The organism is Acidobacteriota bacterium (genome assembly GCA_012729555.1).
GTDB lineage: Bacteria > Acidobacteriota > UBA6911 > UBA6911 > UBA6911 > UBA6911.
In genome coordinates this window covers 1-44,507 of sequence record JAAYCX010000080.1, presented here as the reverse complement: position 1 = coordinate 44,507, position 44,507 = coordinate 1, and the positions used below count along the sequence as shown (strand labels likewise).

Below are 44,507 nucleotides of genomic sequence, written 5' to 3'. Positions count from 1 at the left end.
CGCGAATATCAGAGTGATCAACCGTCGCAAAAGCAGTCTCGACTGCCGCCTGCTCTGCTTCACCGGAAAGGCAAAAGCTCTATAGGGTTTAATGCCCATTACTTGACAGGTCGTTCCATATCAGGAGGGGGCGTGAAGGGAGCCCGCCGCGCAGATTTCGCTTTATTCCGATCGATTGTGCAGTAAAATCCCCCTTCCGCCGGCTTTGGAAATATCAGGCGCGCGGGATCCATCGAAAGGGAGGAGAGGAACATCCATGGCGCTGATCATTGCAATTGCCTATTTCCTGCTGCTGAGCGTCGGCACCAGCCTCTGGCTCAGGAGCAGGGTGAAATCGGGGAGCGACTTCGTCACCGGCGGGGGGACCCTCCCCTGGCCCCTGGTCACCGCGGGCTTCGTACTGGCCCCCCTCGGGAGCGGCCACACCCTTTCGCTGTGGGAATCGTCGGCCGACATCGGCGCCTCCGTCCTCTGGTGGGCCATCATGTCCGGCGGCATCTTCGTGCCCCTCTTCCTGCTCTGGTTCGGTCCCTGGTTCCGCCGTCTCCAGGTGCAGACCTTCCCGGAGGGGATGGGCAGGATCTTCGGGGAGAAGATCGGCTGGATGATCTCGGCCGTGTTCCCCGCCCAGCTGATGGGCATCTGCATCGCGGAGGTGTCGGCCACGGCCGCGGCGCTCTACGCCCTGGGCGGGGGCGCGCTCCCGCTCGCTCCCCACTGCATCCTGATCGCCGTCGTCCTGACCATCATCTACATCATCGCCGCCGGCCTGATGCAGGTGGCGTGGATGAACCTGTTCAACGCCACCATGCTGATCGCGGGCTCCTTCATGGCCGTCTTCTGGACCGGCTCCTGGCTCGCGGGGCGCGGCGGGTGGGAGAGGATCGCCGGTTTCTACGCCTCCGAGGGCGCCTCCTGGAAGACCAGCGTCTTCAATTTCTCGCCCGAGGTCATCTTCACCCTCATCTTCCCCTGCCTGATCCTGACCGTGTTCATGCAGAGCGCGTCCCAGGTGCAGAACCAGCCGATGCTGATGGCGCGTTCGGAATCGGACATCCGCCGGGGGGTGTTCTGGGCCGCCCTTGTCAACAGCTTCGCCGCCTACCCCTGGGTCATCCTGGCCCTGGTCGGCATGGCGATCCCGACCGTCGCCGCCACCGGGGCCAAGCTCTCCGTGCCCGCGCTCGCGCTCGAGGCCTTCCCCCCCTGGATGGTGGGGATCCTGATGATCGCCCTGCTGGCCGCCACCCTGTCCACCACGGCGGGGCTGATCCTGGCGTCCTCGCACATCATCGTGCACGACATCTTCAAGCGGGCGTGCAACCCGCGGATGAGCGACCGCACTTTCCTCACCCTCACCCGCACGATGATAGGCGTCTGCGCCGTACTGGTCATCATCCCCGCCCTCAAGCTGGGGAGCCCCGTTTTTTCGATCTTCATGTGGACCTTCTCCTTCGCGATCCCGGTCTTCGGCGTCTACCTGATCGGGATGCTCTGGAAGGTGAACAAGTACGCGGCCTGGATCACCATTTCGGCCGGGTACCTGGCGAATTTCTACTGGACATTCGCGTCCCCGACCTGGCTCCCCTCCTACCTGAGCCTCAACCTGTATCCCACGACCTTCGCCACGCTCCTGTTCGGCATCGGGCTCAACCTCATCCTCCCCGGGGAGCCGGGATACCTGCGGCAGCTCAAGGCGAGGGAAGCGGCTTCCGGGAGGCGGGCGGCGGAAGCGTAAGTGTCCGTTATCGCGTTATCGAAGGGGGAATGAACGATGGCATGGCCGTGGAAAATTCTGTTGTTTCAGTTTTGCGTGACCCTGGGGATGGCCGTGATCTTCTATATCCTCTGGCGGCTGGCCCATCGCGGAAGATCGTGGTAGCCGCTCGCCAAAAGTAAAGGACGTGCACCGATGCAGGCATTGGATTCTGTCGTCGCCTATTATTTATGCGCTATCATGCTGGTCCTGGGCCTCATCACCGCCGTGGGCGCCGCGCGCCAGCACGCCGCGAATAAACGGAAATAGGCCTCGGGCCCCCTGCCCGTCACGGGCAGGGGGCCCTCCCTCTTCCCGGCCGGCCGAAAGCGCTACAGGAGGGAGTCCTCCCCCGTCTCCCCGGTGCGGATCCGCACCGCGTCCTCGAGGGCGTAGACGAAGACCTTCCCGTCCCCGATCTCTCCCGTCCGGGCCGCCGCGCAGATCGCCTTGAGCGCCTCCGCGCACTGTTCGTCGGGGACCGCCGCCTCCACCTTCACCTTGGGGATCAGATCGAAGCTGTATTCCGATCCCCGGTAGCGCTCGACCTGCCCCTTCTGCCGGCCCGCCCCGCGCACCTCGCTGACGGTGAGGCCGACAACCCCGACGTCGGAAAGCGCATGCTTCACCTGCTCGAGCCGATGCGGCCGGACAATCGCGCAAATCATCTTCATGTCGATTCCTCCCTTTCTGCTTTCGGGGAAAGGACCCCGCTCCCTAGCCGATGGCGTCACTCCCCCGTTCCCCGGTCCGGATGCGGATGCAGTCGGGCAGGTCCAGGATGAAGATCTTCCCGTCCCCGATCTGCCCCGACTTGGCGCCTTCGACGATGGCCCCGACCGTCTTCTCCGTGAAATCGTCGTTCACCGCGATCTCCAGCCGCACCTTCTTCAGGAGGTTCACCTCCACGTCCACCCCGCGGTACGATTCGTGGTACCCCTTCTGCTGCCCGCACCCGAGCGAGTTCGTCACCGACATCTTGAACACTTCCGCCTTGTACAGCGACTTCTTCACGTCGCTGAGCTTGTGCGGCTGTATGTACGCTACGATCAGTTTCATGATTCCCTCTCCTTGATTTCCCTTCGATTCACCCGGCGCCCCGGCGGACCCCGCCTACTCCGTCATGAACACCTGGAACCCCGCATACGCCTCGTTGCCGTGCTCCTCGATATCCAGGCCCTTGATCTCCTCCTCGGCGCTCACCCGCAGCCCGACCGTCTTCTTGAGCGCGAGGAACAGGACCAGCCCCAGCCCGAACGCCCACACGAACGCCGTGCCCGCGCCCAGCAGCTGGACCCCCAGCTGTTTGAAGCCGTGCCCGTAGAACAGCCCGCTCGTCGTCGAAAAGAGCCCGAAGGAGAGCGTGCCCCACAGCCCGTTCACCGCGTGCACGCTCACCGCGCCCACCGGGTCGTCCACCTTCAGCACGTAATCGAGCAGCATCACGCTCAACACCACCAGGACCCCCGCCATCGCCCCGATCGCGATCGCCCCCATCGGAGACACGCCGTCGCACGGTGCCGTGATCGCCACCAGCCCCGCCAGCGCCCCGTTGAGCGTCATCGAGATGTCGGGCTTCCGGAGCACCGTCCACGACGTGATCAGGGCCATGACCGTCCCCGCCGCCGCCGCCAGGTTGGTCGTCACCGCGATGTACCCGATCGACCCGTTCCCCGCCGTCGTGCTCCCGGGGTTGAACCCGAACCACCCGAACCAGAGGATGAAGACTCCCAGGGTGGCCAGCGGCATGCTGTGCCCCAAAATCGCGTTCGGCTTCCCTTCCTTCGTATACTTTCCCAGCCTCGGGCCCAGCACGATCGCGCCGGCCAGCGCCAGCCACCCCCCGACCGAGTGCACCACCGTCGATCCCGCGAAATCGTGGAACCCCCTCGCCGCCAGCCAGCTGTCATTGTCCGTCAGCAGCAGGTTCCCCCACGCCCACGAGCCGAACACCGGGTAGATCACCAGCGTGATCACGGCGCTGTAGACCAGGTAGGACCCGAACTTCGTCCGCTCGGCCATAGCCCCCGACACGATCGTGGCCGCGGTGGCCGCGAACACCGTCTGGAAGATCAGAAACGTCCATTCCCACGGCGTCCCCATCTCCACGCCCTTGAGGCCGAACAGCGTCGTCCCGAACAGACCGTTGGTCGCCCCGAACATCAGGCCGAACCCCACCAGGAAGAACGCCAGGCTTCCCACCGAGAAATCCATCAGGTTCTTCATCAGGATGTTCACCGCGTTTTTGGCCCGCGTGAACCCCGTCTCCACCAGCGCGAAACCTGCCTGCATGAAAAACACCAGGAACGCCGCCAGGCACGTCCACACGATATTCAGGTTCGTCTGGAGTTCCTCCTTCACCGCCGCCGCTTCCGTCCCCGCGTCCGCGGCCGCGGCCGCGGCCGCAAACACCGTCACCCATCCGGCCACCCTCAGGCAGCCCCGCACCTTCCCTGCCGTCTCCATGGTCTTCACCACCCCGTTTCCTTTCCCGGTTTCAACCTAAAAACTCTTCGAGATACCGATGCCGAACCACGCATTGCTCCGGTCCGTCATCCCGTCCCCGATCCCGTCGTCGATCATCGTCGAGAAGTTGAAGCTCGGCGTCAGCGTCACGTGTTTCAGATCCAGCGGCACGCCTACCTTCATCGTGAAATCGTTCATCCGCGTCTCCTCGACCCCGAAGTATCCCGCGTTGTACCCCGCTCCCCCGATCCCGACGCTCGCGCCGAGGCTCACACCCATCGAGCATCCGTTCGCCCACTCGGCCACTCCCTCAAAGCTGTGCCCGGCGCCGATCTGGATATAGCTGCCGTCCACCTCGTTCACATCGCGGTACCACTTGATCGACGGCGCGAGCGGTACGTCGAAACTCAACCCGCCGTATATCTCCGTCGTCGGGGAGAAACCGGTGTTCGGGAAGAGGTAATGGATCACCCCCGCCGAAAACCCCACCTTCTCGCCGAGGCTCCGGGAATAATCGAGGGCATAGTCCACTTCGCTGAACTCCCCGCGCCGGTCGTCGGTCAGGTCGTTGTTCGACCAGATCGACCCCGTGAACCCGTAGGCGCTCCCCGACACGTTCGTCTGCATCACGCTCTCGGGATTGACCGGCTGCCCCCGCCACACGTACTTGCCCGCGTAGTCCACCGACACCGCCGCGCTCAGCACCTTCCCCCCGTCCTCGGCGGCCGCCGCCGCCACGCCGACCGCCATCACCAGCACCGCCGCCTTCACCCTCCAGCCCCATATTCCCCGCTCTCTCATCCTCGAATCTCCCTTTCGGTCTCAGGTTTCCTTGGCGCCTCCCCGGAGACCTCGTTCCGGGGTTTCGCGATACGAACTCCTCCTTTGCAAGACCCATGCCAACGGCGCGCCCGGGCGGTTTTAACGACGCATCTCGCGTTTTATGAGCAGTTTGCCAGCGATACGCCCCCGCGGCCCCGAAAAGCTTCATTCATACAGTTTTGTATCTTCTGATGCTTTTTAATTCATTATCGTATCTCCCGCGGCCTTCCGACCTCCCCCGGGGGCGGACGATCCCGGGCCGCGGACCGGGAGGCTCCGGGTTCAAACTACATTTATGTATCGGAGCGCAATAATTTCACAGTTTGGTAATCCCCGGATCCGCACCCGAAGGATGGGGGCAAAGTAGAAGTTTGGACATTCGTTTGGCACCGGGTTATGATAGGCTCGATTTTTTCACAGAGGTGAACCATGAATCGGAAGAGAATGGTGTTTTGCCTGGTAGGATTGTGCCTGGTTTGCTGTCTGGCCTTCGGCGTGTTCGCTGCCGACGGTGTGGGAGACTTTTCGGGGACATGGATCCTGGACGGCAAGAAGAGCGATCCCGCCCCCAAGTTCATCGCCAACCTGGGAGCCCCGGGCAGCGCGGACCGGGGGGGCGGCGGCTTCGGCGGCGGGATGGGCGGGATGGGCGGCGGCATGGGGGGCATGGGCGGCGGCATGGGCGGCATGGGCGGCGGATTCCCGGGAGGGTTCCCCGGGCCCAAGAGCAAGGCGCCCGAGGCCCCGGCCGAGCCACCCCCCCTGGTCATCGAACAGACCGCGGGCTCGATCAGGGTCACCAATACCGTGAACGGGAGGCCCATCATCGAAAATTTCCCGCTCGACGGCGAGGAAAAGGTGGAAATGGTGCCGGTGCCCAATTCCGAGCAGCAGGGGAAGAAAAAAACGAAGGTGTCCCTGAAGAAAAACAAGCTCAAGATCCAGGAAGTCACGGAGACCGCCGCGACGCGGAACGAGATCAAGAAGGAATTCGAGCTCTCCGACGGGGGAAAGACCCTGACCCTGAAGATCAAGACGACGAATCAGATGGGGATGATGGTCAACCAGACGGAACAAAAGCTGGTTTACCACAAGCCGTAGCCGGGTCCGGAAGGGTCAGGGCCGCTCCCCCGGGGATGGTTCCGGCCGGTCCGGGGGAGCGCCGCTGCGGCGATATCTCTCAAGGGCCGCCTTCAACCGGTCGAGTTGCGCCTCCAGCCCCGCAAGGGCCGCGGCCAGTGCACCGGTCCGCTCCCCCCTGGCCGCCTCCTCCACCGCCGTGATCGCGGCGGTCGCCGGGTGGGCGCCCAGGTAGATGATCGTGTTTTTCAGCCTGTGGGCGTCGTCGCGCACCCGATCGGTCTTCCCCGCCGAGAGCGCCTCCCGCATCGACCCGACCATCCGATCAGCCTCTTCGAAGAAGCCGTCCACCATATCCAGGAAGAAATCGAATTTTCCGAAACAGCGGCCGACCGCCTCCTCGAGATCGAACGCGGCACGCGGGAGGGAGCCGCCGGCCGATCCGGAGGGCGCGATCTCCTCCTCCGTCGGCCGGGAGTGCCCCCCGCCGGAATCCCCGGGTTCCCCCAGGAATTCGACCAGGTCGATGAGGGACTCCGCCTGGATCGGCTTTCCGATATAGGCGTCCATGCCCGCCGCCAGGCAGCGCTCCGTATCCCCCTTGAGCGTGTGCGCCGTGATCGCGATGATGGGCAGGCAGGCCTTACCCGGATCGGGCAGCGCCCGGATCTCGGCCGTCGCCTGGAAGCCGTCCATCACCGGCATCTGAACGTCCATCAGCACCACGTCGTAGGCGTTGCGGCGGACCATCTCCACCGCCCTCCGGCCGTCCGGGGCGAGGTCGACGACGTGCCCCCGTTTCTCGAGCACGTAGGCCGCCAGCTTCTGGTTGGTCGGGGTATCCTCGGCCAGCAGCACGCGCAGGATGCGGCCGGGCGCCGGTGTAAGGATGGGTCGCGGCGCCGGGGGAGCATCGGCCGCAGCGCCGGCGGGGGCCTGGAGGCGCACGGTGAAATGAAACGTGCTCCCCTCCCCCGCCGTACTCTCCACCCACAGCCGCCCGCCCATCAACTCCACCAGCCTCCGGGAAATGGTCAGGCCCAGCCCGGAACCGCCGTAATCCCGGGTGGTGGAGGCGTCGGCCTGGGTGAAGGCCGAAAAGATGCGCTCCCGGTCCTCTTCCGGGATCCCGATCCCCGTATCCGACACCGAAAACTCCAGCACCAGGGCCTCCGGGGTGCGCTCCGTGATTCCGGCCTCGATGACGATCCTCCCCCGGCGGGTGAACTTGACGGCGTTGTCGACCAGGTTGATCAGGACCTGGCGGAGGCGCAGGGGGTCCCCGACCAGGCGTCCGGGCACCGCCGGCGACAGGTGGTACACGAGCGCGAGCCCCTTCTCCCGGGCCTGGACCCGCATCGTTTTGACCACCTGCTCCACCGTCGCGTCGAGGTTGAACGGGGTGGACTCCAGCTCGAAGCGCCCCGCCTCGACGCGCGAAAGGTCGAGGATTTCGTTCAGCAGGTCGAGCAGGGAGAGCGCGGACTCCCTGGCCGTCTCGAGGCAGTCCCGCACCATCGGGTCCAGCGGCTCGGCCAGGGCCAGATCGGTCATGCCGAGGACGGCATTCATGGGGGTCCGGAGTTCGTGGCTCATGTTGGCCAAAAACCGGCTCTTGGCGACGCTGGCGGACTCCGCCGCCCTGCGCGATTCGATGTGCTGCAGGGCCAGGGAGGTGATCGCCGCCAGCTGGCGGATGCGGTACTCGTCCTCCGGGGTGAAATCCCCGGCGCTCTCGCAGTCGCCGACGATGATGGAGCCCGTCATGCGCCCCCGGGAATCGATGAGGGGAACGCCGATATACTGGCTTTCGCGCCCGCGGACCGGGTCCACGTTCCGCCAGGTCGTCCGCCCGCGCAACACGCTGCACGACGCCGGCGTCCCTTCCGCCTGTGCCAGCAGTTTCAGGCAGACGCCGCAATTGAGGCACTCGCGTCTCGCTCCCCCCCCGGGGTGCGATCCCTCGTGTGCGATCGCGTTGACGCGGAACTGGCCGTCGACACGCCCCGCGCCCGAACAGCATATGCGCGCGGAAGAGAGCCGGCGTCCCGCTTCCGCGACGGTTTTCAGCAGATCCTCGACTTCGGTCTGCGCCACCACCCCCGCCATGACCTCCGCCAGCAGGAGGTTCTTCTGGGCGGAACGGGCGAGCGCCGTTTCATACCGCTTGCGCTCGACGGCGTGGTAAAGCGTCTGCACCAGCTGACGCGCGGCGGCCTGTCCCTTGGGCACGTAGTCCTGGGCCCCCCGGCGTACCGCCTCCAGGCCGAAGGCCTCGTCCTCCCGGCCGGTCAGGACGACGATGGGCACGTGCCCCGCCGCGGCGCACACCTGATCGAGGGTTCCGAGCCCCTCGCTGTCGGGGAGTTCCAGGTCGAGCAGGACCGCATCGACCGCCGTGCTCCCGAGAATATCCAGCGCCCTGTCGAGGCGTTCCACGTGAAGGACTTCCGGAGCGTTCGGGACCCCGGCTATCGACTCCCGGAGCAGAAGGGCCTCCGCCGCGTTGTCCTCCACGAGCAGGACGCGAAGCGGGTCCTGGAGTCTTTGGTCATTGCTCATCCCGAGGCCTTCGGCAGCCGGGCGACGCCCAGCCAGAATTCCCCGATCGTGGACATGATGCGCAGGAACTGTCCGAAGTCGACCGGCTTGGGAATGTAACAGTTGGCATGCAGCCGGTAAGCCTGGAGGATATCCCCCTCGTCCTGCGACGTGGTGAGCACCACGACCGGTATTTCGGCCAGCGCCGCGTCCCCCTTGATCTCGCCGAGGAGCCGGCGGCCGTCCTTTCCCGGGAGGTTGAGGTCCAGGAAGATGATGTCGGGACGCGGGGCATCGGCATGCGGCCCCTTCTTATGGAGGAACTCCAGGGCGTCCGCCCCGTCCGATACCACGTGCAACCGGTTGGGGACGCGGGTCTGTTCCAGCGCCTCTTCCGTCAGCGCCACGTCCGCGGGATTGTCCTCTACGAGCAGAATCTCCACCGGAGGCCACGATCGCGCCTGAGCATACATACCCCTTGCCGCCCCCTGAAGCACTGTGATGAGTGTTCGGAATATCTTCCCCCCCGACCGGGGCCCCGATCAATGCGTACTTCTGCCCAACCGCCCGTACGTAGAATTACCCACCACGAATCGGGCAGGGAGTCTAATCGTTGACGGTTTTCAGGTAGACGTTGCGTGCCATGATCCCGAGCATGACGGGCCAGAAGAGAACGATCAGCAGCCCCAGCCCGAGGCGCACCGCGAACCGGCCGCCGATGGGAAAAGCCGCCAGCGTGAAGAGAAATCCGATAATCCAGAGACTCAGGAAAAATTGCATGCCGCCTCCCTCAACGGTCACCCCGTTCCTGCCGGCGCTTCCGCTTCCTGCGCTGAAGCGGGCGCCCGACGCCGGCCATTATCCCCGGGCTGTCGACGGCTTGTCCAGTTCCGAGCGCACCGCCAGCCGGATCTGTTCGTACAGGTAGGGCTTCGGCAGACACCCTCCGGCTCCCAGGTTGCGCGCCGCGCCGATCCGGGCGGCGTCCGCATACCCCGTGGCGATGAGCGCTTTCTGCCGGGGGTGGATCCGGAGGACCCGTCGCAGCGTCTCCACCCCGTCGATCCCCGGCTCCATGTGCATGTCGAGAACCAGCAGGTCGGCCGAAGCGCGGCTGAGGTACCGCAGGGCCTCCTCGCCGCTGCCGACCGCGCATACCGAGTAGCCCAGTCTGCCCAGGATCCTGGACGCGATCTGCCTCTGCTCCTCGACGTCGTCCACGACCAGGATCCGCTCCCCCTTCCCCCCCCCGGCTCCGGCGACGGCGGGGGTTTCCTCCCGAGGCGCTTCCTCCGAGAGGGGGAGGCGCACGGTGAACACCGTCCCCTTCCCCTCGACGCTGTCGACCTCGATGGTGCCGCCGTGGTCCTGCACCGATCCCCACACCACCGACATTCCCAGGCCGGTGCCGCTTCGTCCCATGGTCTTCTTGGTATAGAAGGGCTCATAGATGCGGTCCAGGTCCTCCTCGGCGATGCCGATCCCCGTGTCGGCCACCCGGAGCAGCGCATATTCCCGCGCCCCGGGACCGCCGTCCGCCGCCGGCGCTTCGGGAACGCGGCGCTTTTCGGTGAGAATGCCGAGGCGCCCGCCGTCGGGCATCGCCTCCGCGGCGTTCGACGCCAGGTTCATGATCACCTTGGACAGGTGAAAGAAGGATCCCCGGACATACAGGGGGTCTTCGGCCAGGCACAGGTCGACCTCCACTCCGGGGTGGTAGGCCCGCAGCTGCCGGAATTCCGGGCCGGCGCAATAGTCGCCGACGACGGCAGTGAGGCTGACGATGTCGGTGGCGACGACCCCGTTCCGGGAAAGGGTCACCATGTCATTGACGATCGCCGCGGCCTTGATCCCCGATTTCCGGATGTTTTCGAGGATGTCCCGCATCGGGCTGTCCGCGGGGAGGTCCTCGAGGAGAAGGTCCGGGTACCCGACGATGCTTCCGAGGGTGTTGTTCAGGTCGTGCGCGACCCCGCCCGCGAGCTTCCCGATCGATTCCATCCTGCGCGCCGTCTGCAGGCTGCGCTCCAGCCGGCCGCGCTCTTCCTCGGCCCTCCGGCGCTCCTCCATCTCCTGTTCGAGACGCCGGTTATTCTCCGCCAGCGTCCCGTTCTGCCGCTCCAGGGAGCGCACGAGATCTTCCATCTGGTGGCTGACCGCACCGAGCGCACCGATCACGATGCCGCCCGCCAGGGCCAGGGCCATCATCCCGTTGATCCAGTCGGCGGTCGAACGGGGGAAGGCCCCGGGGTCATGATCGAAGACCAGCCCCCCCGCCATCACGCCCACGGCGACGGCCGCGAGGACCACGAGGCAGAGGAAGGCGGTGGCGGTCCCGGTCCGCCGGCCGAAGAAGAGGGTGGCCAGGATACAGGCGCATAGGAGGGCGACCGGCCCGAAGGCGAGGAAGCCCCAGGAGAGCAGCGCCGCGAGCCCCAGCAGGAAACAGCTCAGGACGACCACCGCGGCCCTGAAGTCGAACCGGAGCCGCCGGCGGAAACCCAGGGTGACCAGCAGGAGGAGGTAAAGGGCGACATGCAGCGCCATCACCGGGTGCCACCCCGTGGCGAGGGACCGGGCGAGCGAACTGAGAAGCGCGAAGATTCCGATGACGGCGATGGCGCGGATGCTGCGATCGAGCTGCTGATCGCGCATCCGTTCTACACGGGCGGACGTTTCGTTCATGGGAAGATGCGCGCCTCTCCACGGGGCTCATGCCCTCCCGGACCGACCGGAAGGGCACCGGCCGCCTCTCTTATCGGTCGGCCGGCCGGGGGATCTGTAGGGGATTCAGTCCATTCCCGAATTTTTGGCGGCGTCGGACGGGGGGGTCGCCCCGTGGTCACGATTCTCCCTTGAGGCGGGTGATTTCGCGCTGGATCTCTTCCCACATGTGGCCGTGCAGGTGGATCCTCACCCGGCAGAAGGGGCATTCGAGCAGGGCCCCCCGGATCAGGGATTCCAGCCGGTATTCCTGCTTCCGTCCGCAGAGGGGGCAGGTGATGGGCAACAGTTCCGTGTGCATCCGGGCCTCCCGTTCTCCAGGCCCCATTATACGCCCGTCGACCGGAAACCCTTACTGCGGATCGATAAGATCCCCGGGATTTCTCACGAAAAAGGAGATACGGCCGTTGGAATGGCGCACATCGACCGCCTTTCGCCGCCGCAGTTCGCTCACCTCCCTGCTGAGGGTCTCCCGGGCGCACCCCACCATGCGCGCCATCTGGGAGAGGTTCATGTCGATCCGCACCCCATCCCCGGTCGCAACCCCGATGCGGCCGGAGAGCCAGGCGAGGCCCGTACGCACCTTGTCCCGGACGTGGGTGCAGCCGAGCACCTCCATCTGGGTCCAGGCGTCGTCGCAGCGGCGGGCCACCGCCTCGAGCAGCATGCGGCACGACCGTGGGTCCTCGAGCGCGCGCCGGAACTTTCTCTCGGGCAGCTTCAGCAGCACCGACCGACGCGTCGCCCGGGCGCTGAAGGTCGCCGGGCAGCCGCTCAGCAACGCCCCCTCGCCGAAAAATTCGCCGGGGCCCAGGATGGCGATCAGGGTCTCCCGGCCGTCAGGCGATACCCGCGTCAGCGCGATCTCCCCCTGCTCGACCATGTAGAGGCAGGTCAGGATCTCCCCCTGGCTGAAAAGAACGGTGTTCCGCTTGAGCCTGACGGGGGTGCAGTCCTTTCCAAAGCGCTGGTCCATCGACTCGTACAGGATCGACATCGGGCTCGGGCCGCCGCCGTTCGCGTATGGCGGGCCGACGGGCAACGGGGGTGGAATGTTCATGCGTGTTCATCCTCTGCAATACCGGGTTTCGGAAACGGGTTCGTTTCGGGCCTGCGCGCCCGGCCCGTTCCCGGGCCTGGCCGCGCATGCGACAACCCTTTAAGATATGCAAGGAGCGTGCCAGCCCGCGCCAAAGACTGAAATCTTTTATATTCAATATTTACAAGGTTGCCGGGGCCGGGACCCTGGACGGGCGCGGGAGGTTTCGCCCCGTTGCCGGGAACTTTTCCCGTCCGGGCCGGTTCCGAAGTTTTTGCTTTGAAATCGGCGCGGAGGGTGCTATAAATCGCGCCGCATTATCAAGGAGAGGTGACTTATGGCTATGGTTGCGGTATTAGGTGGACTGTTTGCCGGTGCGTTAGTGCTCGCCGGGGTTCGTTCCGCGGTGCGCGGAAAGAAAACGAAGCCCGACACTTCGATTCTTCATTAATACACCCTCATCATGGTTTGCCGGGGCCCGTGCCGCACGAAACGGCACGGGCCCTTCCTTTTTTTTGGCCGCCGCCTACTTCCCTTCCTCCAGGGTTTTCCGGAACTCCTTGGCCTCGGCCGCCAGCTGTTTCTCCAGCCACTTGGGGTAGATCGACTTTTTGGGCGATTCCCAGGTCTTGAGTTCGTGCATCCAGGGCGCCCGCTCGACGAACTCGTCGTGCGCGAACGGCACCGGCGGGTGACAGGTCCAGGTCGGGTCGAATTCGTTTTTGATCTTGAGCATCCACTCGTGGTAGTTCGGCCCGTACATCGGCCCGGTGAGGTACAGGGGCTGATGCGGCCCGATCAGCGCGGTATAGAACCGGTGGTCGATGTTCATCTTGGAGGTTTCCAGGTAGAAGTGGTCGACTCCGGTCGTGTCCTCGTCCTGGTCCCAGTAGATCAGGAATTCGGAATAACCCTGGTACCCCAGTTCGAAGGTCTGGAACCACCCCGGGTCGCCGTGATCGGGCATCAGCGGCGGCGTGTACTTCTTCTTCAGCTCCGCGTACACCGGCCCGTGCTCGGTCGCCTGCTTGAGGGTCTCGATCACGTAGTCGACCGAGACGTAGGAGCCGCACATCAACCACATCCCGGCCGAATCGGCGTTCTTGATCCAGGACTCGTCGCTCGGCTTGGTACGCCGCGGCTGGCCGCCCAGTTCCATCATGATGTCGTTCAGGACGTTTTCGTCGTAGGTCAGCTGCTCTTCGCTGGTGAAGCCGATCAGCAGCACGCGCACGATGTGGAAGTTGGCCACCGTTTCCGGCGTCTCCTTCAGCCACAGGTCCCAGAACTCCTCCTTGCACTCCGCCTTGGCGATCGCGCGCCAGAAGAGGGGGACCTTGGTGACCGCGCCGCCGATTTCGGCCTTGCAGATCTCGTACATCGCCTTCACCTGCGCTTCCTTGCTGGGCATGATGTAGTTGATCCACTTGACCCGCTTTTCGGGGAGCGCCAGCGCCGTGTTGGGCGAGATCCCGGTAGGCTGGAGCTTTTCGGGCTGGAACGGCAGGACCTTGACCGCCATCTTGGTCACGATCCCGAGGCATCCGCGCAGTCCGGTATACCCGCGCAGGATTCCGCGCAGGTCGGGCCCGATGCCGTCCCCCCAGAACCAGTCGTCGCCGACCGCCAGGGACCCCATCTTGAGGATTTCGCCGTCGGGGAGGACCATTTCCGTACCGAGGATGCGGCGGTGCGGGAGCCCGATCCGGTGGCTGAGGGGGGACCAGCCGTCCCCGATCAGGTTGGCGATGACGGACGCCTGGGCCCCGCCGCCGCCGATGACGACGTAACCGCCGCGGCGGAGGCATTCCTCCTGGAACTGCGAATAGACCACGCCGCTGCCGACCACGGCGTACCAGTGCTTTTCGTCGAATTCGAAGTCGTTCAGCCGCTTCAGGTCGACGAGCAGCTCGTTTTCCACGTGGCAGTGGGACCGGGGGCCGTAGAACCCCGTGCTGTACGGGACGTAGGGAATCGTGTAGCGGATGCAGATCTTGACGATCTTCTGGACCTCTTCCGTGTTCTTCGGCAGGATGACGGCGCCCGGGATCTTGGTCATCACGCGCTCGTATCCCGTCCCGTTTTCATACCCCGCGGGACCCGACTGGTACCCCTGGCAGATGACGGGGTCGTCGGACAGGAACCTGGCCCCGACGACGGCCTCCAACGCTTTGTACGCTTCCTTTAAAATGGCCATGATTTCCTCCTATGCGTCCAGGGATGCAGCAATGAGTTCGGAAAAGTCCATCACCCTCACCGCGTCGCCGCCTTCGCGGGCGGCCTGTGAGAAGTTGTTTTTGCACCAGGGGCATGCAGAAACCAGGACCTCGGCTCCAATTTCCTTCACCTCTTCCAGCCGGTGTTTCGCCGAGGAGGAGGCGAGTGTGGGGAACGCCTCTTTCGTTCCCCGGCCGGCGCCGCAGCAGAAGGCGTTCTCCCGGATCCGGATCATCTCCACGAAATCGACCCCCGGGATGTTGGCGATGACGTTTCTCGGCTGCGCGTAGAGCCCCTGCGTCCCGCGCCGGCGCTTGAGCGGCGGGGACACCGTCCCCATCCAGCCGCGTTCGCCGCTCCAGGGGGTCCACGGGTCCGCCAGGCGGCTGATGCTGCAGGAATCGTGATAGGTCACGCGCGCGCCGACCGGCCGGGTCATCTTGAGCGCCCCCTGCCGGAGCAGTTCATCCGCCAGCTCCGTCAGGTGCACCACCTCGAACGGGAGATCGGAGGTGGCGATATTGAGGAGCTTCGGGTACTCGACCTTCCACATCCGGTACCCTTCCGCGCAGGAGAGGAGCACCCGCCGGGCGCCCGTTGCCTTGACCCTGTCGATGTTGCGACGGGCCAGTTCGCGGGCCTCGTCGAGCATGCCGACCGACTGCAGGGTGTTGCCGCAGCACCACTCGTCCTCCATCAGCATGAACGGGGTGCCGGTGGCGTTGAGGATCTTCGCCGTGGCGCGGGCGATTTCCGGGTTCGTGTAGGACGCGGTGCACCCGACGAAGTAAAGGAGATCGGCCTTGTCCGCCACCTGGATATCGGGGGTCAGCCACCCCTTCCGGTCCCCGTGCTCCGAGCCGAAGCAGTTGTGGGAAGCGGCGATGTTCCGGGCGATCTTTTTGTGCGCCGGCATCGGCCCGGCGCCGTCCTGGACCGCCTTCACGCGCATCGCCTCGAGCGAGAGCCCGATTTCCAGATCCAGGTTTCTCTTGCAGGCGACGTCGCAGGCGCCGCACAGCGGGTCGGCGTAGACGATTTCCAGCAGCTTGGGGGTCCAGTCGAGCTTTTTCTCGACCATGGCGTGCCCGATTCTCATCTTGCCGAACGCGCCGTAGGAATCGAAATCGTTCCACACGTTGCTGGGGCAGCGCGTGCTGAACTTCACGCCCGGCATGTAGGTGTGCTCCACCCAGTAGCACCCCTTGCACTTGATGCACCGGCTCATGTCGTATTTGTAATTATTCAGATCGGTTGTTTCCAGATTCACTTTCGTCGGCATCGTCCCCTCCCTAAAAACACAGGTTGCCCGGGTTCATGATGTTATTGGGATCGAAAATCTTCTTCACCCGCTTGAGCCCCATGACGTAACTGGCCGCTCGTTCGTAGACCATCGGCGCCAGATCGCCGTATGGCCGGGTAAAGAGGGCGCCCTCGCTGATGAGGGCCCGTGCCGCATCCAGGTAGAGCGCGGCGATGCACGCCTCGTCCTTCCTGTCGTAGAAGAAGGTGAATTCCACCTGGCAGGCGCGGTTGTGTTCTATGGGCTGGATGTAGCTCCCGATATCGGCCACGGGATACCCGTACTGGGGGGCGATCGATTCCACGATCTCCACGAACCTCGGCGTATCTTCCGGCCTGGCGATGAAAAACAGGCTCTGGGACGCCCCCTGCCAGCGGTTCTTCCAGTAGGGGCCGTCGGCGGGCCAGGGGTTGCGGAGGAGGGGAAGCATCCGGTTTCCCAATCCGGGGAATCCCGGGAGCGCTTCGTCGATCGTCAGGCTCCGGAATTCGTTCTTGACGAGTTCCCTGAGGAGATTGACTTCATAGGCGATTTTTTCCTCCGGACGGCGCACCAGCCCGCTGATGACGATGACCAGGGTCCAGGGGGGCAGGGTCGCCCGCAGCCTCTCGAAATCGTCGGGGAAATTCTCCGCGACGAGGGCCGCCAGGTCGGTCTGGTTCAGGAGCACCACCTCCTGGCCGACCCGGCGCGGCAGCAGGCGATAGAGAAATTCCTGCGCCTGCCCGAGGTCGTCCACCGGGACGAAGAACACCTTGTCCTTTTTGGTGCCGTGGACGATCTTCAGATTGGTCCAGGTCACGACCCCCATGGTGCCCTGGGCCCCCTGGACGAAGCGGTAAAAATCGATCCCGGGGCCGGAAGGGTTGCCGCCGTGCGAACCGGAATCCGGGTATCCGTTGACGCTGGCCGAACCCAGCCTGAAGATCTCGCCCGTAGGCCAGACCACCTCGAACGCCTGCATCGGTTCTCCGTAGTCGTAGACGGTGTTCGTCGGCACTTCCCGGTCCAGGAAATCGGAGAGCACCGACCGGTCCGCGTACGGCGCCAGGGGCATGATGACCCTCATCTCCTGCTTCGCCAGCTCCGCCGTCAGCTGCCCCCAGGTCACTCCGGCCTCGATGCGCACCTGCTTGAGGTCCCGGTCGATTTCCAGGATCCGGTTCATCCTGGAGAGATCGATGACGACTCCCCCCTGTTTGGGGATGGCGCCGCCGTTCGGGTGTACCCCGGAAGAGAGCGGGACCACGGGGATGTTCTTCCCGTTGGACCATTTCAGGATTTCGCTCACCTCTGCCGAGCTTGTCGGCCAGGCCACCAGTTCCGGCCTCCCCGGGGGTACCAGGCTGAGGTCCCGGGAGTACCGGAGCAGGACGTCCTCCGCATCGCTCACATTCTCCCGGCCCACTATCTTCGCCAACTCATCCTTATGCTTCATCATTCCTCCTTTTGGTTTTCGCGCGGGGTCACTCCCGGATGGGTCAGATGGACTCCAGGACCAGGGCGATCCCCTGGCCGCCGCCGATGCACATGGTCACCAGCCCGTAGCGCAGCTTCCGGCGCCTCAGGGCGTAGGCACAGGTCAGGGTCAGGATCGCCCCGGTCGCGCCCAGCGGATGCCCCAGCGCGATGGCGTTCCCCATGGGGTTGACCTTTTCGGGATCGATCCCCATCTTCTCGAACTCGCGGACGCACGCCAGCGACTGCGGCGCGAACGCCTCGTTGATCTCGACGATGTCGATGCGGTCCCCCCCGATTCCGGCGTGCTCGAGCGCCTTGCGGGTGGCCGGAACGGGGCCGATCCCCATGACCCGGGGGTCCACCCCCGCCACCCCGTACCCGATGATGCGGCAGAGGGGTCGGAGCCCGTGGCTTTCGGCGTCCGATTCCAGCCCGAGCACCATGGCCGCGGCGCTGTCGACCACCGCGCTGGCGTTCCCGGCGGTGATGACCCCGCCCGATTCAAACGCGGGAGGCAGCTTCGCCATCGTCTCGAGCGACGGGTTCTCCAGGATGTGGGTGTCGTACTTCACCGTGAAGGCCGGACGCCCCCCCCCCTGGTTCACGGTCACCGGCTCGATCTCCTCGTCGAAGTGCCCGGCGTCGCGCGCTTTTTTGGCGTTCACGTGGGAGCGGTAGCCGAAGAGGTCGCATTCCTCGCGCGTGATCCCGTACCGCCGCCCCAGCTCCTCCCCGGTGTTGGCCATGGCCAGCTTGGCGCTCGGGTCGTAGAGGCACATCAGCAGCGCGTCCTGCAGATGGGTGCCCGCCGCGAGGGCCCGGGTGTCCACGGGACCGTACTTCTGGACCGCGTTACCCACCTTTTTGCCCCGGGCGTTGTAGAGCACGAAGGGGTACTGCATGCTCTCGCTCCCCCCCACCACGTAGAAGGGGCGCGCCTCGTCGTGCCGGAGCCCGGCGAGGATCATCTCCGAAGCCACGCTGATGGCCTCGGCCCCGCTTCCGCAGATGCGGGCCACGGTCAGGGCGGGCACGTCCTCGCCCAGCCCCCCGCGCCAGCGGGCGCCCTGCGCCCCGTAGATGGAGTCGCGGTGGCTGTGCGCCGCCATCCCCATGACCACGTGCCCGATGAGGCCCTTGTCGACGGGGGTGTGGGCGAGCGCCGCCTTGACCGCCATCCCGCCGAGCTGGGTCGTCGTGAAACGCGTGAACAGCCCCGGGGCCTTGTTGTTGTGCAGAATATCCGCTCTCGGCAGCCTGCGGCCGCCGTCGAGGACGACGATCGATTTTTCCTTCGCCATAGTCGCTTCCCCCCTACTCGTGTATGAAGGCGGCCGGGACACGCGGGCCGTTCGTTGTGAAGTTCTTGATGCCGATATCCGCATCGACCGTCGCCCGGGCATCGGCAAACGCCGCGGCCTCAACCCGGAGCCCCTCGTCAAGGGGGAGTGCGAGTCCCCGGGTCACCGCGTCCACCAGGATGGCGTCGATCCGGAGCGACCGGTGACCGAGGTCCACCTCCGGGATCGCTTCGGGGACGGAAACGGGGGCCGGGTCGACCGGCCGGAGCTTCACCTTTCCGGCGACATGCCCGCGGATGAGGTCCTTGGCCGCCCGGCAGGGGTCCGCGACCGGTTCCCCGTGCGCCCAGCCGATGGCACACGCCTCCGCGGCGTCCGCCACGCGCCCCGTGCGCATCAGTTCGAGCGCGCGCTCCACGCCGATGAGGCGCGGGAGGCGCTGCGTGGCGCCGTAGCCCGGCACGACCCCGAGGTTGACCTCGGGCTGGGCCAGGCGCACGTTCGGGCCGACGACCCTGCCGTGGCAGGCGAGGGCGAATTCCGCCCCGCCCCCCATCACCGGGCCGTCGAGTGCGGCGACCACCGGCTTGGACATCCCGGAGATCTTCTTGAGCACGGGATACGCCTTCAGGCAGATCCCCTCGGCCGCCTCGCGCGTCTCGAGCGAGGTGAACTGGTTGACGTCGGCCCCGGCAAGGGAGCCGTCGTAGCTCGTGAAGATGATTCCCGCGACGGCCGCGTCCGCCCCGAGCTCATCGATAGCGCTCCCGATCTCCTCGACCGTCCTCATGGTGAGCGCGTTCCGGGCCTCGGGCCGGAAGACCCGCACCACCCCGATATCCCCGTCGCGCTCCACCTTCACGTCGCGCCGGTAGGGGATCAGCGCCTTCCCCGCGACGCATGCGGGGACCGGGAAATCGGGGTATTTCCGCTTGAAGCCGAGGCAGAGTTCGGCGACCCGGTCCGCCCCCAGCCGGCTCCCGAGGTCCAGCATCCCCTCCGCGAACCCGAGCGACATGCGGATGAGCCAGTTGAGCTCGGTCGGTTCACACACCCCGTTCTCGGCCACGGCGTAGGATCTCCCCAGCAGGACCGCCAGCATGCGGTCGAGGACCTCCTTCTGCTGGGATTCCGTAAAGCGGGCGTCACCCGGAGCCTTGGGGTCGTGCCACGGCTGGTTCCCCTGCCGGATGAGCAGGGCCGGAGGCTCAAACCAGGGCGTGCCGGTTCTGGAATCGCGCATGAGCTCCTGGCAGTGCGCCACCAGGAGGTTGCCGCGGGTCAGGTCCATGACATTGAACGGGCCGCCGCCGCCGACGGCGTCGTTGACGATCCGGTCGACCTGGGCGGGGGTGGCGATCCCGTCCTCGACGATGCGCACCGCTTCGCTGATGTAGTTACAGAAGATGTCGTCCGCGGCGAAAGCCTCGACATCGGCCGTCAGGATCGGCACCTTCCCCAGGGACTTGAGCACCGATACCATCCGCTCGCTCAGGGCTGCGTCCCCGGAGGGCACGACCTCGATCGGCGTCGTGCGCCAGGCCGGGAAAAAGGGGTGGTTCACGAAACAGCGCTCCGGGCGGAGCGCCCCCGCCGCGATCCACGCCCTCGGGATCCCCGAAGTGGCGAAGCCGATCAGGCAGTCGGGCCCCACGATCTTCTCGAGGTTGGCCAGAATGGCCTTTTTCGTCTCGAGGTTTTCGGTGGCGGCCTCGAGGACATAGTCGCAGGTCGCCAGGTCCCCGATCTCCATGGTGGGGGTCAGCATGGCGCGGATCGCTTTTGCCGCCCCCGGGCTCATCTTGCCCCGCCCCAGGGCCTTCGAGACATACCCTTCGATGCGCCGGACTCCCGCGTCCAGGGCTTCCCGGTTGATGTCCAGGAGGAACACCGCCCCCCCCTCCCCCGCAGCCAGGGAAGAGAGGAACCCGTAAGCCAGGTCGGGCCCGATGGAGCCCGAACCGATCACTCCTACTCTCATTGTCAACTCCTTCCCTAAAAGGCGCCCCGAGTCTGCTTCCGTGACCTCAGACCGGCATATCCTCAGGCGCGGCTCGGCTCTCCTCGCCGCGCATCCCCAGGATAAACAACAAAATAGTCAACAGAATCGAGCGGTACGACGTGTCTGATAACGTGGCGTTGAAACCGGCGGGAAAAGGGACCCCCTCCCTGCCGTTCTATACCCGAAAATCCCGTTAAAACCGTGCGCACGATGCCAGGCGGTCGACAGGTAGAAACACCACAAACCTAATCTTTGCAACAACATGCCGCCATCGCCGCAGACCTTCAACCGTTGGTCAAAGCAGGTGGACACTGGACCCGTCCACTGCGGTCTACCTTCCATCAGGTGAAACCGCCTTGTCAAGCGAAAACCCGTAACCGCACGGAAACGCCCCGGGAAATAATTACGTTGACAGCCGAGAAGGCATTTTCTTAACATGAAACCAACTCTTATTGAGGTTTTAGGATGGCAAGGAAAGGTATTAAAAAGGACGCTCCTCTGGTATGCCCCCTGTCGGGCAAGGCGTGCATCAACTGCGCCCTCTATCGGGGGAGGCATTTCAACCTGTGCTTTCAGGATCACCACCGGGGGGACGACCAGAAGGGCACCGGTCCGCTGAAGAGCATGGGATTTCCGGCCGCCGCCCGCATCGTCAAGTGCGATCAGTGCGAGACCGGGTATTGGGTGTTAGACTCCTAGCCGCAAGTGTCGGGTTTCAAGGGCTCTCCTGTTCATGATCCGCACAGCCAGCCAGGAAATCCGCCCCTTCGGGGAGAACCCGGGGCTTGACGCAGTTTTGCATCCGGCAATGCCCGAACTGAGAACAAGGGCATTTTTTTCATCAGCTTAAGGGAATCCAGCAGCGAAACGGCTCCACTCCCGGGGAGGGGGTTTTTTGTCGATCAGCCCGGGACAGAGCCACGAAAGGTGCACCAATCGGGTGTCAGTGCCACAAGCGGGGCCGCAAGCCGGTTTTCTGTTCATAAAGGCGGCGCGTTTCCCCTTTCCGTCGGGGGCGGTTTCCTCAGCCCCCCCGGGGGGGGAACAAACTGAACAATCAAGGGGGTCCAAGCGGAAATGAAGACCATAACCACTGATTTCAACTATCTGGCAGCAAAAACGGCCGAGGAAGCGCTCGACCTGCTGTGCGAACACAAGGACGATGACTACAGGATCATCGCGGGCGGCCAGTCCCTGGCCACGGCGATGAAGCACCGGTTGATCGCGCCCGAATACATCCTCGATATCAAGGGGGTCTCGGATCTCGATTACATCCGGTTCGACGAACAGGAGGGACTGAAGATCGGGGCGCTGGCCACCCACCGGGCGGTCGAGAAATCGCCCATCGTGCGCGAAAAGTACGGGGTGCTGTGCGAAATGGAGGAGAATGTCGCCTCCGTCGAAACCCGGAACTGGGGCACCCTGATGGGCGACCTCTGCAACGCCGACCCGGCGGTGGACCCGGCCCCCCCCCTCATCGTGCTGGATGCGAAAATCACCGTCGCCAGCAAGGGGGAGGAGAGAAAGGTGCCCGCGGAGGAGTTCGCCGTGGACTTCTTCGAGACCACGGTCCAGCCCGGCGAGATGGCGACCGAAATCCGGGTCCCGCCCCTGCCGCCCAACAGCGGCGTCCATTTCATGAAATACTCCCAGATCCACGGGGATTACGCCCTGGCTTCCGCCGCGGTCCTCATCACCCTCGACGGCAGCAAAGAGCAATGTGTCAATGCCAGAATCGCCCTCGGCGGGGTGGGAACCACGCCCATCCGGGCCAAAAAAGCCGAAGAAACATTGAAAGGTAAGAAGATCACCGACGAGGTGCTGGCCGAGGCGGCCGCGGTCGCGAGCGAAGAAACCAGCCCTATCTCCGGGATCGAAGCGTCGGCGGAATACAAGAAAGATCTGGCGGGGACTTTGGTGAAACGAGTGGGGAAAGAAGCCCTGGAGAGAGCCCGGAGGGCCTGATCCTTTGACACATGGGAGAACGCTATGAAACAGCAGTTGAACATCGTCGTTAATGGAGAGCCGCATGAGCTCTTTATTGAACCGAAGACTCTTCTCGTCCAGGTCCTGAGGGAGCACTTGGGCCTCACGGGAACCCATCAGGCCTGCGACAGCAGTTCCTGCGCGGCCTGCACCGTCGTCGTCGACGGGATGGCGGTCAAATCCTGTTCCATCCTGGCCCTGCAGGTCAACGGCAGGGAGGTTACGACCGTCGAAGGACTGGCGCAGGGGAAAAACCTGCATCCCATCCAGCAGGCCTTCATCGACAACTGGGCCTTCCAGTGCGGGTTCTGCACCTCCGGCCAGATCATGGCCACCAAGGCGCTGCTCGACGAGAATGCCGATCCGACGAGAGAGGAGATCCAGGCGCAACTGGACGGACACCTCTGCCGCTGCACCGGGTACAACATGATCAACGAGGCCGTGCGCGACGCGGCCAAGAGGCTCAAGGCACGGAAGGATCTGGAGTCGCAGAAGTGGCTGCAGACGGCAAAGTCAGGGAAGGGGGCGAAATGAAAGAATTTTCCATCATAGGCAAACCGACACCAAACGTTGACGGCCCGGCGAAGGTTACGGGGGAGGCCCAGTACACCATCGATATGACCCTGCCCCACATGCTATACGGCAAACTCCTCCGGAGCCCCTACCCGCACGCCAAGATCCTCAGCATCGACACGAGCGAAGCGGAAAAGCTGCAGGGGGTGAAAGCCGTCATCACCGGAAAGGACACCCCCGGGGGCAAATGGGGACTCTGGCGACGCTTCCGCGAGCTTTCCGACCAGCAGGCGCTGGCCACCGACAAGGTGCGCTTCATCGGGGACCCGGTGGCGGCCGTAGCCGCGACCTCGGAGGAGATCGCCGAGAAGGCGCTCGACCTGATCGAGGTCGATTACGAACCTCTGCCCGCCGTCTTCGATCCGATCGAGGCGATCAAGGACGACGCCCCGATGGTGCACGAGGATTTCCCGAGCAACATCAACGCGACGCGCCACATCGAGTGGGGCGACGTGGATGACGCCTTCGCCAAGGCGGACTATGTCCGCGAGGACAGGTTCGTGCTCGAGGCGGCCCACCCCTGCGCGATGGAGGTGCACAGCTCCCTGGCCAGCTACGACAAGGGAACCGGCCGCCTGACCATCTGGACCTCCACCGGGTCCCCCTACTTCGTCCAGCAGAACCTGGCGGAAGCGCTGAAGATGCGGGAGGGCGACATCCGCGTCATCAAGCCCCATGTCGGCGGTCATTACGGCGGCAAGAACTCCACCATGCCCGATGCCGTGAACGCGGCCATCCTTTCCATGAAGACCGGGCGCCCGGTGAAGGTCGTCTTCAACCGGGACGAGGAATTCACCACCACCGAGCACCGCACCGCCCAGCACATGGCCCTGAAGCTGGGCATGAAGAAGAACGGCGAAATCGTCGCCTTCGAAGTCAAGGCGATGACCAACGGGGGGGCCTATACCGGGCTGGGGGCCACGACCCTCTACCTGACCGGCACCTTCATCACCATGCCCTACAAGATCCCCAACTACCGGTACGACGGGGTCCGGACCTACACCAACATCGTCTGGGGCACCTCGATCCGGGGTTTCGGCGCCGTTCCGGGAAAGTACTGCTCGGAAACCCAGCTCGACCGGGCGGCCAAGGACCTCGGGGTCGACCCGCTGGAGATCCGCCGCATCAACGCGGTGGCCCCCGGCTACACGGCTCCCGGGCAATACACCTTCGAGAGCTGCGGCATCCAGCCCTGCATCGAGAAGATGGCGGTGCGGGTCAAGGAGAAGTGGCCCGCCATCGAGAAGGATGAGGGGATCGGGTACTGCGGGTTCGCCTACATGTCCGGCGGCATCTTCAACTGGATCGACACGCCCTACGCTTACTCCTCGGCCCACATCAAGGTCAACTGGGACGGGACGGTCGACCTCTACAGCCAGGCGGCCGATGTCGGCCAGGGGCACAACACCGTGGCCGCCATGATCTGCGCCGAAGAGCTGGGGATCGGGATCGAGGATATCCGCCTTCACATGGGGGATACGGCCCACGCCTACACCGATCTCGGCGCCTGGGGGAGCCGCGAAACCCTGATGAACGGCAACGCCATCAAGGACGCCGCCTCCCAGGTGAAACAGAAGCTGATCGACATCGCCAGGCTGAAACTGGGGGAGAACATCGCCTACGACCTCGTGGCCAGGAACAAGAGAATCTTCCTGGAACTGCGCCCGGAACGGGGCCTCTCCTACTACGACCTGGTCAAGGACGCGATCCGGCAGAACGACGGCGTTCCGCTGACGGGCACCGGCCACTACACCCCCCACAACAAGGGGATGATCTCCCCCGCCTACGGCATGGGGATCATGGCGATCAAGGCGAAGGTGGACCGGGAAACCGGGCACGTCACCGCCAGGGACGTCCTCGTGGTGCACGATTCCGGCCAGATCATCAACCCGCTGGGCGCCCGGGGCCAGGTGGAAGGATCGATCCACATGGGGCTCGGGTACGGCCTGTGCGAGGAGATGCCCATGGACCAGGGGATGCTGCTCAACCCCGAATTCGTGGACTACAAGATCCTGCGGACCCGCGACATGCCGGAGATCGAAATCCTGGATGTCCCCACCTACGAACCGAACGGCCCGTTCGGGGCCAAGGAAGCGGCCGAGGCGACGATCGCGCCGACCGCGCCGGCACTGGCCAACGCGGTATACCAGGCCTGCGGGGCGGAATTCTTCAGCAACGTCCTGAAACCGGAGAAGGTGCTCAAGGCGATCCGTGCGCAAGAGGCCAAAAACAACGCCGCTTCCCAAGCGAAAGAGTAAGGAGGAGATTCATTATGCCAAACTATCGTTGCCCGATGTGCCGCAAAATCTGTGCCGAGCACCTGGACCTGGCCCGGCACTACCTGGGACAGACCGACAAGAAGCACAAGGAGTGGCTGAAGACCCAGGGGCTGTCCTACGCGGCCCTCATCAAGGCCCAGGTCACCGAATTCGGGAACAAGGGATACGAGGCCCTCGCCGAGGTGCTCAAGAAAGAAGCCACCGTCATCGACGAGATATAGGGCCCGGAGATCCAGGCCCGGGGGGCGAAGCGTCCCCCGGGCCGTTGCCACTCAGAGAGAAAGGAGTCTTGAATGCTGATAGAAGGACAGTTCTCGTTGCAGGCGCCCATCCAGAAAGTATGGGATTCGCTGCTGGACCCGAAAACGCTCGGTTACTGCGTTCCCGGCACGGAGAAGATGGAGGCCCTCGACGCGGAAACGTACGAAAGCGTCGTGGCGCAGAGGGTGGGGCCCTTCAAGGTCAAGTTGAAATTCACGACCAAACTGACCGAGGTGCGCCCCCCCAACTACATCAAGGCGGTCGGCAGGGGGGCCGACGTGACCAAGCTGGGGAATTTCTCGACCGAAATCGAGGTGAACCTCAAGGAGACCTCCCCCGACAACGTGGATGTTTCCTACACGGCCAATGTGGCCCTGGTCGGGCGCCTGGCCACCTTCGGCGAAAGGATCATGCGGGCCAAGGCGAAGGAAGTGGGGGACCAGTTCACCGAGAATCTCCGGGAGAAGCTCAAAGCCTAGCCGGATTCTGAAGACAGCGGTTTCGTCCGCCGGCCCCATCACTCCCGGGTGATGGGGTCGATCTGTTCCGGCGGGTCGAAACAGGAGCAGCTGATCAGCTGACCGCCGCACCTCGGGCAGACCTCCTGATCGCAGTTGGCGTGATGCCGTCCACCGGGCGCCACATTGCAGTCGGGGCAGCGGAACCAGCCGGGGAAATGAAGGCTCCGCGGATCATAGGGAACGCCGGGGAGGACCTGCCCGTCGGGATATTCTATGGACAGGTTCCCCTCGCACGTCATGACCTCCGCATCCGAAGTTTCTTTGCGGCATCTGCTGCAGATTCCCATCGAGCCGTCTCCTTGGACCGTTCCGGCGCCGGGCGGCAGGCGCCCCGCCGGACCGGACTCTCATTGATTCATTCCATCAGGAACATTATGGGCATCGCCAATTATACCAACCTCAGCGAACTCATGAACCGCCGGCTGAAAACCGGGACGGCCGTATCCATCGCCGAGCTGGTAACCGAGGCCATGGCAGGGGGCCTCATCCTCGCTTCGGAAGGAACCCTGGCCGACCGCGCGGAACTGGAAAACGGCTTCATCGACCTGGTGGACGTCCTCCGCCGGAACGGGGCGATCCGGCCCGAACCGGCGGATGCATCCGAGGAGGCCCTGGTCGGGCTCTACCTCTCCGGGAAGCTGGCCGAGAACGGCTACGGCGGACCGGACGGCGACCGTTTCCTGGAAATCCGGTGGCGCGCCCTGACCGAGGACCTCCCGGTCATCGTGAACCTGTAGCCACCCCCTCACTCCGGCCCGCAGGCGAGGCAGAGGAAGACCGGCTTGCCCGCCTTCTGCGAGTAGCGGGGGCGGCACTGGTCGGTGTTGTACAGGGCCGCGACCTCCACCTGCCGCGGCCCCTGCCCCGGGTCGGGGATCGGCACCATGCGGTAGCGCCCGTTGTCGATGGCCGTCATCAGCCCCGATTCCCCCTTCTCGACGCTCTCGACCGCCATGTGGGCGAAGGTCACCGCCACCATCTTGTCTATGAAATCGGCCTCCCCGCTGCGCAGGTCGTAGGTCAGGTCGCTGATCACGATTTCCAGCCCGGTCCGGTTGCGGATCTCCACGCCCAGGGCCTCGGCGACATTGGCCTTCTTGCGATGCCCGTAGGCGTCGGGCTCCCCGTATTCACGCATTTCGTACCCCGACCAGGTGCACCCCTCGGAAAGGACCACGAGGGCGTAATTGCTGGGGTTCTCCCGCCGGTCCTTCATCAGGAGACCCATCATCCGCTCCAGGTCGAACCGGTGTTCGGGGATGCCGCACCGGATACCGGTCACGTAGGCGGTGTAGAGCGCCGTGTACCCCGCGTCGCGCCCGAAGATCCTGAAGATGCCGATCCGCTCGTGCGACCCGATCGTGGACCGCTGCCGCTGGATGGAGTCCACCGCCCGGGTGATGGCCGTGGAGAACCCGATGCAGTACTCGGTGTTGCGGACATCGTTGTCCATCGTCTTGGGGATGGCGACGACGCGCACCCCCTCCTGGTGGAGCACGGACGCGTAGCTCAGCGTGTCGTCCCCCCCGATCGCGACCAGGGCGTCCATCCCGAGGTGCTCGAGGTTGCGCAGCACCCGCTCGGTCAGGTCCCAGGTCGTGGCGCCCGAGGACTCCTCGCTGGGGAAATACCCCGCGTCCAGGTGCTCGGGGACCGCCTTCATCCTCTTCGGGTTGGTCCGGCTGGTGTGCAGGAAGGTCCCCCCCGTCCGGTCGATGGTCCGGGTGTTGTTCCGGTCGAGGGGGAGGATGTAGCGGGCGCGGCTTCCCGGGTCCTCCAGGTTCACGTGGGTCAGCCCCTCCCATCCGCGGCGGATCCCTATGACCTCGTACCCCTTGTCGACCCCCGCTTCCACAATCCCCTTGATGGCCGAGTTCAGTCCCGGGACATCCCCTCCGCCGGTCAGAACCCCGATGCGCATTCTCCCCATGTCCCCTCCTCACCCTGACGATCGATCCGGTACCTGCCGATTATACCCGAAAAAGGAAACATTATGCCGCATCCGGCGGAAAATGACACCCGCCGCGGGTCCGGGACCCAGGAAATTTGTTTTTGTATTCCGCGCGCCCTTTTGGGTACAATGGGCCGGGAATTCGCGCATCGTTTTTCACAATGCAGCCCGAATCAACGGGCGCCCGGGCGGGCAGTGGAGAAGACCATGGCGGAAGATTCTTATGAGGCCCCAGGCGACGCGATCGTGGGACCGATCATTCTTCTGACCCCCATCGGCCAGAAATACCTCGACCAGACCAGGCCCTGGGCCCGGTTCCTCTCCATCTTCTGTTTTGCGGGAGCGTGCCTCTCGGCGCTCGCGGGCCTGGCCCTGATCGCCATCGGCCTCCTCGGACACATCCCGGAGTCGCAGGGGCTCCATCCCATGTTCGGCCGGGCATTCGGCGTGGTGTCCGGCCTCCTGTACATCCTGGTCGGGGCGCTCTACGTCCCGGCGGGGATTTTCCTCTTCCGGTATGGCGGGGCCCTGCGTTCGCTCGCGGACCACGGAACGACCGAAATCCTTGAAAACGCCCTGAAACAGCAGCGGTCCTTCTGGCGCTACGCGGGGATCCTGGCCCTCATCGGCGTCCTGGTCGTCGTCTTCGCCTTTTTCGCGGCCCTGTTCCTGGCCCTGTTCGCCCGCTACTCCCAATGACCGTCAGCCTGCCCGGATACCTGCTCCTCCTCGCCGTCGGCGTGCTCCTGCCGCTGCGCAGCTGGCTCTCCCTGCGCAAGAACCCCCTCGGCGCGCCGATCGAAGTCCCCAAGGCGAAAAGATACCGGGTCGGCATCTCCCTCACCCTCCTGCAGGCGGCCTTCGCCCTCTGGGTGGCGCTGGACAACCGCCTGCAGCCGCTCTTCGGCTCCTTCCGCCTCGACGCGGCCACCGTGCTGGGCACCCTGGCCCTGCTGGCCCTCTCGCTGGGGCTCCTGCGGTGGATGGTGCGGCACCGGTCGGCCGGCTGGAGGATGCGGTTCTACTCCATCCTGCCCGAAACGGCCCGGCAGCGGGTCGTCTGGGTCTTCATCTGCATGATCGTGGCCGTGGCGGAGGAGGTGCTGTACCGGGCCGTTCTCTGGGGCCTTCTCCAGCGGCTGACGGGAGACTACTGGATCTCGGCCGTTCTCGCTTCCCTCGTGTTCGCCCTCAACCACCTCGTGCAGGGGTGGATCAGCACCGGCACGATCTTCGTCATCGGGTTCGGCTTCCATCTCCTGGTCCATGTCTCGGGAGGGCTGTACGCCGCCGTCGCCGCCCACTTCATCTACGACCTGTCGGCCGGCCTCTGCTACAGCGGCGCCGCCCGGAAGGAATCACGCTCCGCCCGATCGATGGAAACCGCTCCGCAGGCCGCCCCCTGACCCCGTCCGCCCCGGGAGGCTAACCCCGTGCCAGCCCCTCCTGCGCCCGGCACAGCGGGTGACGGCGCACGAGCGGGTTGAAATCGGCGAGCACGATCGGGGCGAAACCGGGGTGGATGTCATCGATCGTGATCGCTGCGGGATCGAGCGTCCGCGGGATCCAGGCCCCGGCCAGGTGCAGGTGCGCGGGAGCCCCGGCCCCTTTCGACCGGCCCACCCGCCCGACCACCCGCTCTTCATCCACCCGGCCCGGCCGGGCCTCCCCGGCATCGAGGTGGCTCAGCAGGGTATGAAAGACCTCCCCGTTTTCCCGCACGCTGTCGGGGTGGCGCACCACGACCGTCGTCCCCAGGAAGTCGTCGAGGAAGGCGATCGTCTCCCCTTCCGCCAGGGGGTGGACCGGGAGCCCCTCCGGGATCGGACGCAGCCCGGAGCCGGTGTCCCCTTCGGCGAAATCGATCCCCTCGTGCGCCGTCCGGCGCCGCGAACACTCCCCCCACCACTCGGCGCATTCTCCAAAAAGCATTCCCCGCCGGAAATGCCAGGAGCGCACCCCCGCTTCGGCCGCGAGCCGTTCGACCCATCGCGCGAATCGGGGAACCATGGTCTCGGGCAGCCGGGCCCTCGAGGCCCGGGCGCGGCGCCAGGCATCGAAACCGATCCAGGCGCCCCCTTCGGCCGCATCCTTCACTTCCACCCGGGAGAAGACCGGCAGCTCATCCCGCGCCCCGGGACGGCTTCCGCGCCAGACCGGGACCCGGAGCTCGATCCCGCTCCCGCCCCCCGGGTCGGGCCCCGCCACCGTGCCGCCCGGCACCGCGTAACCGCCATCCCGCAGGATGCCGTCCCACTCCCCGCGCGAGGGCCGAAACCGGACATATCTCCCGGAAACGGGGACCGGCATCCCTTCGGTTTCCTCCAGCCGCCGGCGCGCGACATCGACGAAATACCCGAGGTCGAACGTCCCCCCGTCAAACAGCACGGACTCGGCCTCGTAGCGCCGGTTGGGCTTCCGGACATAGACGATCACCCCCCCATCAGGAACCGCTTCGGGAGCCCCGAGGATCGGGTATCCGCGTCCCGCGGGGATCGACACTGCCGCCGCTCCGGCGGGGAGGGTGGCCAGCAGCGCCAGCCCCTCGGCAGGGAGTATCTGGTAAAGGCGAGCAGGAAGCTCCGCCCCGGGCCGCCCCCCGGCCCTCACCTTCAGGGCAACCATGTCCCTCGAGGAAATGCGCAGCGTGGCGACCATGTCGCCCCCTTTCTCGGGGCGATTATTCCACAAATGAACGGTGATGTGAAATATCCCGGTCCCGCCGGAAACATTATCCCCGGAACCGGGCACACAGAGGCCCGGACCCGGGGTGTCGAAAAAATGAAGAGTGCGCGATCGGGGGGTTCGGCCATGGCACAAGGAGCGCCGCGGATGCGGCGCCTCCTGGCGGGGTCGATCCTGGCTGCGGGCATCATCGCCGCCGGATACCTGCTCCAGGGCGAGATCCGGTCGGCCGTCCGCCGTCCCCCGGTGCGCCTCGACCGGCCCCTCCCTCCCCTGGTCGTCGACCGGGGCGGGACGGACGTGGAGATGGCGGACATCATCCGGGGAAAACGCTCGGTGATCGTGTTTCATTCCCCATCCTGCCGCGTGTGCCGGGAGATGATGCCCGCGCTCGACCCGCTTCCCCCGGGACTCCGGCTGGTCCTCGTCCGAAGCGGGAAAGAGGAAGCGCGCGCCGCTGACGGCGCCCCCTGGGGCCTGGACGCCTGCTGGGACCGCCATGGCGATTTTGCACGCGCCTTCGTCGCTCTGCCGACCCTTCTCTTCGTGGACGAGAGGGGGGTCCTGGTAAGCGGGATCACGGGACGGCGCAGCCGGGAGTTCGTGCGCGCGAGGCTCGAGCGCTTCGCGTCGGGCGCAGCGCCCCCTGAGAAGGGGCGGCGCCCGTGAAAACGGTGAGCGCGAAAAAACGCTGTTCGGCCTGTATCGCGCTTGCGGCGCTTGCGGCGGTCGCGGGCCTGCCGGCGGCCTCGTCCCGTCTCCTCGGGCGGCCCGACCTCGTGAAGCGGGTGCGGGCCTGGAGCGCGGGGGCGACCCTGGTGGCCGCCGACGCCGCGGTGATGCAGACGCGGCGCAACGACTGCGGGCCGGCGGCCCTGAAGATGGTGCTCGACGCCCACGGCATCGAGCGCCCCCTCCCGGCGCTCTCGGCGGAGGCAGGGCTCACCGGACGGGGCACCTCCCTCGGCCGCCTGCGGGCGGCCGCCGCCGGGAGCGGCCTTCCCGGCCGCTCCTGGGTCCTGGCACCGGAGGACCTTGCGGATGTCCCGCTCCCTGCGATCGCCTATGTCCGCAGAAGCCATTTTGTAGTCATCCGGCGCTTTTCGGCGCCGCAGGTTCTGGAGGTGGACGACCCGGCGTTGGGCAGATTACGTTGGCCGGTTCACGCATTCCGCAGGATCTGGTCCGGGGAAACCCTCATCTTCGATCCGGCCTGGGCTCCCGCCCCGCACAGGGGAGCGGAGACAATGAAAACCGTTCATGTTCGGCCCGACGGGCTGATGAAAGGAAAGAATCCATGAAATGGAAACAGGTCACGACCGCGCTTCTGCTGACCCTGCTGCTGGCCCTGAGCGCCGGCGGCGTCCCGGCCGATCTCCCGGCCGGGCAGCTCGGCCCGGGGGACGAGGAGGCGGCCCTGGGCGGCGGCTGCGGAGAACGCTGGGGATTGTTCGGCGCCCTGTTGCTCGGGGCGGCGACCCCCTGCGGCGTCATCTGCGGCGTGGCGGCATGGTACATGCTGCCGACACTTGAAAACTGCTGAGGGGGGGGAGCCATGAGAACCCTCTCTCCCGCCCGGGACCGTGAACTCTGGAAGATCGTCCTCCGCCTGGGCGGCGTCGCCGCCGCCCTCTGGGCCCTGTACGACCTGGCCGGGCACCATCTTCACCCCTAATCGCTAAAACTGCAGGAGGACCCGAAATGGAAAGGAAACAGGTATCCGTGCTCTTGATCGTCGTACTCTGCCTGACCGCGACCCTGGCCCAGGGCCTCGGCCCCGTTGGGCCTGGAGACATGGCGGCCGACGCCGCCGTGGGAGGCCTGACGGTGTGCAACGGCTTTCTCGACGGATTCGCCGTCGGCATGGGCATCGCCACCCTGGCGGGCTGTGTCTGGTGCGCCGGAGTGGGCATCGCCGCGAAGGTCATAGACGTCATGGCCTGCTGATCACGTACGAACTCCCGCTCCCGGCCCGGGACCCCCGACGGTCCCGGGCCGGGAGCGGGAAGGCCGGACGCACCGCGCGGGCGGCCGGCCCGGAGGACATCGGACCATGCATGGGATGACTCTGCTGTTGCTCAAGGAGAGGGGGCGCCGGCTGCGGCATGGCCGCGGCTGGATGGGCTGGCTGAGCGCGGGGTCCGCCCTCGGCCTGCTCGCCTGGAGCGCCGGCGCGCTCCTCCCGCTGCGCCCCCTCCCCCCCGCACGCTGGGAGGAGCTGACCGCGGCGGCCTGGACTTCGTGGCTTCTTCTCGGGGCCGTGACCGGCCGCGATTTTTCCTGGCGCGTCGGCCGGGACCGCCTGCGCGTCTTCCCCGCCCGCCGCTTCGGCGACCTCTATGTCCATACCTTCGCGCTCGGCTTTCTGAGCCTCCCCATCCTCGCCGGCCTCGGCCTGGCCCTGCGGCGGACCGCGCGCGCGCCCAACCCCGCCCTGGCCGCGGCGACGGCGGCGGCGGGGTACCTGCTGTTCGTCGCCTCGGTCCGCCTGGGGGCGTCGCTCCTGCGCAACACCACCGGTCGCTTCGGCGCCCTGCGGCACGGGGAACGGGCGGCCGCCGCCGTCACCCTGTCCCTCGCGGCCGCGGCCATCCTCGGAGAACACCTGGCGCCCGGGTCCTTTCCGCCCCACCCGGGGCGCCTGTTCGGCCGGACCCTCGCCTCCCCCGATTCCGTCCTCCCGCCGGCGCTGATGCTTGTCTGGGTCGCGCTGCTGGGAGGTGCGGATTTCCTGGTCGAGCGCCGGCTGCACTACAGCGCCCTCCCCCGCGCCCATGCCGCCGGGGAGCGCGCGCCGCTCCCCCACCCGGCCTGGCCCGGGCCGCTCTTCTGGATCGGAGTCTCCGGCTGGCTCCGCTACCGGGGCGCCCTGATGCTGGCCGCCTGGGGGGGCGGTTTCAGCTTCTGCTGGACCTGGTTCACCGGGTCGCTGGATGCGGGCTACTTCTTCTCCTTCACCTTCCTCAACCTCTTTTTCCACTCCTACCTCCGGGCAAATCTCTTCGGGATCGACCGCGACGGCGCCTGGATCCACTACCGCTTCCCGGTTGGGGCGGAGCGGGCGCTCGGCGCCCGGAGCCTGAGTCTCGACTTCCTCCAGGGGGGGATGATCGCCTGCCTCTTCGCGGCCGGGGCGCTGAAGGGGGGCGCGGGGATAGGGCCGTCGGACTGGGTCCGGATTCTGAGCTACGCGCTATCGGGCATCCTCTTCGGCGAGATCTGCGGCTGGTATTTCACGGTCCGCCGTCCCGAATCGATCGACCGGACTTCCCAGTTCGACGGGGGGGCCACGATCGGGGCGTTGGTGGTAGGGTTGCTTCAGCTCGGTTTCCTGCTCCTCTTTCTCGCGGCTTCCTCCCTGGCCGCGCGGGCCCTTCCCCCTCTTCCCGGCGCGGCGATCTGGGCGGCGCCGCCGCTCGGCCTGGCCGCCGTGCGCGCCGCCCTCCTCAGGGGCTGGGTCCGCCGCGCCCTGGCGGGGGACGTCGATAACTTTCTGAAAAGACTCGCATGGTTCTGACTATGGACATGATCGTGAAGACCGTCGACCTCGGCAAGACCTACGGGAAAACGCAAGCCCTGGGGAGGCTCACGCTGGACATCCGCAGAGGGGAGATCTACGGCCTGATCGGTCCCAACGGAGCGGGCAAGACGACGACGCTCGCCCTCCTGGCGGGCCTCGTCCGCCCCTCCTCGGGGAGGGCGTGGATCGGCGGGGTGGAAGTCCTGCCCGGGGACGGCAGGACGGCGGCGCTGACGGGCTTCGCCTCGCCCCAGTTCCCGCTGCTCGACTACCTGACCGGGCGCGAGATCCTGACCGCCTGCGGGCGGCTGCACCGGCTGGACCGTTCCGAAGTCGCCCGGCGCACCGGCGAACTCCTGGAGATGCTGGAGATCGACGCCGCCGCGGACCGGTACATCGGCCGGTATTCGCTCGGAATGAAGCAGAAGATCGCCCTCGGCTGCGCCCTGATCCACGCCCCGGAGGTCTGCCTGTTGGATGAGCCCTTCCTGGGCCTCGACCCGGCGGCCGTCTTCCGCCTGCTCGGCCTGTTCCGGCGCATGGCTTCCGGCGGGCGCACCCTCATCCTGTCGTCCCACGACATGGGGCGCATGGAGCGGCTGTGCGACCGGGTGGGGATCCTCCACCAGGGTCTGCTGCAGCGCGAAATCGGACTCGCCCCCGCCGGTGCGGGGAGAGTGCCCCCTCCCCCCCCGGAACTGGAATCGGCGCTGTGGGAAGTCGCGGGGGGGCCGGGGGAGCGGGAACTCTCCTGGATCTGATTCCGCGCCGAGGGTCCGATTCGATCCCCGAAACCAACCCAGGAGGAGAACCGATCATGCCCGAAACACCGACTGGACCCGGGACCCGATCCTGCTGGTCCATTTTCGCGCACCCGCTCGACACCCTGGACTCCCTCCGGCACCGTCCCCGGTGGCTCCTCCCCCTTCTGGCCGCGGCGGCGGCCGCGGCGGCCTCGAACCTTTACGTCCTGCGGCGGGTCGGGCTGATGCGCCTCGTCGACTCCGCCGCGGCCGGCGGCTCCCTTCTCGATGCCGAGGGGCTGCGGGAAAGCGTGCTCGAGCACCAGGCCCGGATCCTTGCCTTCCAGGCGGCAACGGCCTTCGCCGGCCCGTTCCTGACCGCCTTCAGCACGGCCGCGGTCTTCTGGCTGATCCTGGTTCTTTTCGGGCGCGACATCCCGTGGAAAAGGGTCCTGGCCGTGGTGGCGCACGTCTGGCTGCTGACGGTCGGGATCCGGGAGGGGATGAAGGCGTTGGCGATCACCTGGATCGCGGACACGGGCCGGTTCGACATCGGCAATCCCCTGGCGACCAACCCGGCGTTCTTCTTCCGCGCCTCCTCGCCGGCGGTGCAGAAAACGCTCTCCTCCCTGGACGCCATCACCTTTCTGGGACTGGCGCTGCTGGTCGCGGGACTGGTCCGGGTCTGCCCCGGCCTGCCGAGGGCCCATGCGGCCCTGGCCGTGATCCTTCCCTGGGTGATCTACGTGGGGGGGATGGTGATCGCGCCCGCCTATATGCGCTAAGGGCGGCCTTTCGGGCCGCCCTTATGAAGGGTTCGAGGTGACAACTGTGTGACGCAGGAATCTATCTTGGTCGCGCTTACTCATGCTTCTACGCCCTCATCGTCCGCGGGTTCCAAAACTTTGCTGAAAAACCCGCGCCCGGCCTTTCTGGGCCGCCCTCCCTTGCAATGACGCCTGCTTTATATTATCTCTTGATGATTTAGCGGGATACGGACCATCTCTTCCCGGAGCAGGCGGATAGCGGAGCCATGAACCTGTCGAAAATCCTTGTATTCATCGTCTTCTGGGCGCTTCTGCCCCCCCGGGTCGCGCCGGCCGGATCGGCCGTCCTCGAGGGAATGGTCACCCTCGGGCAGAACGGCCGGCCGATTCCCTCGGCCTCCGTGACCCTCATCCAACTCGGCCGGACCGCGATGACGGATGCCGGGGGGCGCTACCGCTTCTCCGACCTCCCCCCGGGCGAATACGATGTCGTGAGCCACATGCACGCGTTGACAGGGCAGGTGAAAAAGATCCGCGTCGAGGCGGGGGAGAGCGCGCGGGCTGATTTCGCCCTCGTCCTTTCCCCGGTGCGGCACGAGGTCACGGTGACGGCGACGGGGAGGGAGGAGACCGCCTTCGACGCCCTTCAGTCGGTCACGACGGTTCATTCCCTGCGCCTGGCCGAGCAGGGGGCTTTCGGCCTGGGGGACACGATCGCGGGGGAACCGGGCGTCCACAAGCGCAGTTTCGGCCCGGGCAGCTCGCGTCCCGTCGTGCGCGGGTTCGACGGCGACCGGGTCCTGGTCCTGAACGACGGCCTCCCGACCGGGACCCTTTCCTCGCAGTCGGGCGAACACGCCGAACCGGTGGATGCGCCGAACCTGGACCGGGTCGAGGTGGTCAAGGGCCCCTCCACCCTCCTTTACGGAAGCAACGCCATTGGAGGGGTGGTGAACATGGTGACGGCCCACCACCTGCTCCACGAGCACCCCCACCCCGGGTTCCGGGGCCACCTGACGGCGTCGGGCGCCGGGAACTCCCACGCCGCCGCCGGGCACGCCGGGGCCGAGTACGGCCACGGAAACTGGCTGGTCTGGGGGAACGGTTCACGTCAGGTCGCGGGCGATTACGAAAGCCCCGAGGGGAGGGTGGACAATTCCAGGACCCGCGCGAGTGCGGGGAGCGCCGGTCTGGGGTGGTATTCCGACGGCCCCTTCTTCAACCTGAGTTACGCCTCCAACCGGGGGCGCCTCGGGATCCCCTATGCGGGGATCTTCCATCATCACCACGAAGAGGGGGAGGAAGCAGAGGGGGAGGAGGAGGTGCTCCCCCATCTGGAGGGGGACGTCCCCGAAGTGGATGAAACCTTCTCCTGGCACAACGTCCGTATGAACGCGGGGACCCGCCTCCGGGGATCCTTCCTGGAGGAGGTCAAGGTCGCCGCCGGCCTGAGCCGCTGGAAGCACAAGGAACTGGAAGGTGGAAGCGTGGCCACCTCCTTCGACAACAGGCTGTTCAACCTCCGCGCCGCCTTCACCCAGCGCCGCGCGGGGCGCATGGAAGGAACCTCGGGGCTGCAGTTCTCCCACCGTGACTACCGGGCGGAGGGGGAGGAGGCGCTCTCCCCCCCCGCCAGGGGGACGACCTTTGCCCTCTTCACCCTGCAGGAGATGGATCTCGGCGCCGCCCGGCTGCAGTTCGGCGGCAGGATGGAGCACACCGGTTATTCCCCCTCCGGGCTTGCGGGCCGGTCCTTCACCGGCTTTTCGGGAGCCGCCGGCATCCGCCTGCCCCTGGGCGAAAACGTGGCCGCCGTGGCGCACTACACCCATTCCTTCAGGGCGCCCGCGATCGAGGAGCTCTACAACCACGGCCCCCACATCGGCAACCTCGCCTATGAAACCGGGGACATGAACCTGAAGCGGGAGCGATCCGACGGGATCGACCTGTCGCTGAGGCGCGAAAGTCCCCGGCTGGAGCTCCGCGCCGATTTCTACTACTACCGCCTCGGCGATTTCGTCTATCTCGATTTCACCGGCAACCGGGTCCACGGGCTGCGGGAGGCTCGGTTCGCCCAGCAGGACGCCCGTTTCATCGGGGGTGAAGCGGCGCTTGGCGCGGCGCTGCGGCGGGGGGTATGGCTGACGGGCGCCCTCGACGTCGTCGAGGCAGGGCTGGCAGGCTCCGGCGCCCCGCTCCCCCGGATCCCCCCGCTCCGGGGGAAGCTGGGCATCGACGCGCGCTGGCGCGCCCTCGCCTTCAAACCCGAAATCGTCATGGCGGCCGCCCAGGAGCGCCTCGCCCCGGGCGAGACCCGCACGGCGGGCCACACGGTCGTCAACCTGGCGGGATCGTTCACGCTGGTGCGGTCCCGCCGGATGCACATCCTGTCGCTCACCGTCTCCAACGCGGCCGACCGTCTCTACCGCAACCACCTTTCCTTCATCAAGGACCTCGCACCCGAAATGGGGCGCAGCGTGAAGGCCACCTACACCCTGCGCTTTTTCTGAACCGGCCGGCGGGTCAGAAATCGTCGAACGACTCCATCCCTTCGGCCCGCGCCATCTTCCGCTGCGAGAAATTGATGACCCAGGAGGCGATGTTGCGCGCGGTGACGGGCGGGGGGAGGCGGCGCAGCATCGAGCCGTAGGTGTAAAACCTGACGTACATGTCCCGAACCCCCTGCTCCAGCCCCTCGGGGGTGAAATGCTTCGGCCGGATCAGGCACCGGTCCCCCGGCCACCGCCCCAGGGCGTCGACATCCAGGATGCGCCCTTCCTCGAGCATGCGGTCGTAAAGGGGGGTCCCCTTGTCAGGGGTCAGGATGTTGAAGTAGGCGGCCGGGACCTTGTGGTCCATCAGAAAACGGAGCGTGGCGTCGAATACGGCCTCCGTTTCGGTGTCCCAGCCGAAGATGAAATTGAGCGAATAGCTGATGCCCCGCCTGCGCAGGCCTTCCAGGATCCGCTCGTACTCCTCTACCTTGTTTGCCTTCTTGTTCATCGAGGCGAGCGTTTCCGGGTCGATGCTCTCCATCCCGATATTCAGGTGCAGCAGCCCGCTCCGCCGGGCCAGGTCCATGAAGGCGTCGTTTCGGCAAAGGTGGGCGCTCCAGAGGGCGGACCAGCGGAGCTTCAGGGGGATGAGGGCCTCCATCAGCTCCATCGCGTGGGGCAAATCGCCGGCGAAGTTGCTGTCGGCGAAGAGGATGTCCTTCGACCGCGTGTGGCGGATCTCCTCGACGACCTCGCCGGCGGGCCGGGTGCGGTAGCGCTCCCCAAGGTACATCCGCTCGGAACAGAACTCGCACCGGAAGGGGCATCCCCGGGAGGACTGCACCGAATAGGTCTTGAGCAGGTCGTAGCGCTTGAGGTCGATCAGTTCGTAGCGCGGGAGCGGCAGACGGGCAAGGTCGTGGTAGGACTCGGCGCGGTAGACCCGCCCGAGAGTCCCGGCCGCGGCGTCGGCCAGCATGCGGGGCCAGATCGACTCCCCTTCCCCCAGCCCGACGGCGTCGCAGTGCCCGAGGGCCTCCTCGGCGTGGAAGAAGGTATGGGGCCCCCCCATGATCACGGGGACCCCCCGCTCCCGGAACCGGTCGGCGATTTCATAGGCCCGGAGCGAGTTCATGGTCCAACAGGAGAGGGCCACCAGGTCGACGGCGGCGGCGAAGTCGACCTCGTCGAGCTGCTCGTCGATCAGGGTGACGTCCCACTCCCGCGGCGTCAGGGCCGCCAGGTAGGGGAGGGTCAGGTTGACCACGCTCCTTTTCCGGGTGCGGTGCAGCGTCCGGTCCGACGGGGACCGGTAATGCGCGGGCTGAATGATTTGAATTCTCATTGGCCGCCATTGTAGGACATTTCCTTCCGCGACGGCAAATCTTTACCGTCCGCCGGTGGCTCCAGGGCCTCGGGCCGCGTATGGGATCGGCCCGCGGGGGGGCGGACGGGCGCAGACCGGCTCCCGGCCCGGGAGCATCCGCCGCATCCGCTGCAGACCGGGTGCCGGACGCTGCGACGGATCCTCCGGAAAAGCCAGCCCGCGGCCAGGGCGACAATGAGCACGACGAGAAAGATTTCCATCATCCGGCTCCCAGGGCCACGCCGGCCTGATACACGAGGACGGCCAGCGCAAAGGCGACGGCGGTGTTGAAGAGGACCGAGAAGGCGCCCCATTTCCACGACCCGGCCTCCCGGACGATGCAGACCACGGTGACGGAGCAGGGGGCATAAAATATGGTGAAGATGATGAGGCTCCAGGCGACCGCGCGGTTCCATTCCGGGTTGGCCGCCAGCCTTTCGGCCAGCCCCCCGCTCTCTGCCGGGTCCACCTCCCCGAGGGAGTAGGCGGTCCCCAGGGTCGACACCACCACCTCCTTGGCGCCGAATCCCCCCAGGAGCGCGATGTTGGTGCGCCAGTCGAACCCCGCCCAGCGCGTGACCCGCTCGAGGGCGCCGCCGATGCGGCCGGCCACCGAATACCTGAGCGCGGCCTCCGCCTCGGCCCGGCCGACCGCCTCGAGTTCTCCCGCCCTCTCCGTGGAAGCCGAAGCGGGAATGACCGCCCGTTCCCTCTCGAACCTTTCGTAGTGCGAATCCGAAAGCGCGGGGAACGTCATCATGGCCCAGAGGACGATGGCGATGGCGAGGATCACCGTGCCCGCCTTCTTGATGTACTGCCACGTCCGCTCCCAGGTGTGGATCAGCAGTCCCCTCAGGGTCGGGACCCGGTAGGGGGGGAGTTCCATGACGAAGGGGGTGGCCGGGCCCCGGATGACGGTCGAGCGCAGCAGTTTTGCGGCCAGGAGCGCTCCCGCCCAGGAGATCAGGGTGATCGTCAGCATGACCGTCTCCCTGGCCTCGGCGAAAAAAGCCGCGATCAGCACGGCGAAGACCGGGAGCTTCGCGCCGCAGTTCATGAAGGGGACCGTCAGCAGCGTGGCCAGCCGCTCCCGCGGCGAGCGCAGGGTGCGGGCCGCCATCACCCCGGGGACGGCGCACCCCCCGGCGATCCCCCCGGCCACGATGAAGGCCATGACCGAATTCCCATGCAATCCGAAGATGCGGAACACGCGGTCCAGCATGTAGGCCACCCGGGCCAGGTACCCCGAGTCCTCGAGCAGGGCGATGCCGAAGAACATGAGCAGGATCAGGGGAACGAAGCTCAGCACTCCTCCCACCCCGTCGATAACGCCCGAGACCACGAGCGAGCGGAGCATCCCCGCGGGAAGATGCGCCGAGGCCAGGCGGCCGAGCCAGGCGAAGATCGCTTCCACCCATTCCACCGGCCGCTCGCTGTAGGTGAACATGAAGCGGTAGAGCCCCATCACCACCGCCAGCATGACCAGCGGGCCCAGCAGTCGGTGGGTCAGGAAACGGTCGATCCGGTCGGAGACGTACATCCGGTTCTCCTCATGCTGACGCCGCACGACGCCCTCGCGGAGCAGGGCGTGGATGTAACCGTAGCGCTGGTCCGAAATCAGCGCCTCGGGCTCGATGTCGAGCGTGCGGGCCAGGTGGGTCGCCACCCGGGCGGCCGTCTCCCGCAGCAATGCCGCCGCGGCGGGGTCGCTCGCTTCCCCCTGCTTCAGGATCTCGGCGTCCTCCTCGAGGAACTTCAGCGCCACCCAGCGCGCCGGGCCGGCCCCCGGTAGGAAGGCGCGCGAACGGATCAGCGCCTCCATGTCCCCGAGCGCCTCGTCCAGGTCGTTGCCGTAGGAGATGACGAGGGGCTCGCGGGCGGAGCTGGCGCGCACCTTGCGGACGGCGGCGCCCAGCAGTTCCTCCTTCCCTTTCCCGGTGCGGGCCACGGCCGGAACCACCTCGACCCCCAGCAGTTCGGAGAGCCTGTGCGCGTCCACGTCGATCCCGCGGTTGCGGGCCGCATCGACCATGTTGAGGCAGAGGACGAGGGGCAGCCCCATTTCGAGGAATTGCACCGTCAGGTAGAGGTTCCGCTCCAGGTTAGAGGCATCCACGACGTCCACGACCACGTCGGGCTTACGGCCGGTCAGGAAATCGCGGGTGACGATCTCCTCGAGGGAATAGGCCGTCAGCGAGTAGGTCCCGGGGAGGTCCACGATACGCAGTTCGTCTCCCCCGCTGGCGCAGACCCCCTCCTTGGTCTCGACGGTCACCCCGGGGTAGTTCCCCACGTGCTGGCGTGCGCCGGTCAGCGCGTTGAAAAGGGTCGTTTTGCCCGAGTTGGGGTTGCCCGCCAGGGCGATGGTCGCCTTCACCTACCCCACCTCCACTTCGATGTGGTCGGCCTCGTTGTTACGCAGCGAGAGGGTGAAGCCCCGCACCTTCAGGGCTACGGGATCGTAAAGGGGAGCGCGCCCGCAGACCTTCACCGCCGTCCCCGGGACCAGTCCCATGTCCCGGATCCGCCGCCCCAGCTCCCCCTTCACCCGGACCGCGGTGATGACGCCCGACTGGTTCTCCTTCATCCGCCGCAGCAGGATCCTTCCCATCCCGTCCCCCTTTTTATACCCGACCTAGAAACGGACTGCGACCTGACCGAGGACGGCGACCCCCCGGTCTTTCCCGTCGACGTCCCCGGGGTGGAAGCGGTCGCCGAGCAGGGCGAAGGAGGCGGTCACCCGCCGGCAGATCTCCTGGTTCAGCCCAAACCCGAGGCGCCTGCGGGCCAGCCCGATCCTTTCGGTTTCCCCCGACCCGGAGACCTTCAACACCACTTCCAGGCCCCGCCGCCAGTAGTATCCCGCCTCGACATTCCAGACCGATGGCCTTGCCCCACCGCCGTCGGCACGCGCAAGGTCTTCGGGCCGGAAGCGGCCGAGCGCCGTCAGGTACTCCCCGGAGGCGAAAAATCCGGCGAACCCGAACTCGGCGTAGGCGCCGATCCCTCCCACATAGTCCTCCATCATCGCCCCCGCGCTGTCACCGACGGCCTCCGCGAGACAGTTGCTCGAGGAGATGTTGGAGATGTAGGAGAACCCCAGCAGCAGGTCCACCGGGCCCGACTCCGGAAGGGCGTAGCGCCCGTCCAGCCCGAAGGAGGCGCTGGACCCGGAGGCCCTCCGGATGTCCCCTTCGAACAGGTAGCCGGACAGGACAAAATCGTCGTGGCCGAGCGCGACGACCACCGCCTCTTCCCGGGTCTCGCCAAACAGGAGCGTCATCGGTTGATCCACTGCGGGATCGTCGGGCAGGCGGGTGAGCACGGCCCCGAATGGCACGTAAAGCCTTCCGATGGAAAGGGAGAGCGGAAATTTTTCCCGGTCCTGAAGGGTGATCGAAGCCGCGTCCACCGCCCCGTTCCGGTCCCTGCATCCAAGAGCGTTTTCGTACAGGAAGGTGACATCCCCCCGGATCCAGGGGCGGAACTTCATCCCCAGGGCGAGTTCGGCCGTGGTGAGGTTGAACTCCGAAGCCCGATCGGAGTCCGCGTCACCTGAATCGTCCGTTCGGTGCAGGGCTCCGAACTCGATCAACCCCTCATGCTCGACGCGATCCCTGAGATATCCGAAAAACCCGGCCTCCGCAGCATCCAGGTCCCCGGAGTCCGCGGCGGCAAAAACGGGGGACAAGAGGATGCACATCATCAGGCGCGGGAACCTGCGCGCTCCGCCACCCACGGCCCTCACTCCACGACCATCTTTTCCGCCATGCCCTGTCCCAGGGCGAAGACGCTGTCCCTGACCCGGATCATGAGCCGGCCGCAGCCTTCCCGGCGCAGCACCGAAAACCGCGCTCCCGGCGTCAGGCCGAAACTGTAGAGCCTGGCCCTGAGGCCCCGCCCTCCGCGGATGGCCTTCAGGGTGACTTCTCCGGAATCCACTCTACTGAGCGTCACCGTCCCCCTCCTCTCCGGCGTCCAGCCGCTCCCGCTTCCGCTGCATCTCCTCGATGCAATCCTTGAGGTGAGCGGAGCATCCCCGGGCCGCCCCTTCCCGGTAGGCGCCGAAAGCCTCGACCCAATCGCGCCCCGTCCTCGGACAGTTTTCGATGAAGTCGATGAACCGGACCAGGCGCTCCATGGTCTCCGCCCCGATTCCGTGCTCGATCCTGCAGGCCTCCCCGTCCGCCACCTCCGGATCGATCCCCAGGATATCGATCAGAAAAGAGAGTAGGACCTGGTGGCGCTGGTTGATCTCCCGCCCGACCTTCTCCCCTTCCGGGGTTAACTCCAGGTATTCGTGCTTCTCGTAATCCACGAAACCCTTCTGGTTGAGCGATTTGAGCATGCTGGTGACGGTCGGCATCTTGACCCCGATCCGGCTGGCGATGTTTTTGACCCGCACCACCCGCTTCCCCTGCCCGATGCAGTAGATGGCCTCGAGGTAATCCTCCATCGCCGGAGTCAATTCCCTTCCTTCTCCGCTCCCTGCCTTTCCCTCGCCTACCATTATTTGGCCCCCCTAATTGTGCATCGAAGCTCTAATTTTACTCGGGCACCAAAACAAGTCAAGCAGGAAATCCTGGACATCCACTCTTTGGCGGAATAGGTGGATGTCCAGGATTGGGGTTATTCGGGGGTTTCGGTT

44 protein-coding genes are annotated in these 44,507 nt (G+C 66.1%); 19 read left to right on the top strand and 25 right to left on the bottom strand.

The genetic code is table 11. From position 1 onward, the window contains the following. Positions 1-256 precede the first annotated feature (256 nt). Positions 257-1,738, top strand: coding sequence for a sodium:solute symporter family protein (locus tag GXY47_13940; protein NLV32243.1), 1,482 nt, complete (start codon positions 257-259; stop codon positions 1,736-1,738). Positions 1,739-2,088: 350 nt separating this feature from the next. On the opposite strand, the gene GXY47_13935 is transcribed toward GXY47_13940, so the two are convergent. Genes GXY47_13935 through GXY47_13920 form a run of 4 tightly spaced genes read right to left on the bottom strand, consistent with a single transcriptional unit; the run spans position 2,089 to position 5,023 of the window. Beyond that, positions 2,089-2,430 (bottom strand): P-II family nitrogen regulator, encoded by a 342-nt coding sequence (locus GXY47_13935; protein ID NLV32242.1) that lies wholly within the window; start codon positions 2,428-2,430, stop codon positions 2,089-2,091. A 43-nt stretch (positions 2,431-2,473) separates the two neighbouring features. Next, positions 2,474-2,815, bottom strand: a complete 342-nt coding sequence (locus tag GXY47_13930) for a P-II family nitrogen regulator (GenBank protein NLV32241.1) — start codon at positions 2,813-2,815, stop codon at positions 2,474-2,476. A 54-nt stretch (positions 2,816-2,869) separates the two neighbouring features. Next, positions 2,870-4,222: an ammonium transporter gene (locus GXY47_13925; protein NLV32240.1), complete on the bottom strand. Its 1,353-nt coding sequence runs from the start codon at positions 4,220-4,222 to the stop codon at positions 2,870-2,872. 36 nt (positions 4,223-4,258) lie between these two features. After that, a complete protein-coding gene (locus tag GXY47_13920; GenBank protein NLV32239.1) occupies positions 4,259-5,023 on the bottom strand; it encodes a hypothetical protein in 765 nt (254 codons plus the stop codon). 450 nt (positions 5,024-5,473) lie between these two features. On the opposite strand from GXY47_13920, the gene GXY47_13915 reads away from it, so the two are divergent. After that, the gene (locus GXY47_13915) at positions 5,474-6,145 is read left to right on the top strand and encodes a hypothetical protein (protein NLV32238.1); all 672 of its coding nucleotides are present in this window, start codon (positions 5,474-5,476) and stop codon (positions 6,143-6,145) included. Between the two features lie 15 nt (positions 6,146-6,160). On the opposite strand, the gene GXY47_13910 is transcribed toward GXY47_13915, so the two are convergent. The 11 genes from GXY47_13910 to GXY47_13860 all read right to left on the bottom strand — a co-directional run bounded on the left by GXY47_13910 (position 6,161) and on the right by GXY47_13860 (position 20,691). Beyond that, positions 6,161-8,686 (bottom strand): response regulator, encoded by a 2,526-nt coding sequence (locus GXY47_13910; protein ID NLV32237.1) that lies wholly within the window; start codon positions 8,684-8,686, stop codon positions 6,161-6,163. Continuing rightward, positions 8,683-9,138, bottom strand: a complete 456-nt coding sequence (locus GXY47_13905; protein NLV32236.1) for a response regulator — start codon at positions 9,136-9,138, stop codon at positions 8,683-8,685. Before GXY47_13905 ends, GXY47_13910 begins: the two co-directional genes overlap by 4 nt. Before the next feature lie 133 nt (positions 9,139-9,271). After that, complete coding sequence (locus GXY47_13900; GenBank protein ID NLV32235.1) at positions 9,272-9,445, bottom strand: hypothetical protein; 174 nt, start codon at positions 9,443-9,445, stop codon at positions 9,272-9,274. Positions 9,446-9,523: 78 nt separating this feature from the next. After that, entirely contained in the window at positions 9,524-11,350 is a 1,827-nt protein-coding gene (locus GXY47_13895; protein NLV32234.1) for a response regulator, read from the bottom strand. A gap of 157 nt (positions 11,351-11,507) precedes the next feature. Further along, positions 11,508-11,690, bottom strand: a complete 183-nt coding sequence (locus GXY47_13890; protein ID NLV32233.1) for a hypothetical protein — start codon at positions 11,688-11,690, stop codon at positions 11,508-11,510. 51 nt (positions 11,691-11,741) lie between these two features. Continuing rightward, on the bottom strand, positions 11,742-12,449 hold the full coding sequence (locus GXY47_13885; protein NLV32232.1) for a Crp/Fnr family transcriptional regulator: 708 nt from the start codon (positions 12,447-12,449) through the stop codon (positions 11,742-11,744). A gap of 505 nt (positions 12,450-12,954) precedes the next feature. Next, entirely contained in the window at positions 12,955-14,625 is a 1,671-nt protein-coding gene (locus tag GXY47_13880; protein ID NLV32231.1) for an FAD-binding oxidoreductase, read from the bottom strand. Positions 14,626-14,634: 9 nt separating this feature from the next. Then, a complete protein-coding gene (locus GXY47_13875) occupies positions 14,635-15,927 on the bottom strand; it encodes a (Fe-S)-binding protein (protein NLV32230.1) in 1,293 nt (430 codons plus the stop codon). A 10-nt stretch (positions 15,928-15,937) separates the two neighbouring features. Continuing rightward, positions 15,938-17,386, bottom strand: coding sequence for an FAD-binding oxidoreductase (locus GXY47_13870; protein NLV32229.1), 1,449 nt, complete (start codon positions 17,384-17,386; stop codon positions 15,938-15,940). Between the two features lie 43 nt (positions 17,387-17,429). Further along, on the bottom strand, positions 17,430-18,710 hold the full coding sequence (locus GXY47_13865) for a thiolase family protein (protein ID NLV32228.1): 1,281 nt from the start codon (positions 18,708-18,710) through the stop codon (positions 17,430-17,432). 13 nt (positions 18,711-18,723) lie between these two features. Beyond that, complete coding sequence (locus tag GXY47_13860) at positions 18,724-20,691, bottom strand: 3-hydroxyacyl-CoA dehydrogenase/enoyl-CoA hydratase family protein (GenBank protein ID NLV32227.1); 1,968 nt, start codon at positions 20,689-20,691, stop codon at positions 18,724-18,726. A gap of 486 nt (positions 20,692-21,177) precedes the next feature. On the opposite strand from GXY47_13860, the gene GXY47_13855 reads away from it, so the two are divergent. The 6 genes from GXY47_13855 (at position 21,178) to GXY47_13830 (ending at position 26,290) form a co-directional block, all read left to right on the top strand. Then, on the top strand, positions 21,178-21,411 hold the full coding sequence (locus GXY47_13855) for a hypothetical protein (GenBank protein ID NLV32226.1): 234 nt from the start codon (positions 21,178-21,180) through the stop codon (positions 21,409-21,411). A gap of 378 nt (positions 21,412-21,789) precedes the next feature. Further along, positions 21,790-22,677: a xanthine dehydrogenase family protein subunit M gene (locus GXY47_13850; GenBank protein NLV32225.1), complete on the top strand. Its 888-nt coding sequence runs from the start codon at positions 21,790-21,792 to the stop codon at positions 22,675-22,677. Between the two features lie 24 nt (positions 22,678-22,701). Next, positions 22,702-23,232, top strand: coding sequence for a (2Fe-2S)-binding protein (locus tag GXY47_13845; protein NLV32224.1), 531 nt, complete (start codon positions 22,702-22,704; stop codon positions 23,230-23,232). Next, positions 23,229-25,529 (top strand): molybdopterin-dependent oxidoreductase, encoded by a 2,301-nt coding sequence (locus tag GXY47_13840; protein ID NLV32223.1) that lies wholly within the window; start codon positions 23,229-23,231, stop codon positions 25,527-25,529. The genes GXY47_13845 and GXY47_13840 overlap by 4 nt, the downstream gene beginning before the upstream one ends. 14 nt (positions 25,530-25,543) lie before the next feature. Next, entirely contained in the window at positions 25,544-25,771 is a 228-nt protein-coding gene (locus GXY47_13835; GenBank protein ID NLV32222.1) for a hypothetical protein, read from the top strand. A 72-nt stretch (positions 25,772-25,843) separates the two neighbouring features. Next, entirely contained in the window at positions 25,844-26,290 is a 447-nt protein-coding gene (locus GXY47_13830) for a hypothetical protein (GenBank protein ID NLV32221.1), read from the top strand. A 38-nt stretch (positions 26,291-26,328) separates the two neighbouring features. Here GXY47_13830 and GXY47_13825 read toward each other — a convergent pair whose 3' ends face one another. Beyond that, positions 26,329-26,571 carry a hypothetical protein gene (locus GXY47_13825; GenBank protein NLV32220.1) on the bottom strand — a complete coding sequence of 81 codons (243 nt, stop codon included), beginning with the start codon at positions 26,569-26,571 and terminating at the stop codon, positions 26,329-26,331. Between the two features lie 135 nt (positions 26,572-26,706). Between GXY47_13825 and GXY47_13820 the strand changes: the two genes are divergently transcribed. Beyond that, the gene (locus GXY47_13820; GenBank protein ID NLV32219.1) at positions 26,707-27,069 is read left to right on the top strand and encodes a hypothetical protein; all 363 of its coding nucleotides are present in this window, start codon (positions 26,707-26,709) and stop codon (positions 27,067-27,069) included. 8 nt (positions 27,070-27,077) lie between these two features. Here GXY47_13820 and GXY47_13815 read toward each other — a convergent pair whose 3' ends face one another. After that, complete coding sequence (locus GXY47_13815) at positions 27,078-28,262, bottom strand: 6-phosphofructokinase (protein NLV32218.1); 1,185 nt, start codon at positions 28,260-28,262, stop codon at positions 27,078-27,080. 228 nt (positions 28,263-28,490) lie between these two features. Between GXY47_13815 and GXY47_13810 the strand changes: the two genes are divergently transcribed. Together GXY47_13810 and GXY47_13805 are read left to right on the top strand one after the other, a co-directional pair. Next, the gene (locus GXY47_13810) at positions 28,491-28,982 is read left to right on the top strand and encodes a hypothetical protein (GenBank protein ID NLV32217.1); all 492 of its coding nucleotides are present in this window, start codon (positions 28,491-28,493) and stop codon (positions 28,980-28,982) included. Next, positions 28,979-29,689, top strand: coding sequence for a CPBP family intramembrane metalloprotease (locus tag GXY47_13805; GenBank protein ID NLV32216.1), 711 nt, complete (start codon positions 28,979-28,981; stop codon positions 29,687-29,689). Before GXY47_13810 ends, GXY47_13805 begins: the two co-directional genes overlap by 4 nt. 19 nt (positions 29,690-29,708) lie before the next feature. On the opposite strand, the gene GXY47_13800 is transcribed toward GXY47_13805, so the two are convergent. Continuing rightward, positions 29,709-30,941 carry a M23 family metallopeptidase gene (locus tag GXY47_13800; GenBank protein ID NLV32215.1) on the bottom strand — a complete coding sequence of 411 codons (1,233 nt, stop codon included), beginning with the start codon at positions 30,939-30,941 and terminating at the stop codon, positions 29,709-29,711. 153 nt (positions 30,942-31,094) lie between these two features. Between GXY47_13800 and GXY47_13795 the strand changes: the two genes are divergently transcribed. The 8 genes from GXY47_13795 to GXY47_13760 all read left to right on the top strand — a co-directional run bounded on the left by GXY47_13795 (position 31,095) and on the right by GXY47_13760 (position 38,508). After that, entirely contained in the window at positions 31,095-31,637 is a 543-nt protein-coding gene (locus tag GXY47_13795; GenBank protein ID NLV32214.1) for a hypothetical protein, read from the top strand. After that, positions 31,634-32,269, top strand: a complete 636-nt coding sequence (locus GXY47_13790) for a hypothetical protein (GenBank protein NLV32213.1) — start codon at positions 31,634-31,636, stop codon at positions 32,267-32,269. The genes GXY47_13795 and GXY47_13790 overlap by 4 nt, the downstream gene beginning before the upstream one ends. Beyond that, positions 32,266-32,511: a hypothetical protein gene (locus GXY47_13785; protein ID NLV32212.1), complete on the top strand. Its 246-nt coding sequence runs from the start codon at positions 32,266-32,268 to the stop codon at positions 32,509-32,511. The genes GXY47_13790 and GXY47_13785 overlap by 4 nt, the downstream gene beginning before the upstream one ends. A gap of 185 nt (positions 32,512-32,696) precedes the next feature. After that, a complete protein-coding gene (locus GXY47_13780; protein ID NLV32211.1) occupies positions 32,697-32,915 on the top strand; it encodes a hypothetical protein in 219 nt (72 codons plus the stop codon). A 106-nt stretch (positions 32,916-33,021) separates the two neighbouring features. Then, on the top strand, positions 33,022-34,485 hold the full coding sequence (locus tag GXY47_13775; GenBank protein ID NLV32210.1) for a hypothetical protein: 1,464 nt from the start codon (positions 33,022-33,024) through the stop codon (positions 34,483-34,485). Beyond that, on the top strand, positions 34,476-35,249 hold the full coding sequence (locus GXY47_13770; GenBank protein ID NLV32209.1) for an ABC transporter ATP-binding protein: 774 nt from the start codon (positions 34,476-34,478) through the stop codon (positions 35,247-35,249). Before GXY47_13775 ends, GXY47_13770 begins: the two co-directional genes overlap by 10 nt. A gap of 56 nt (positions 35,250-35,305) precedes the next feature. Beyond that, positions 35,306-36,016: a hypothetical protein gene (locus tag GXY47_13765; protein ID NLV32208.1), complete on the top strand. Its 711-nt coding sequence runs from the start codon at positions 35,306-35,308 to the stop codon at positions 36,014-36,016. Between the two features lie 248 nt (positions 36,017-36,264). Further along, positions 36,265-38,508 carry a TonB-dependent receptor gene (locus GXY47_13760; protein NLV32207.1) on the top strand — a complete coding sequence of 748 codons (2,244 nt, stop codon included), beginning with the start codon at positions 36,265-36,267 and terminating at the stop codon, positions 38,506-38,508. A gap of 13 nt (positions 38,509-38,521) precedes the next feature. On the opposite strand, the gene GXY47_13755 is transcribed toward GXY47_13760, so the two are convergent. Genes GXY47_13755 through GXY47_13725 form a run of 7 tightly spaced genes read right to left on the bottom strand, consistent with a single transcriptional unit; the run spans position 38,522 to position 44,327 of the window. Then, positions 38,522-39,838 (bottom strand): radical SAM protein, encoded by a 1,317-nt coding sequence (locus GXY47_13755; protein NLV32206.1) that lies wholly within the window; start codon positions 39,836-39,838, stop codon positions 38,522-38,524. Then, complete coding sequence (locus GXY47_13750; protein ID NLV32205.1) at positions 39,835-40,083, bottom strand: FeoB-associated Cys-rich membrane protein; 249 nt, start codon at positions 40,081-40,083, stop codon at positions 39,835-39,837. The genes GXY47_13755 and GXY47_13750 overlap by 4 nt, the downstream gene beginning before the upstream one ends. Continuing rightward, the gene (gene feoB, locus GXY47_13745; protein NLV32204.1) at positions 40,080-42,236 is read right to left on the bottom strand and encodes a ferrous iron transport protein B; all 2,157 of its coding nucleotides are present in this window, start codon (positions 42,234-42,236) and stop codon (positions 40,080-40,082) included. The genes GXY47_13750 and feoB overlap by 4 nt, the downstream gene beginning before the upstream one ends. Next, complete coding sequence (locus GXY47_13740) at positions 42,237-42,470, bottom strand: ferrous iron transport protein A (GenBank protein ID NLV32203.1); 234 nt, start codon at positions 42,468-42,470, stop codon at positions 42,237-42,239. Between the two features lie 24 nt (positions 42,471-42,494). Continuing rightward, positions 42,495-43,598 (bottom strand): LbtU family siderophore porin, encoded by a 1,104-nt coding sequence (locus GXY47_13735; protein ID NLV32202.1) that lies wholly within the window; start codon positions 43,596-43,598, stop codon positions 42,495-42,497. Between the two features lie 5 nt (positions 43,599-43,603). Beyond that, positions 43,604-43,816 carry a ferrous iron transport protein A gene (locus GXY47_13730; protein NLV32201.1) on the bottom strand — a complete coding sequence of 71 codons (213 nt, stop codon included), beginning with the start codon at positions 43,814-43,816 and terminating at the stop codon, positions 43,604-43,606. Then, positions 43,803-44,327 (bottom strand): metal-dependent transcriptional regulator, encoded by a 525-nt coding sequence (locus tag GXY47_13725; protein ID NLV32200.1) that lies wholly within the window; start codon positions 44,325-44,327, stop codon positions 43,803-43,805. The genes GXY47_13730 and GXY47_13725 overlap by 14 nt, the downstream gene beginning before the upstream one ends. Positions 44,328-44,507: the final 180 nt, after the last annotated feature.

Coding starts and splice junctions, on each gene's coding strand:
- GXY47_13740 (NLV32203.1), bottom strand. CDS start 42,470: ATGGGAAGGATCCTGCTGCGGCGGATGAAGGAGAACCAGTCGGGCGTC.
- GXY47_13865 (NLV32228.1), bottom strand. CDS start 18,710: ATGGCGAAGGAAAAATCGATCGTCGTCCTCGACGGCGGCCGCAGGCTG.
- GXY47_13775 (NLV32210.1), top strand. CDS start 33,022: ATGCATGGGATGACTCTGCTGTTGCTCAAGGAGAGGGGGCGCCGGCTG.
- GXY47_13920 (NLV32239.1), bottom strand. CDS start 5,023: ATGAGAGAGCGGGGAATATGGGGCTGGAGGGTGAAGGCGGCGGTGCTG.
- GXY47_13880 (NLV32231.1), bottom strand. CDS start 14,625: ATGGCCATTTTAAAGGAAGCGTACAAAGCGTTGGAGGCCGTCGTCGGG.
- GXY47_13805 (NLV32216.1), top strand. CDS start 28,979: ATGACCGTCAGCCTGCCCGGATACCTGCTCCTCCTCGCCGTCGGCGTG.
- GXY47_13770 (NLV32209.1), top strand. CDS start 34,476: ATGGTTCTGACTATGGACATGATCGTGAAGACCGTCGACCTCGGCAAG.
- GXY47_13885 (NLV32232.1), bottom strand. CDS start 12,449: ATGAACATTCCACCCCCGTTGCCCGTCGGCCCGCCATACGCGAACGGC.
- GXY47_13900 (NLV32235.1), bottom strand. CDS start 9,445: ATGCAATTTTTCCTGAGTCTCTGGATTATCGGATTTCTCTTCACGCTG.
- GXY47_13785 (NLV32212.1), top strand. CDS start 32,266: ATGAAATGGAAACAGGTCACGACCGCGCTTCTGCTGACCCTGCTGCTG.
- GXY47_13815 (NLV32218.1), bottom strand. CDS start 28,262: ATGGGGAGAATGCGCATCGGGGTTCTGACCGGCGGAGGGGATGTCCCG.
- GXY47_13870 (NLV32229.1), bottom strand. CDS start 17,386: ATGAAGCATAAGGATGAGTTGGCGAAGATAGTGGGCCGGGAGAATGTG.
- GXY47_13910 (NLV32237.1), bottom strand. CDS start 8,686: ATGAGCAATGACCAAAGACTCCAGGACCCGCTTCGCGTCCTGCTCGTG.
- GXY47_13915 (NLV32238.1), top strand. CDS start 5,474: ATGAATCGGAAGAGAATGGTGTTTTGCCTGGTAGGATTGTGCCTGGTT.
- GXY47_13840 (NLV32223.1), top strand. CDS start 23,229: ATGAAAGAATTTTCCATCATAGGCAAACCGACACCAAACGTTGACGGC.
- GXY47_13795 (NLV32214.1), top strand. CDS start 31,095: ATGGCACAAGGAGCGCCGCGGATGCGGCGCCTCCTGGCGGGGTCGATC.
- GXY47_13760 (NLV32207.1), top strand. CDS start 36,265: ATGAACCTGTCGAAAATCCTTGTATTCATCGTCTTCTGGGCGCTTCTG.
- GXY47_13890 (NLV32233.1), bottom strand. CDS start 11,690: ATGCACACGGAACTGTTGCCCATCACCTGCCCCCTCTGCGGACGGAAG.
- GXY47_13905 (NLV32236.1), bottom strand. CDS start 9,138: ATGTATGCTCAGGCGCGATCGTGGCCTCCGGTGGAGATTCTGCTCGTA.
- GXY47_13755 (NLV32206.1), bottom strand. CDS start 39,838: ATGAGAATTCAAATCATTCAGCCCGCGCATTACCGGTCCCCGTCGGAC.
- GXY47_13825 (NLV32220.1), bottom strand. CDS start 26,571: ATGACGTGCGAGGGGAACCTGTCCATAGAATATCCCGACGGGCAGGTC.
- GXY47_13935 (NLV32242.1), bottom strand. CDS start 2,430: ATGAAGATGATTTGCGCGATTGTCCGGCCGCATCGGCTCGAGCAGGTG.
- GXY47_13800 (NLV32215.1), bottom strand. CDS start 30,941: ATGGTCGCCACGCTGCGCATTTCCTCGAGGGACATGGTTGCCCTGAAG.
- GXY47_13765 (NLV32208.1), top strand. CDS start 35,306: ATGCCCGAAACACCGACTGGACCCGGGACCCGATCCTGCTGGTCCATT.
- GXY47_13750 (NLV32205.1), bottom strand. CDS start 40,083: ATGATGGAAATCTTTCTCGTCGTGCTCATTGTCGCCCTGGCCGCGGGC.
- GXY47_13850 (NLV32225.1), top strand. CDS start 21,790: ATGAAGACCATAACCACTGATTTCAACTATCTGGCAGCAAAAACGGCC.
- GXY47_13820 (NLV32219.1), top strand. CDS start 26,707: ATGGGCATCGCCAATTATACCAACCTCAGCGAACTCATGAACCGCCGG.
- GXY47_13845 (NLV32224.1), top strand. CDS start 22,702: ATGAAACAGCAGTTGAACATCGTCGTTAATGGAGAGCCGCATGAGCTC.
- GXY47_13875 (NLV32230.1), bottom strand. CDS start 15,927: ATGCCGACGAAAGTGAATCTGGAAACAACCGATCTGAATAATTACAAA.
- GXY47_13835 (NLV32222.1), top strand. CDS start 25,544: ATGCCAAACTATCGTTGCCCGATGTGCCGCAAAATCTGTGCCGAGCAC.
- GXY47_13860 (NLV32227.1), bottom strand. CDS start 20,691: ATGAGAGTAGGAGTGATCGGTTCGGGCTCCATCGGGCCCGACCTGGCT.
- GXY47_13810 (NLV32217.1), top strand. CDS start 28,491: ATGGCGGAAGATTCTTATGAGGCCCCAGGCGACGCGATCGTGGGACCG.
- GXY47_13925 (NLV32240.1), bottom strand. CDS start 4,222: ATGGAGACGGCAGGGAAGGTGCGGGGCTGCCTGAGGGTGGCCGGATGG.
- GXY47_13830 (NLV32221.1), top strand. CDS start 25,844: ATGCTGATAGAAGGACAGTTCTCGTTGCAGGCGCCCATCCAGAAAGTA.
- GXY47_13940 (NLV32243.1), top strand. CDS start 257: ATGGCGCTGATCATTGCAATTGCCTATTTCCTGCTGCTGAGCGTCGGC.
- GXY47_13855 (NLV32226.1), top strand. CDS start 21,178: ATGGCAAGGAAAGGTATTAAAAAGGACGCTCCTCTGGTATGCCCCCTG.
- GXY47_13930 (NLV32241.1), bottom strand. CDS start 2,815: ATGAAACTGATCGTAGCGTACATACAGCCGCACAAGCTCAGCGACGTG.
- GXY47_13895 (NLV32234.1), bottom strand. CDS start 11,350: ATGAACGAAACGTCCGCCCGTGTAGAACGGATGCGCGATCAGCAGCTC.